The 55,610-nt window shown below is 73.2% G+C and carries 54 protein-coding genes (1 of these 54 cut by a window edge); 17 read left to right on the top strand and 37 right to left on the bottom strand.

The genetic code is table 11. The features are described from left to right. The first annotated feature begins 12 nt into the window (after positions 1-12). Entirely contained in the window at positions 13-306 is a 294-nt protein-coding gene (locus tag ACFWP2_RS07160; RefSeq protein WP_380449244.1) for a hypothetical protein, read from the top strand. Positions 307-318: 12 nt separating this feature from the next. Here the strand turns inward: ACFWP2_RS07160 and ACFWP2_RS07155 are convergent, their stop codons facing one another. The 14 genes from ACFWP2_RS07155 to ACFWP2_RS07090 all read right to left on the bottom strand — a co-directional run bounded on the left by ACFWP2_RS07155 (position 319) and on the right by ACFWP2_RS07090 (position 15,753). Continuing rightward, positions 319-939 carry a LysE family translocator gene (locus tag ACFWP2_RS07155; protein WP_380449243.1) on the bottom strand — a complete coding sequence of 207 codons (621 nt, stop codon included), beginning with the start codon at positions 937-939 and terminating at the stop codon, positions 319-321. A gap of 85 nt (positions 940-1,024) precedes the next feature. Beyond that, positions 1,025-1,441, bottom strand: coding sequence for a PIN domain nuclease (locus tag ACFWP2_RS07150; RefSeq protein ID WP_380449242.1), 417 nt, complete (start codon positions 1,439-1,441; stop codon positions 1,025-1,027). After that, positions 1,438-1,632: a type II toxin-antitoxin system VapB family antitoxin gene (locus tag ACFWP2_RS07145; protein WP_380449241.1), complete on the bottom strand. Its 195-nt coding sequence runs from the start codon at positions 1,630-1,632 to the stop codon at positions 1,438-1,440. Before ACFWP2_RS07145 ends, ACFWP2_RS07150 begins: the two co-directional genes overlap by 4 nt. A 95-nt stretch (positions 1,633-1,727) precedes the next feature. Beyond that, a complete protein-coding gene (locus ACFWP2_RS07140; protein WP_380449240.1) occupies positions 1,728-3,467 on the bottom strand; it encodes an SDR family oxidoreductase in 1,740 nt (579 codons plus the stop codon). Next, the gene (locus ACFWP2_RS07135) at positions 3,464-4,390 is read right to left on the bottom strand and encodes a M24 family metallopeptidase (RefSeq protein WP_380449239.1); all 927 of its coding nucleotides are present in this window, start codon (positions 4,388-4,390) and stop codon (positions 3,464-3,466) included. The genes ACFWP2_RS07140 and ACFWP2_RS07135 overlap by 4 nt, the downstream gene beginning before the upstream one ends. 78 nt (positions 4,391-4,468) lie before the next feature. Beyond that, complete coding sequence (locus tag ACFWP2_RS07130) at positions 4,469-5,557, bottom strand: PDR/VanB family oxidoreductase (protein ID WP_380449238.1); 1,089 nt, start codon at positions 5,555-5,557, stop codon at positions 4,469-4,471. Positions 5,558-5,727: 170 nt separating this feature from the next. Continuing rightward, positions 5,728-6,645 carry a metal-dependent hydrolase gene (locus tag ACFWP2_RS07125; protein ID WP_380449237.1) on the bottom strand — a complete coding sequence of 306 codons (918 nt, stop codon included), beginning with the start codon at positions 6,643-6,645 and terminating at the stop codon, positions 5,728-5,730. Between the two features lie 207 nt (positions 6,646-6,852). Then, positions 6,853-7,584, bottom strand: coding sequence for an IclR family transcriptional regulator (locus tag ACFWP2_RS07120; RefSeq protein WP_380449236.1), 732 nt, complete (start codon positions 7,582-7,584; stop codon positions 6,853-6,855). A 277-nt stretch (positions 7,585-7,861) separates the two neighbouring features. After that, on the bottom strand, positions 7,862-9,322 hold the full coding sequence (locus ACFWP2_RS07115) for a catalase (RefSeq protein ID WP_380449235.1): 1,461 nt from the start codon (positions 9,320-9,322) through the stop codon (positions 7,862-7,864). Positions 9,323-9,468: 146 nt separating this feature from the next. Beyond that, entirely contained in the window at positions 9,469-10,665 is a 1,197-nt protein-coding gene (gene alc / locus ACFWP2_RS07110; protein ID WP_380449233.1) for an allantoicase, read from the bottom strand. 10 nt (positions 10,666-10,675) lie between these two features. Continuing rightward, positions 10,676-12,067, bottom strand: coding sequence for an allantoinase AllB (gene allB, locus ACFWP2_RS07105; RefSeq protein ID WP_380449230.1), 1,392 nt, complete (start codon positions 12,065-12,067; stop codon positions 10,676-10,678). 165 nt (positions 12,068-12,232) lie between these two features. Continuing rightward, entirely contained in the window at positions 12,233-13,375 is a 1,143-nt protein-coding gene (locus ACFWP2_RS07100; protein ID WP_380449228.1) for a glycerate kinase, read from the bottom strand. A 478-nt stretch (positions 13,376-13,853) separates the two neighbouring features. Next, a complete protein-coding gene (locus ACFWP2_RS07095) occupies positions 13,854-14,741 on the bottom strand; it encodes a 2-hydroxy-3-oxopropionate reductase (RefSeq protein ID WP_380449226.1) in 888 nt (295 codons plus the stop codon). A gap of 166 nt (positions 14,742-14,907) precedes the next feature. Next, positions 14,908-15,753, bottom strand: a complete 846-nt coding sequence (locus tag ACFWP2_RS07090; protein ID WP_380449224.1) for a TIM barrel protein — start codon at positions 15,751-15,753, stop codon at positions 14,908-14,910. 205 nt (positions 15,754-15,958) lie between these two features. On the opposite strand from ACFWP2_RS07090, the gene ACFWP2_RS07085 reads away from it, so the two are divergent. The 7 genes from ACFWP2_RS07085 to ACFWP2_RS07055 all read left to right on the top strand — a co-directional run bounded on the left by ACFWP2_RS07085 (position 15,959) and on the right by ACFWP2_RS07055 (position 22,041). Further along, positions 15,959-16,213: a thiamine-binding protein gene (locus ACFWP2_RS07085; RefSeq protein ID WP_380449222.1), complete on the top strand. Its 255-nt coding sequence runs from the start codon at positions 15,959-15,961 to the stop codon at positions 16,211-16,213. After that, positions 16,210-16,590 carry a helix-turn-helix domain-containing protein gene (locus tag ACFWP2_RS07080; protein ID WP_380449220.1) on the top strand — a complete coding sequence of 127 codons (381 nt, stop codon included), beginning with the start codon at positions 16,210-16,212 and terminating at the stop codon, positions 16,588-16,590. Before ACFWP2_RS07085 ends, ACFWP2_RS07080 begins: the two co-directional genes overlap by 4 nt. A 248-nt stretch (positions 16,591-16,838) precedes the next feature. Next, complete coding sequence (gene uraD, locus ACFWP2_RS07075; RefSeq protein ID WP_380449218.1) at positions 16,839-17,342, top strand: 2-oxo-4-hydroxy-4-carboxy-5-ureidoimidazoline decarboxylase; 504 nt, start codon at positions 16,839-16,841, stop codon at positions 17,340-17,342. Positions 17,343-17,436: 94 nt separating this feature from the next. Further along, positions 17,437-17,772, top strand: a complete 336-nt coding sequence (gene uraH / locus ACFWP2_RS07070) for a hydroxyisourate hydrolase (protein WP_380449216.1) — start codon at positions 17,437-17,439, stop codon at positions 17,770-17,772. A 33-nt stretch (positions 17,773-17,805) separates the two neighbouring features. Beyond that, positions 17,806-18,726 carry a factor-independent urate hydroxylase gene (pucL, locus tag ACFWP2_RS07065; protein WP_380449214.1) on the top strand — a complete coding sequence of 307 codons (921 nt, stop codon included), beginning with the start codon at positions 17,806-17,808 and terminating at the stop codon, positions 18,724-18,726. A 331-nt stretch (positions 18,727-19,057) separates the two neighbouring features. Then, positions 19,058-20,590 (top strand): nucleobase:cation symporter-2 family protein, encoded by a 1,533-nt coding sequence (locus ACFWP2_RS07060; RefSeq protein WP_380449212.1) that lies wholly within the window; start codon positions 19,058-19,060, stop codon positions 20,588-20,590. A gap of 65 nt (positions 20,591-20,655) precedes the next feature. After that, positions 20,656-22,041: an 8-oxoguanine deaminase gene (locus tag ACFWP2_RS07055; RefSeq protein WP_380449210.1), complete on the top strand. Its 1,386-nt coding sequence runs from the start codon at positions 20,656-20,658 to the stop codon at positions 22,039-22,041. A 250-nt stretch (positions 22,042-22,291) separates the two neighbouring features. Here ACFWP2_RS07055 and ACFWP2_RS07050 read toward each other — a convergent pair whose 3' ends face one another. After that, on the bottom strand, positions 22,292-22,693 hold the full coding sequence (locus tag ACFWP2_RS07050; protein WP_360338237.1) for a gamma-glutamylcyclotransferase: 402 nt from the start codon (positions 22,691-22,693) through the stop codon (positions 22,292-22,294). Positions 22,694-22,858: 165 nt separating this feature from the next. Then, positions 22,859-24,511, bottom strand: a complete 1,653-nt coding sequence (gene aceB, locus ACFWP2_RS07045; protein ID WP_380449208.1) for a malate synthase A — start codon at positions 24,509-24,511, stop codon at positions 22,859-22,861. Between the two features lie 202 nt (positions 24,512-24,713). Here aceB and ACFWP2_RS07040 point away from each other — a divergent pair, with 202 nt between their 5' ends. The 3 genes from ACFWP2_RS07040 (at position 24,714) to ACFWP2_RS07030 (ending at position 27,185) form a co-directional block, all read left to right on the top strand. Beyond that, on the top strand, positions 24,714-25,511 hold the full coding sequence (locus ACFWP2_RS07040) for an IclR family transcriptional regulator (protein WP_380449206.1): 798 nt from the start codon (positions 24,714-24,716) through the stop codon (positions 25,509-25,511). Positions 25,512-25,836: 325 nt separating this feature from the next. Next, a complete protein-coding gene (locus tag ACFWP2_RS07035; RefSeq protein ID WP_380449204.1) occupies positions 25,837-26,511 on the top strand; it encodes a hypothetical protein in 675 nt (224 codons plus the stop codon). A gap of 344 nt (positions 26,512-26,855) precedes the next feature. Then, on the top strand, positions 26,856-27,185 hold the full coding sequence (locus tag ACFWP2_RS07030; protein WP_380449202.1) for a MoaF N-terminal domain-containing protein: 330 nt from the start codon (positions 26,856-26,858) through the stop codon (positions 27,183-27,185). Positions 27,186-27,319: 134 nt separating this feature from the next. On the opposite strand, the gene ACFWP2_RS07025 is transcribed toward ACFWP2_RS07030, so the two are convergent. Together ACFWP2_RS07025 and ACFWP2_RS07020 are read right to left on the bottom strand one after the other, a co-directional pair. Next, a complete protein-coding gene (locus ACFWP2_RS07025) occupies positions 27,320-28,462 on the bottom strand; it encodes an alpha/beta hydrolase (protein WP_380449200.1) in 1,143 nt (380 codons plus the stop codon). 260 nt (positions 28,463-28,722) lie between these two features. Beyond that, on the bottom strand, positions 28,723-29,343 hold the full coding sequence (locus tag ACFWP2_RS07020; RefSeq protein ID WP_380449198.1) for a TetR family transcriptional regulator: 621 nt from the start codon (positions 29,341-29,343) through the stop codon (positions 28,723-28,725). 137 nt (positions 29,344-29,480) lie between these two features. Here ACFWP2_RS07020 and ACFWP2_RS07015 point away from each other — a divergent pair, with 137 nt between their 5' ends. Further along, on the top strand, positions 29,481-30,245 hold the full coding sequence (locus ACFWP2_RS07015; protein ID WP_380449196.1) for an SDR family NAD(P)-dependent oxidoreductase: 765 nt from the start codon (positions 29,481-29,483) through the stop codon (positions 30,243-30,245). 184 nt (positions 30,246-30,429) lie between these two features. On the opposite strand, the gene ACFWP2_RS07010 is transcribed toward ACFWP2_RS07015, so the two are convergent. The 6 genes from ACFWP2_RS07010 to ACFWP2_RS06985 all read right to left on the bottom strand — a co-directional run bounded on the left by ACFWP2_RS07010 (position 30,430) and on the right by ACFWP2_RS06985 (position 35,127). Further along, entirely contained in the window at positions 30,430-30,921 is a 492-nt protein-coding gene (locus ACFWP2_RS07010; RefSeq protein ID WP_380449193.1) for a GNAT family N-acetyltransferase, read from the bottom strand. A gap of 77 nt (positions 30,922-30,998) precedes the next feature. Continuing rightward, positions 30,999-31,943 carry a phosphotriesterase gene (locus tag ACFWP2_RS07005; RefSeq protein WP_380449191.1) on the bottom strand — a complete coding sequence of 315 codons (945 nt, stop codon included), beginning with the start codon at positions 31,941-31,943 and terminating at the stop codon, positions 30,999-31,001. Beyond that, positions 31,940-32,410, bottom strand: coding sequence for a carboxymuconolactone decarboxylase family protein (locus tag ACFWP2_RS07000; protein WP_380449189.1), 471 nt, complete (start codon positions 32,408-32,410; stop codon positions 31,940-31,942). The genes ACFWP2_RS07005 and ACFWP2_RS07000 overlap by 4 nt, the downstream gene beginning before the upstream one ends. Before the next feature lie 17 nt (positions 32,411-32,427). Beyond that, positions 32,428-33,081 carry a DUF4865 family protein gene (locus tag ACFWP2_RS06995; RefSeq protein ID WP_380449187.1) on the bottom strand — a complete coding sequence of 218 codons (654 nt, stop codon included), beginning with the start codon at positions 33,079-33,081 and terminating at the stop codon, positions 32,428-32,430. Between the two features lie 101 nt (positions 33,082-33,182). Further along, positions 33,183-33,749, bottom strand: coding sequence for a TetR/AcrR family transcriptional regulator (locus tag ACFWP2_RS06990; RefSeq protein ID WP_380449185.1), 567 nt, complete (start codon positions 33,747-33,749; stop codon positions 33,183-33,185). Between the two features lie 358 nt (positions 33,750-34,107). Next, the gene (locus ACFWP2_RS06985; protein ID WP_380449183.1) at positions 34,108-35,127 is read right to left on the bottom strand and encodes an LLM class flavin-dependent oxidoreductase; all 1,020 of its coding nucleotides are present in this window, start codon (positions 35,125-35,127) and stop codon (positions 34,108-34,110) included. Positions 35,128-35,596: 469 nt separating this feature from the next. On the opposite strand from ACFWP2_RS06985, the gene ACFWP2_RS06980 reads away from it, so the two are divergent. After that, a complete protein-coding gene (locus ACFWP2_RS06980; RefSeq protein WP_380449181.1) occupies positions 35,597-36,589 on the top strand; it encodes an aldo/keto reductase in 993 nt (330 codons plus the stop codon). A 157-nt stretch (positions 36,590-36,746) separates the two neighbouring features. Here the strand turns inward: ACFWP2_RS06980 and ACFWP2_RS06975 are convergent, their stop codons facing one another. The 6 genes from ACFWP2_RS06975 to ACFWP2_RS06950 all read right to left on the bottom strand — a co-directional run bounded on the left by ACFWP2_RS06975 (position 36,747) and on the right by ACFWP2_RS06950 (position 42,756). Continuing rightward, positions 36,747-37,835, bottom strand: a complete 1,089-nt coding sequence (locus tag ACFWP2_RS06975; RefSeq protein ID WP_380449179.1) for an LLM class flavin-dependent oxidoreductase — start codon at positions 37,833-37,835, stop codon at positions 36,747-36,749. 3 nt (positions 37,836-37,838) lie between these two features. Beyond that, entirely contained in the window at positions 37,839-38,744 is a 906-nt protein-coding gene (locus ACFWP2_RS06970; RefSeq protein WP_380449177.1) for an ABC transporter substrate-binding protein, read from the bottom strand. 144 nt (positions 38,745-38,888) lie between these two features. Further along, positions 38,889-39,704, bottom strand: coding sequence for an ABC transporter ATP-binding protein (locus ACFWP2_RS06965; protein WP_380449175.1), 816 nt, complete (start codon positions 39,702-39,704; stop codon positions 38,889-38,891). Further along, the gene (locus ACFWP2_RS06960) at positions 39,701-40,567 is read right to left on the bottom strand and encodes an ABC transporter permease (RefSeq protein WP_380449173.1); all 867 of its coding nucleotides are present in this window, start codon (positions 40,565-40,567) and stop codon (positions 39,701-39,703) included. Before ACFWP2_RS06960 ends, ACFWP2_RS06965 begins: the two co-directional genes overlap by 4 nt. Beyond that, positions 40,564-41,592 (bottom strand): NrtA/SsuA/CpmA family ABC transporter substrate-binding protein, encoded by a 1,029-nt coding sequence (locus ACFWP2_RS06955; protein ID WP_380449171.1) that lies wholly within the window; start codon positions 41,590-41,592, stop codon positions 40,564-40,566. Before ACFWP2_RS06955 ends, ACFWP2_RS06960 begins: the two co-directional genes overlap by 4 nt. Before the next feature lie 78 nt (positions 41,593-41,670). Further along, positions 41,671-42,756, bottom strand: a complete 1,086-nt coding sequence (locus ACFWP2_RS06950; RefSeq protein ID WP_380449169.1) for an ABC transporter substrate-binding protein — start codon at positions 42,754-42,756, stop codon at positions 41,671-41,673. A 448-nt stretch (positions 42,757-43,204) separates the two neighbouring features. Between ACFWP2_RS06950 and ACFWP2_RS06945 the strand changes: the two genes are divergently transcribed. After that, the gene (locus ACFWP2_RS06945; protein WP_380449167.1) at positions 43,205-43,987 is read left to right on the top strand and encodes an IclR family transcriptional regulator; all 783 of its coding nucleotides are present in this window, start codon (positions 43,205-43,207) and stop codon (positions 43,985-43,987) included. 190 nt (positions 43,988-44,177) lie between these two features. Here ACFWP2_RS06945 and ACFWP2_RS06940 read toward each other — a convergent pair whose 3' ends face one another. From ACFWP2_RS06940 to ACFWP2_RS06915, 6 genes are all read right to left on the bottom strand, one after another. Further along, entirely contained in the window at positions 44,178-44,924 is a 747-nt protein-coding gene (locus tag ACFWP2_RS06940; RefSeq protein ID WP_380449390.1) for a winged helix-turn-helix domain-containing protein, read from the bottom strand. A gap of 658 nt (positions 44,925-45,582) precedes the next feature. After that, positions 45,583-45,756, bottom strand: a complete 174-nt coding sequence (locus ACFWP2_RS06935; RefSeq protein WP_380449165.1) for a hypothetical protein — start codon at positions 45,754-45,756, stop codon at positions 45,583-45,585. A 445-nt stretch (positions 45,757-46,201) separates the two neighbouring features. After that, on the bottom strand, positions 46,202-46,876 hold the full coding sequence (locus tag ACFWP2_RS06930; RefSeq protein WP_380449163.1) for an ATP/GTP-binding protein: 675 nt from the start codon (positions 46,874-46,876) through the stop codon (positions 46,202-46,204). Beyond that, positions 46,857-47,438, bottom strand: a complete 582-nt coding sequence (locus tag ACFWP2_RS06925) for a DUF742 domain-containing protein (protein WP_380449161.1) — start codon at positions 47,436-47,438, stop codon at positions 46,857-46,859. Before ACFWP2_RS06925 ends, ACFWP2_RS06930 begins: the two co-directional genes overlap by 20 nt. An 8-nt stretch (positions 47,439-47,446) precedes the next feature. Further along, positions 47,447-47,866 (bottom strand): roadblock/LC7 domain-containing protein, encoded by a 420-nt coding sequence (locus tag ACFWP2_RS06920; protein WP_049652175.1) that lies wholly within the window; start codon positions 47,864-47,866, stop codon positions 47,447-47,449. Then, positions 47,863-50,901, bottom strand: coding sequence for a nitrate- and nitrite sensing domain-containing protein (locus tag ACFWP2_RS06915; RefSeq protein WP_380449159.1), 3,039 nt, complete (start codon positions 50,899-50,901; stop codon positions 47,863-47,865). The genes ACFWP2_RS06920 and ACFWP2_RS06915 overlap by 4 nt, the downstream gene beginning before the upstream one ends. Before the next feature lie 391 nt (positions 50,902-51,292). On the opposite strand from ACFWP2_RS06915, the gene ACFWP2_RS06910 reads away from it, so the two are divergent. Together ACFWP2_RS06910 and ACFWP2_RS06905 are read left to right on the top strand one after the other, a co-directional pair. Next, positions 51,293-53,119 (top strand): AMP-dependent synthetase/ligase, encoded by a 1,827-nt coding sequence (locus ACFWP2_RS06910; protein WP_380449157.1) that lies wholly within the window; start codon positions 51,293-51,295, stop codon positions 53,117-53,119. 306 nt (positions 53,120-53,425) lie between these two features. Next, positions 53,426-54,616: a polysaccharide deacetylase family protein gene (locus ACFWP2_RS06905; protein ID WP_380449389.1), complete on the top strand. Its 1,191-nt coding sequence runs from the start codon at positions 53,426-53,428 to the stop codon at positions 54,614-54,616. Positions 54,617-54,765: 149 nt separating this feature from the next. On the opposite strand, the gene ACFWP2_RS06900 is transcribed toward ACFWP2_RS06905, so the two are convergent. Continuing rightward, positions 54,766-55,158, bottom strand: a complete 393-nt coding sequence (locus ACFWP2_RS06900) for a hypothetical protein (protein WP_380449155.1) — start codon at positions 55,156-55,158, stop codon at positions 54,766-54,768. A 374-nt stretch (positions 55,159-55,532) separates the two neighbouring features. Between ACFWP2_RS06900 and ACFWP2_RS06895 the strand changes: the two genes are divergently transcribed. After that, positions 55,533-55,610, top strand: partial view of a nitroreductase/quinone reductase family protein gene (locus tag ACFWP2_RS06895; RefSeq protein WP_380449153.1) — the start only. 846 nt of this gene lie beyond the right edge of the window; the window shows 78 of its 924 coding nt (coding positions 1-78); its start codon is at positions 55,533-55,535; its stop codon lies off the right edge, out of view.

Raw genomic sequence — 55,610 nt, 5'->3', positions numbered from 1 at the left:
GGAGCAGGGATCATGCGTGCCCTGCTGGAGGTCGAACTCGACACGGCGACCTCGAACAAGCTCATCACCGATGGAACGATCGCCGAGGGAATCCAGCAGACCCTCGCCCAACTCAAGCCGGAGGCGGCCTACTTCCTCAGCCGCAACGGGCGCCGAGCCATGGTCTTCGTCGTCGACATCGCGGACGAGGCCTCGATACCGTCCCTCGCCGAGCCGTTCTGGCTACAGCTCAACGCCACCGTCGACATCCACCCCTGCATGAACGCCGACGAACTCCTGGAGGGGCTCGGGCGGCTCAGCGGCTGAGGACGGACCGGCTCAGTCGCTCAGCGCCAGCTTCACGCCGAAGCCCACCACGACCGCGCCGGTCACCCGGTCCATCAGCCGCCGGGCGGCCGGCCGGCGCAGCCAGCCGCGCAGCACCTGGGCGAAGCCCACCAGGACCGTCGACCAGAGCAGGCCCTCCAGGACGTGCACGCAGGTCAGTGCCACGCCGGCGGCGAAGTGCGGGGCCCCGGCCGGGATGAACTGCGGCAGCACGGCCACGTAGAAGACCCCGACCTTGGGATTCAGCAGGTTGGTCAGGGTGCCCCGCCGCCAGCCGTGCGCGAACCCGCCGTCCTCCGGCTCCGCCTCGGCCGCCGCCTCGCCGCCACGGTTGCGCAGCATCCCGATGCCCATCCACACCAGGTAGGCCGCGCCCGCCCAGCGCAGGATCTCGTACCCGACCTGCGAGGCGGTCAGCAGCGCCGTCACACCGGCCGAGGTCAGCGTCCCCCAGAGCAGCGTCCCGGTCTGGATCCCCAGCACGACCCCCCACGCCTGCCGGCGACGCCCCAACGCCGAGGTCCGCAGGATCAGCGCGGTGTCGAGCCCGGGCGTGAGCGTGAGCAGCCCCACGACGAGGGCGAAGGACCACAGAGCCGTTGTCATCTCCATGGGCCTCGATGCTCTCACAGCCCGGCACGGCCCCTGCCAGGGCGGCCGCCCATCAGTACGCCGGGTATCAGTGGTACGCCGGGTATCAGTCCGCCGACCCCGGGGGGACGACCCACTCGGTCGGCTGGCCGGTGACGGCGGCGATCATGTCGAAGTCACCGTCGTAGTGCAGCACGGTGGCCCCGTGGCGTTCGGCGGTGGCCGCGATGACGAGGTCCGGCACGGACAGCGCCCGCCAGTTGCCCGACGAGGTCAGGAGGGCCTGCACCTCGATGGCCCGGTCCCACACCTCGTCGGGCGTGGGCAGCCAGCCGAAGCCGCTCAGGCCGTCCCGGATCTGGAGGGCGTCGGCCTTGGACCGGGCGCTGTGCATGATCTCCAGCTCGACGGCACCGCAGAGCGCGAGCCGCCCCTCGTTGAACAATCGCTCGACCACAGACCGGACCGCAGGTTTCGCATAGCGGGCGAAGGCCGACTTGTCGATCAGGAAGCGCTCGCTCACCCCTTTTCCACCGGCCCGGTGAGATCGGGCAGCCCGCCCTCGGCGAGCCAGGCGAGGAACTCCTGGCCCTTCCGGCGCTTCACCGCATCCTCAAGAGCGGCGTTGACGGTGGCGACCTTGGTGGTCGTACCGAAGATCTCGGCGGCCTCGGCCAGCAGTTCGTCGTTGACGTCTATCACGGTACGGGCCATGGTCGGCCTCCCAAGCGGAGTGGGCCTGCGATATCAATGCCGAGGTTACTTGATATCGCAGACCCACAGGGTCCGATCAGGCGTTGTTCACCCGGTCAGGTGACGTTGAGGCGGGCGGCGAGGCGCAGCAGGCCGGGGCTGAGGCGGGAGAGGAAGCGGGCGGCCTTGGCCTCCGGGGTGACGGGGACGACGGGCCTGCCGGTGCGGACGGCGGTGAGGATCGCGGCGGCGACCTTCTCCGGGGGGAAGCCGCGGCGGGCGTAGAGCTTCGCGGCCCGGGCCTGCTTGGCGGCCTGCTCGGTGGAGGTGGTGGCGGAGAAGGTGGAGGTGCGGGTGATGTTGGTGTTGACGATGCCGGGGCAGATCGTGGAGACGCCGATGCCGTGGCCGACGAACTCGGCGCGCAGGCAGTCGGAGAGCATGAACACCGCGGCCTTGCTGGTGGCGTAGGCGGTGAGCGCCTTGGAGGGCAGGTACGCGGCGGCGGAGGAGACGTTGACGATGTGGCCGCCCTGGTCGCGCTCGGCCATCAGGCCACCGAAGGCGCGGCAACCGTGGATCACGCCCCAGAGGTTGACGTCCAGGACCCGCTGCCACTCCTTCTCGGTGGTCTGCAGGAACGTCCCGGAGTGGCCGACGCCGGCGTTGTTGACCATCACGTCGGGCACCCCGTGCTCGGCGGCGACGGTCTGCGCGAAGGCGTCCATCGCGGCGCCGTCCGAGACGTCCACCCGGTAGGCGTGCGCCTTCGGCCCGATCAGCGAGGCCAGTTCGGCGGTGCGCTCGGCGGCCGCGAGATCGAGGTCGCAGACCACCACCCGGGCGCCGTCCTCGGCGAAGGCGAGCGCGGTGGCCCGGCCGATGCCGCTGCCGCCGCCGGTGACCACGACCAGTCGGCCGTCCCCCTCGGCCGGTCGGGTCTGCCCCGCCTCGATGCGGGTGGTGAACTCGCGGACCATCCCGGCCACGGTGGCTCCCTTCTCCAGCAGCGCCGACCAGTGGCCGGCGTGCAGCGTCCTGCGGGTCAGTTCGGACACCCAGCGCTCCAGCCCCTCGGAGAGGTAGGTGCCGACGTAGCGGTCCCGGGTGAGGGTGATCAGCTGGACCGGTACCTCGGTCGGCCGCTCGCGCGGACTGCCCAGGGTGGGGCGGAAGTTGGCCCGGTACAGCTCGATGCCGCGGACCGCGTCGCGGCGCAGGGTGGACTGCGGGTGGTCGGCGCGCGGGGTGACGTGCTCCAGGTCGCGCAGCACCCGCGGCCAGGCCCGGGCCAGGCCGAGGCGCCAGATGCCGGGGGCGAGGTAGGGCAGGTGGAAGGCGGTGATGTACCAGGAGTGCAGGCCCTGGTGCAGCAGTTGGCCGAGGTGGCGGGGGGTGGGGCGGCGCAGCCGGTGACGCAGCCAGTGGCCCATGTGGTCCAGGCTGGGGCCGGACAGGGTGGTGTACGAGGCGATCCGGCGCTCGGCGCCCGGTGCGGTGACGGCCTCCCAGGACTGGATTGAGCCCCAGTCGTGGGCGACCAGGTGCACCGGGCGGTCCGGGCTGACGGCGTCCGCGACGGCGAACAGGTCCTCGGCGAGGTGCTCCAGGCGGTAGCCGGAGCGGTCGGCGGGGGCGGCCGACTCCCCGGCGCCGCGCACGTCGTAGCGGACCACGTGGTGGTCGCGGGCGAGGTCGGCGGCGATGTCGTCCCAGACGACGTGGCTGTCGGGGTAGCCGTGCACGAGGAGGACGGTGGGGGCGTCCGGGTCGCCCTGCTCGAAGACGGCGAGCGGGAGGCCGCCGGAGCGGACGGTCCGGCGGCGGATGCCCGCGTGCGGGGGGCGGCTCGTCATCGGGTGGCCTCCAGGGTGGTCGGCGCGGCGGCGGTCGGGGCCGTGACGGTCAGGGCCGTGGCGGCCTGCTCGGTCTCGGCGGTCCGTTCGGTCTCGGCGGTCCAGCGGCGGACGTGCGGGAGGTCGTCGTCGAGCCAGTAGGCGTCGTCCTCGGTGACCACCAGCAACTCCTCGAACTTGATGCCCACGCCGCGGAAGCCGATGTGCGGCTCGACCGCCCACAGGCCCGGGGTGGGCGCGTGCCGGGACGACCGGCCGTCCGCCCAGAGCGGTGAACGACCGTGCAGGCGCTCGGAGATGAGCTCGCGTCCGAGGGTCTGGAGGGTGCGCACCCCGAAGCCGAAGACGTTCACGCCGGCCGGGCCGCGCGCGGTGTTGCGGGTGACCTGGTGGCCGATCACCCGGCCCGGGTAGACCTGGTGGCGGTTGTCGTAGCCGTGCGCGGCGATCTGGGCGTCCACCGCCGCGTACACCTCGGCGAGCGGCTTGCGGGCCCGCACCTCGTCGAGGATCAGTCGGCGGTAGACCTTCAGGTCGGCGGCCAGACGGTCCCAGACCCGGTTCTCGCCGACCTTGCCGCCGTAGCCGATGTCGGCGGTGTAGCCGTCCACCACGGGCGCGCAGTCCAGCACGTACGGCATGCCCACCTCCAGGCGGCGGTTGCCGGCGAAGAACTGGAGCGGGGTGTGGAAGTGCCGGAACGCCGTCCGGTCACCGAACCAGGCGAAGGGGACGTGGAAGAAGTCCTGCACCCCGGAGGCGACCAGGCGGCGGCGCAGCTCCGCGGTGGCCTGCCGCTCGGTGACGCCGGGTTCGATCCAGGCGGCGACCTGTTCGGCGCAGTCGTAGGCGAGCTGCTGGATCTCGCGGAAGCGGGCGAGGTCGCGCTCGGTGTAGCGGAAGGCGGGGGGCGCTGTCGCCATGGCGGGCTCCTTCTGGCGGTCGAGCACGAGGGTCCAGAGGTCGAGGGTCTGGAGGTCGAGGGTCCAGAGGCCGAGGGTCTAGAGGTCGAGCACGAGGGTCTCGCCCTCGGCGGCCCGGGAGACGCAGGGCAGCAGGGCACCGGCGGCGCGCTGCTCGGGGGTGAGGCGGCGGTCCCGGTGGTCGGGCGAGCCGGCCAGCACGCGGACCTCGCAGGTGCCGCAGAAGCCCTGGTGACAGGAGTACGGGAGGTCCGGGCGGGCCTCGCGCAGCACGTCCAGGGCGGAGCGGTCGGCGGGGACGTCGAGGGCCGGACCGTCGGCGCCGAGGCGGACGGCGAACGGCTCGCCGTCGACGACCGGGGCCGCGCCGAAGCGCTCGAAGTGCAGGGCTGCGGCCGGGGAGCCGTCCAGGGCGCGCTGCACGGCGGTGAGCATCGGGGCCGGGCCGCAGCAGTAGACGGCGGCACCGCGCGGAGCGTGGGCGAGCAGCTCGGCCCCCGTGGGGACGCCGCCGTGCTCGTCGTCGGTGCGCAGCACCACCCGGCGCGGGTCGAGGGCGCGCAGCTCGTCCGTGTACGGGAGGGTGTCGGCGCTGCGGCCGACGTGCACCAGGCGCCAGTCCAGGCCGTGCCGCTGCGCCTCGCGGGCCATCGGGAGCAACGGGGTGATGCCGATGCCGCCGGCCAGCAGGAGGACGGCGGGCTCGGCGCAGAAGGCGAAGCCGTTGCGCGGACGGCGGGCGGTGAGCCGGGCACCGGGGTGCAGGGCATCGTGGACCTCGACCGACCCGCCGCCCCCCTCGGGCAGCCGCCGGACGGCGATGCGGTAGGCGGTGCGGTCAGCCGGGTCGCCGCTGAGGGAGTAGTGGCGCTCGCGGCCGGAGGGCAGGAGGAGGCGCAGATGGGCACCGGGCTGCCAGCCGGGCAGCGGGCCGCCGGAGGGGTCGGCGAGCCGCAGCTCCACGACGTCGGCGGCCAGTCGGCGGCGCTCGACGACGACCAGCTGGAGCGGCGGGGTGGGGCGGCTGAGCGGACGGCGGGGGTTGCGGCGCAGCAGCGGGCCGCCGAGGGCCGGGCTGTAGCGGTCGCTGAAGGCGGTCAGCCAGCGCATGAAGCCGTCGGCGCGGGGGCGGCCGTAGAGGTCGGGGGGCGGGGTGAGCAGGTCCATCCGGCGGGGTCCTCGGGGTGGGGAGCGGGGCGGCGGGGTGGGGTGGCGAGGGCGGGGGCGGCGGGGCGAACAGCTGACAGGTTTCAGATTTCAGCGAACAGGTTTCAGCGAACAGATGACGTTTTCTGTTCGCTGAAATCCGTCATCCGTCATCCGTCATCCGCCGGTCGTCACCCGCGCCCGGCGGCCGAGCGGGCCGCCGGGGAGGTGGCCAGGTAGCCCAGCGCCTGGCTGGACGAACCCTCCTGGGTCGGGTGGTAGCCCGGCCGCAGGTACCGCAGCCCGGAGCGGATCGACTTGACCGGGTCCGGCAGCAGTCCGCGCTTGGCGATTCGGCCCGCCTCCCGCCAGGTCGGCTTGAGCCGCCCCCGCAGGGTGGGGTCGGCGGCGAGCAGGAAGCGGGCCCCGCGCACCCAGAGGTGGACCAGCAGCGGCCCGGACACCGCCATCCCGCGCACCCGGCGCAGGTAGCCCGGGTCCAGGTGGACCATCAGGTCGTAGGCGACGCTGCGGTGCTCGACCTCCTCCGCGCCGTGCCAGCGCAGCAGGTCCAGCATCGTCGGGTCGGCCTTGGCCCGGTCCAGCCCCGGGGAGTTGAGCGCCCAGTTGCCGAGGAAGGCGGTGAAGTGCTCGATCGCCGCGATGAAGGCGACCCGCTCGATGACGTTCTCCCGCCGCCGAGCCGGCGTCAGCCCCGGCTTGTCGCCCAGGACGCGCTGGAACAGCCAGGAGATCTGCCGGACGTACGGCCTCGGGTCGAGCCCCTGGCCGAGCAGGTGGTCCAGGACCTCCTGGTGCGCCTCGGCGTGGATGGCCTCCTGTCCGATGAACCCGAGGACCTCCTCGCGCAGTTGCTCGTCCCGGATGAGCGGCAGCGCCTCCTTGAACACCTTGACGAACCACCGCTCGCCCTCGGGCAGCAGCAGGTGCAGCACGTTGATGACGTGGGTGGCCATCGGCTCGTCCGGGATCCAGTGCAGTGGCAGCTGGGCCCAGTCGAAGCGGACGTCCCGGGGTTCCAGGACGAGGCCGTCGTGCACGCGCGCGGCGGGGGCGGCGAGGGCGGGGACGGGGGTGGAACGGGGCATGGCAGGCCCTCCTGACCTGGGGGCGGCGGCTCGGCTCCAGGGAAACGTACTCGCGGGTAGCCGCCAGGACAAGGGTTTCGGCGGCCCTTATCGACATCGAGTCTAATAAGTGGTTTGCACCGGCGAACACCACGGGAAACGCGGGAAGCCCCACCGGTTTCCCGGCGGGGCCTCCTCGAACTCATGTGCGCGACCGTCGGCTTCCCGTCAGACCGCCATCGCCAGCATCAGCGGCGCCGCCCGGGCCGCCAGCAACTCGGCGGCGGCCTTCAGCTTGTGGATGCTGTCCGCCGGCATCGAGGTGGCCAGGCAGCCGACCGTGCTGCCCGCCGTGATCGGCACCGCCGCGCACACCGTGCCGAGCGCGTACTCCTGGATGTCCAGCACCGGCACCGTGGCCGGCTGCCGCTCCAGCCGGTGCATCAGCTGGTCGGCGTCGGTGACGGTGCGGGAGGTGAGCCGGGCGACCGGGTGCCGGGAGAGGTGGTCCCGCCGGGCGTCCGCGTCCAGCTGGCTGAGCAGGCACTTGCCGATCGCGCTGGCGTGCGCGGTGGCCCGGAAGTCCACCCACTCCTGCACGGCCGGCGCGTAGTCGGCGGCCGAGACCGCCTCCACCGACAACTCGCCGTCGTGGTACCGGCCGAAGTACACCGCGGCGCCCAACTCGTCCCGGAGTTCGGCGAGCTTGCGGTTGAGCCGGGCCTTCACCAGCTGCTCCCGGTTGTGCTGGCCGAGCAGGGCGAAGGTGCCGCCCAGCAGCCAACCGCCGTCCTGGCACTGGAGGTAGCCCTCCACTTCCAGGATCTCGGCGAGCCGCCGCACGGTGGGCAGCCCGAGCGAGGTCTCCCGGGCGAGGGCCACCAGCGTGGCGCCGTCGGGGTGGCGATCGACCGCCTCCAGCAGTCTGAGAGCGTGCTGGAGGGAGGTGAACGGGCCCATCGGACCCTGGTCCAAAGCGGCGTGACGACCCGGGGCTGGTGTCGACATGTCGTCCCCTTCCGATGTCCCCCCACGGAGCGACCGCGGGCACGCACCAGCCTATCGACCCGGCGGCTCCGGCGGCTGCCGTCCGTGAATATCCGTGAACACTCCGTGGAGATCGGCCACCGGATCCGCTGGTCACCGGGGATCAGTGGTACGGGATGTTCGGGCTGCTGCCACCCGTGTGGACCCGGGCATCGGGGAGAACCGGGCCGCTCCCGTTGCCCCGTCTGCGTCAGGCCTCGTCACCCGCACGCAACTCGGCGACGACGGCGGCCAGTCGGGCGCCGTACTCCTCGTCCGCCGCGTGGAAGTGGGCGAGGTTCTTCTCCACCACGTCGTCGCGCGAGACCTGCGCCAGGGACCCCGCGATGTTGTCGATCAGGCGGGTCTTCTCGCCGGCGGACATCAGCCGGTACAGCTCGCCGGCCTGGAGGAAGTCGTCGTCCTTGGTGTGCGCCGGGGTGGGGTAGGCGCCGGTGCGGCCCGTCACCTCGACCGGCGCGGACAGCGTTTCGCCGGTCTGGGCCGGGCCGCCGTAGGAGTTGGGCTCGTAGTTCCTGCCGCGGCCGGCGCCGTTGACGGCCATCAGGCCGTCCCGGCCGTAGTTGTCGGCCACGGTGGCGCGCGGGGCGTTCACCGGCAGCTGGGTGTGGTTGACGCCGAGGCGGTAGCGCTGGGCGTCCGCGTAGGCGAACAGCCGGCCCTGGAGCATCTTGTCCGGGGACGGGCCGATGCCGGGCACGAAGTTGTTCGGCGAGAACGCGGCCTGCTCGACCTCGGCGAAGACGTTCTCCGGGTTCCGGTTGAGGACCAGGCGGCCGACCTTGACCAGCGGGTAGTCGGCGTGCGGCCAGACCTTGGTGAGGTCGAAGGGGTTGAAGCGGTAGTCCGCGGCCTCGGCGACCGGCATCAGCTGGACATGGAGGGTCCAGGACGGGAACACTCCGCGCTCGATGGCCTGGTGGAGGTCGCGCTGGTGCGAGTCGGCGTCGCCGCCGACGACCTCGGCGGCCTGGTCGCCGTCCAGGCAGCGGATGCCCTGGTTGGTCTTGAAGTGGTACTTCACCCAGTAGGCGTCGCCGTCGGCGTTGACCCACTGGTAGGTGTGCGAGCCGTAGCCGTTCATGTGGCGGTACGAGGCCGGGATGCCGCGGTCGCCGAACAGCCAGGTGATCTGGTGGGTCGAGGCGGGCGAGTGGGCCCAGAAGTCCCAGACGTTGTCCGCCTCCTGCACGCCGGTGTACGGGTCGCGCTTCTGCGAGTGGATGAAGTCGGGGAACTTGATCGGGTCCTTGATGAAGAACACCGGGGTGTTGTTGCCGACGAGGTCGTAGTTGCCGTCCTCGGTGTAGAACTTCAGCGCGAAGCCGCGCGGGTCGCGCACCGCGTCGCCGGCGCCCAGGTTCCCGGCCACGGTGGAGAACCGCAGGAAGACCTCGGTGCGCTTGCCGACCTCGGAGAGGAAGCCCGCCCGGGTGTACCGCGCGACCTCGTCGGTGACCTCGAAGTAGCCGTACGCGCCGGAGCCGCGGGCGTGCACGACGCGCTCCGGGATGCGCTCGCGGTTGAACCGGGCCAGTTTCTCCAGCAGTTGCTGGTCCTGGATCAGCAGCGGGCCGTACGCGCCGGCCGAGGCCGAGTTCTGGTTGTCGGCGACCGGGGCACCGGACTCCGTGGTCAGGATCTTGGGCATGGAGGGTCCTTCGGATGTCGATGAGGGCGGTGCGGGGAGGGCGGTGCGGGGAGGGCGATGCGAAGGATCGCCCTCCCCGCAGGGTGATGTGACGGATCATCAGATCTCTGCTCGGACGGGTTTCCGGCGAGGGACCCGGCGTGCCGTCAGCCGCCGAGCAGGCTCCGCACGACGGTCGCGGCCGTCGCCGGGTCGGCCACCGGGCGGGCGGCGGTCAGCGCGGCGGCCTCCTCGGCGGCGACTCCGGCCCCGGTGAGGGCCGCGACGGCCTCGGCGGCCGGGAGGGCGTCGAACCAGCGCCGTACGAGGGCCGTGCGGCCGGCCTCGGTGAGGCGGCCGGTGAGCCGCAGGCGGGCCAGGCCGCCGTCCGGGTAGACGTTGATGCGCACGTGGGTCACCGGGCGGCCGGCGTCGAGCCGGAAGCGGTGCCGGGTGTCGGGCTGGAGCCTTGTGCGGGGCAGGAGTTCGAACCACGGGCCGTCGGCCGGGTCGGCCCCGGTCGAGGCGTCGAAGCCGATCAGGTCGGCCCAGCCGGGGGCATTGGCGACGAAGCAGGAGGTGTCCACTTCGGCGGCCAGGACCTCACCGCCCCCGGCCAGGGCGATCTGCACCCAGTCGTTGGCCTTGTCGCGCCGACGCCTGGTCTCCCAACCGTCGCCCATGACGGTGGCACGGCCGGGAGCGTTCAGGTTGTGCGGGGAGGAGAAGTAGCGGTCGGAGGCCGCCTCGGCCACGCCGCCGTACTCCTGGGCGGCCAGGTCGAAGGTGAGGCCGTCCAGTTCGCGCGGGTCGGGCAGCACCTCGCCGTGCACCCGCAGCCGGGCGACGCCGCCGTCCGGGAAGATGTTCAGCCGCACGTGCGTGTAGCGGGTGCCGTCCGCGACGGCGAACCCGTGGGCGGTGTCGCCCTTCAGCGCGGTGCGCGGCACGATCGTGGCCCACCGCGCGTCCTGGAGCTCCTCGGGCGAGGGGTGGCCGGGGACGGACGCGGCCTCGACCGAGGCGGACTCCGGGTAGTTGCCGGTGAAGTGGGCGGTGTCCACGATCACGCCGTGGACCACCCCGGCGGCGCCGAGCCGGACGATCGTCCAGTCGTGGTCCTCGTCGGTGGGGTGCGGCCGTTCGGCCGAGACGCCGCGACGGCGCTTGGACTCCCAGCCGTCCATGATCTGGCCCTTGTGGCCGAAGGTGTGCGGGCGGAACTCGGCCGGCTCGGCGACCAGCAGGTTCTCGGCGTCCGCGAAGGTGTCCTCGTTGGTGGCGACGACGCCCGCGCCGAGCAGTCGGGAGGCCAGGTTGACCAGCTCGGTGAAGGGAGCACTCGGGGTGTCGGCAGTGGTCACTGACTCTCCTTTAGGCGCGTACGGACGGGGTGGTGACGGTGGGGTGGGAGTGGGGCCGGGCGAGCTGCCGGCCGAAGGGGCGGGCCGCGGGGTCCACCTGGCGGCCGCGCAGCCAGGTGGTGCGCACCGCGCCGGTGAGGGTACGGCCCGCGTACGGGGTCACCGGGTTGCGGTGGTGCAGCCCGCTCGCCCGGACGGCGAACTCGCGCTCGGGGTCGAAGGCGACCAGGTCCGCGTCGTGGCCGGCGGCGATGGCGCCCTTGGTGCCGGTGAGGCCGACCAGTTCGGCCGGTCCTGCGGACATCCAGCGCACCACGTCGGCCAGGGTGAGGCCGCGCCGGCGGGCCTCGGTCCAGACGGCCGGCAGGCCGAGCTGGAGCGAGGCGATGCCGCCCCAGGCGGCCGCGAAGTCGCCGCTGCCGCCGTACTCGGGCAGCAGCTTGAGGTCGGGGGTGGACGGCGAGTGGTCGGAGACGACGGCGATGAACTCGCCGTTCGCCAGGGCCTCCCAGAGGGCGTCCCGGTTGGACTCGTCGCGGATCGGCGGACAGCATTTGAACGCGGTGCCGCCGTCCGGCACCTGTTCGGCCGCGAGCGTCAGGTAGTGCGGACAGGTCTCGGCGCTCACCCGTACGCCGTCCTCGCGGGCCTGCCGCAGCAGCGGCAGGACGGCGGCGGAGGAGACGTGCAGGATGTGCACCCGGGCGCCGGTGCGCCGGGCCGTGTCGAGCAGGCGGGCGACGGCCGCGGTCTCCGCGTCGGCGGGCCGGGAGGCCAGGAAGTCCCGGTAGTGGACGCCGGGTTGCTGCGGGGCGGCGGCGAGCACGGCCGGGTCCTCGGCGTGGATGATCGCCAGCGCCCCGATCCGGGCCTGCTCGGCCAGCGCGGCCGCCAGGTCCTCGGCCTCGACGTGCGGGAACTCGTCCACCCCGGAGGGGGCGAGGAAGCTCTTGAAGCCGAACACGCCCTCCCGGTACAGCGGTTCGAGGTCGGCGAGGTTGCCGGGGACGGCGCCGCCCCAGAAGCCGAGGTCGACCCAGGCCTGTCCCTCGGCGGTCTTCCGCTTGAGTGCCAGCCCCGCCACCGTGGTGGTGGGCGGGATCGAGTTGAGCGGCATGTCGATGATCGTGGTGACGCCGCCGGCCGCGGCGGCCCGGGTGGCGGCGGCGAAGCCCTCCCACTCGGTGCGGCCGGGCTCGTTGACGTGCACGTGGGTGTCGACCAGGCCGGGCAGCAGGGCGGTGTCGCCGAGGTCGACGAGCTCGCCCTCGGCGGCCGCGAGCGAGCCGTGCGGGGCCGTCCGGGCGATCGTCCCGTCCTGGATCAGCACGTCCGCGGGGCGCTCACCGTCGGGCAGGACCGCCCGGCCGGAACGGATCACCGTGGGCTGGCCGAAAGGCATGGGGGACCTCCGAAACCTGGGAGTCGAGGCGCGGGGACACGGGTGGAGGTGAAGGATTGCCGGGAGCCTAGGCCTGCCTTCAACAAAACGTCAATGGAGGAACGTACGAGGACTCGGCCCGACAGTTCAGCTCTTCAGTTCAGCTCGACCGTCCAGCCCGACGGCTCAGCCCGACAGCAGCTCGCCGGCCAGCTTCTCCCCCGCGAGTTCGGCCAGCTCGCCGGCCCGGGTCATGCTCTCCCCCGGCCGCTCGGCCAGATCGGTCAGGGCCATCGCGGCGGTGAAGCCGGCGGCCCGCCACTCGGGCTCGGAAAGCTCCAGCCGGCCCGCCACGGCGGCCACCCGGACCCCCGCCCGGGCAGCCGCCGCGGCGACCCCGGCGGGGGCCTTGCCGTGGAGCGTCTGCGCGTCCAGGCAGCCCTCGCCGGTCACGACGAGGCGTGCCCCTCGCACGGCCCCGTCGAAGCCCAGCAGGTCGAGCAGCAGCTCGATGCCGGGTCGCATGGTGGCGCCGAGCAGGGCCAGGGCGGCGAAGCCCACCCCGCCCGCGGCGCCGGCGCCCGGTGCCTCCCGGACGTCCCGCCCGGTGGCCTCGGCGACCAGGTCGGCGAACCGCGTCAGCCCCTCCTCCAGCACCACCAGGTCCTCGCCGTCCGCGCCCTTCTGCGGTCCGTAGACGGCCGCGGCGCCACGCGGGCCGAGCAGCGGGTTGTCCACGTCGCAGGCCACCACGACCTCGACCCCGCCCAGCGCCCCGGCCAGCGGGCCGAGGTCGATCTCCGCGAGCCTGCGCAACGCGGCGCCGCCGGGCGGGAGTTCGGCGCCGGCGGCATCGCGCAGCCGTACCCCGAGCGCCTGCACCATGCCGGCGCCGCCGTCCGTACCGGCGCTGCCGCCCAGGCCCAGCACGATCCGCTCGACGCCGAGCGAGACCGCCTTGGCGATCAGCTGGCCGACCCCGTAGGACCCGGCCACCAGCGGTGCGGCACGGCCGCCGGGCAGCCGTGCCAGACCGGAGGCCTGCGCCAGCTCGACCACGGCGGTGTCGTCCCGGACGGCCAGCCCGGCGTCCACCGGCAGGCCCGTCGGACCGGTCACCTTGGCCGGCACCCGGCTGAAGCCGGCCGCGAGCGCGGCGGCCAGGGTGCCTTCCCCGCCGTCGGCGACGGGCAGTTCGCGCACCTCGGTACCGGGCGCGGCGCGCCGGATGCCGGCGGCGATCCGGGCCGCCACCTCGGAGCCCTCCAGGCTGCCCTTGAACTTGTCGGGGGCGACGACCACATGGCCCTGGTGGGGGATGGGGGGCATGGCGCGGTCCTCGTTTCCGTACGGGTCTGGCGGTGGTTCTGCGATGTGCGTCCAGCATGGGCCCGGGCGCCCCTGGGAGCCAGCGCCTCGGGCCGTCGCCCGGGCCGGAGCGGCCGGGGCACTGGCCCCCGGGGCAGAGCGGCCGGGGCGGAGCGGCCGGGGTGGGCCGTGGCCGGCTCCGACCGAGGTGGCCCGGAGGGGTGCGCCCCCTCCCCGCCGCTCCCCCCGTCCCGCTTCCGACGCACGGGAGGCTCCCCTCGGCGGGGAGGGGGCCGGGCGACGCGTACCGGGCACGACCGAAGTGCCCGCTGGGGGACGTACGCGTCACCGGCTTGGATCGACCGACGCGCGGGCGGATGAGCCCCGGCCCGCACGCCGGTCGGACCAGGCCTCCTGGCGGCGCGGGCACGACCGGAATGGGTACACGCCGCCAGGAGGAGCTTGGGCCGGGGGCTCCGCGAGGGAGCCCCCGGGGGTGTTACGCGACCTCGCGCCCGGAGAGCCGCTCGACGCCACGCAGGAGCGCCGAGTGGTCGAGCGAACCGTCGCCGTTGGCCCGGGCGGAGGCGACCAGCTGGGCCACCACGGCGCCGACCGGCAGCGCGGCGCCCACGGCGCGGGCGGCGTCGGTGACGATGCCCATGTCCTTGTGGTGCAGGTCGATCCGGAAGCCGGGGGCGAACTCGCGGTTCAGCATGTTCGCCTTCTTGCGGTCGAGCACCGTGGAGCCGGCCAGGCCCCCGCCGAGCACGTCCAGCGCGGCCGCGAGGTCGACGCCGGCGTTCTCCAGGAACACGACGGCCTCGGCGAGCACCTGGATGTTGACCGCGACGATCAGCTGGTTGGCGGCCTTGACGGTCTGGCCGGCGCCGGACGGGCCGACGTGGACGACCGTGGTGCCCAGCGCGTCGAACAGCGGCTCGGCCTCGGCGAAGTCCTCGGCGGCGCCGCCGACCATGATCGACAGGACGGCCTCGACGGCACCGGCCTCGCCGCCGGAGACCGGGGCGTCCAGGGTGCGGACGCCCTTCTCCTTGGCGGCGGCCTCGACCTTGACCGAGGTCTGCGGGGTGATCGAGGACATGTCGATCACCAGGGTGCCGGGCGCGGCGCTCTCCAGCACCCCGCCCTCGCCCAGGACGACCTGCTCGACCTGCGGGTCGGCCGGGACCATGGTGATGACCACCTCGGCGTCCTTCACCGCGTCCGCGATGCTGGTGGCACCGTGGCCGCCGACCGCGACCAGGGCGTCGATCGGCGGCTGGGTGAGGTTGAAGCCGGTGACGTGGTGGCCGGCCTTGACCAGGTTGGCGGCCATCGGGCTGCCCATGATGCCGAGGCCGATGAAGGCGATCTTGCGGCTCATCGCGTCGTGTTCCTTACGTGTGCGGGCGGGAGGTCGGGTGGGTCGGCGGCGCAGCTCGGCGGCGCACAGGCCGGCGGTGCCGAGCTCAGTGGCGCCCGGGCCGGCGGCGCTCAGCGGTTCCGGCGAGCGGCTCCGCCACCGGGCGGCTCCGTCACCGAGCGCTCTGTCACCGGGCGGCGCGCAGCTCGCGCGGCAGCCACCCGAAGCTGTCCGCGCTGACGCCGGTGGAGGGGCGGTACTCCAGGCCGATCGAGCCGGTGTAGCCCGCGGCCGTGAGCCTGGCGAACAGGTCCTCGAAGTCCAGTTCGCCGGTGCCGGGCTCGTTGCGGCCCGGGTTGTCGGCGATCTGCACGTGGCCGATGCGGTCGGCGTGGGCGTCGATGACCGCCGCCGGATCCTCGCCGTTCCTGGCCAGGTGGTACAGGTCGCAGAGGAACCTGGCGTTACCCAGGCCGGTGGCGGCGTTGACCCTGTCGACCACCTCGACCGCGGCGGCGGCCGAGACCAGCGGGTAGTCCGGCGACTCGGCCTTGTTCAGGGCCTCGATCAGCAGGGTCGCGCCGATCCCGTGCGCGGCCCGGGCGGCGAGCGCCAGGTGCTCCAGTGCGAGCGCGTCCTGCTCGGCCGGGTCGACGCCCTCGACCCGGTTGCCGTACAGCGCGTTGAGCGCGGTGGCGCCGAGCGAGGCGGCGAGCTCCGCGGCGACCGGGACGTTGGCGCGGAAGCGGTCCCGCTCGGAGGGCACCGAGACGGTTCCGCGGGCGCCGCTGCTCAGGTCGTCCAGGAGGTTGAGGCCGGTGAGCCGTACGCCGGCGTCGGTGAACGCCTTGCGCAGCGCGTCCAGTTCGGCCCGCGAGGGGTCGTGTTCCGCCCCGAAGGGCCACCACAGTTCGGCGGCCGTGAAGCCGGCCGCGGCGGCCGCGGCGGGGCGTTCCAGGAGCGGCAGTTCACCGAACAGGATCGACAGGTTGACCGTGAAGCCGTGCTGGGCGGCCGCCGTCACGTCGCTCACCTCTCATCTCTCTTCCTTCATCCGCAACTTCCACGATCCGGAAGAGGGATTCTGTGTGGTGGAAGCATCTCCGTCCCGCCGAGCGAGTGTCAAGGGAGTCGCAACATTTTGTTGAAGGCGTCTCGCGGGCATCCCACCCCGGGGCCGGACTTGTTCGATCACCCGGCCCCTGCCCGCCCGGACCCCCGCTCGCTACAGTGACCTCGTGCGATTGATGGTGGAGTTCACGACAGAACCGTTCGAACTGGACACGTTCCCGGAGCACGCCGCGGCGGCCCGCAAGGTCGTCGACGAGGCCGGCCTGAACGTGTCGGTCGGCCCCTTCGGCACCGGTGCCGAGGGCGGGGCCGACCAGGTCCTCGCCGCGGTGACCAAGCTGCTCAGGGAGACCCTGGACGCCGGGGCGACCCGGATCTCGGTCCAGGTCAGCGTGCTGGGCGAGGAGGACGGTACGCCGTGACCGAGAACGTGGAACACCCGCTCGCCGCGGCGGTGAAGCCGCTGCTGGCCGCGGTCGGCGCGACGCCCGTCCCACTGGACGAGGCGAAGCCCGACGACGTGGTCCTGGAGTGGGAGGGCACCCCGGCCCTGGCCGTCCGACTGCCGCACCTGAGCAGCGCACTGGACCGGATGCTCACCGAGATGACCCGCCAGTTCGACGGCCGCCCCCTGGCCGAGCTCGACCGGCTGGAGAAGCAGCGGGTCGTCGCCCTGCTGGAGGAGCGCGGCGCCTTCACCGTCCGCCACGGCGTGGAGACCGTCGCCTCCGCCCTGGGCGTCAGCCGCTTCACTGTGTACAACTACCTGAACCGCCAGGACGGCACGAAGTCGTCCTGACGCCCAGGTTCGGCGCCCTCCGGGGCGCGTGCGGACCCCCGCCCCGGGGGCTTCCGAACGGGTGACCCCGCCGGCACGGCAGGAGTGGATCGGCCTGCGGCGGGGCACACTTGGCGAATCGCACACGAAAGGGCCCGGCATCGGGGCCCGGTTCAAAACGTAACCACCAACCGTTCAACAAAGTGTTGACGGCCGGGTGGGGCCGATCTAGCTTTTCCGGGTGGCACCACTCTTCAGGAGGTCCACTCGTGACCAACCACCCCCACACCCTTGGCGCCCTCGCCGCGACCGACGCCGCGGAGCTGGAAGAGATCCTGCTGGAAGTGTGCTCCAGCCCCCGTTGGGCCGCCGCGGTCGCCGCGGCGAAGCCCTGGTCCGGCCGTGAGGCCCTGCTCGCCGCCAACGCGGCGGCCATGGCGTCACTGACGACCGAGGACCTGCGCGACGCGATGGCCGGACACGCCCGGATCGGCAAGCCCATAGCGGGCGACGCCACCTCCGAGCGCGAACAGGCCGGAATCCACGGCGTGGACCGGGCGGTCCTCGACGAACTGCACGAGGCCAACGCCGCCTACGAGGCCAAGTTCGGCCATGTGTTCCTGATCTGCGCCACCGGCCGCACCGCGGTCGGCATGCTCGCCGCCCTGCGCGAGCGCCACCCCAACGACGCCGCCACCGAGGCGGAGATCGTCCGCGAGGAGCTGCGCAAGATCAACGACATCCGACTCAAGCGCCTGCTCGACACGCCCTGACGCCTCGTCACATCTTGTCCGCGCCGCCCCGCCAGAACTCCCATCAAGCAACTGACGCACCATCATTTCTGCCATCAGTAAGGTCACTTCACCCATGACTGGCATCTCCACCCATGTGCTCGACACCAGCCTCGGCCGGCCGGCCGAGGGCGTCCCGGTCGAGCTCGCACTGCACACCGAGGGTGGCTGGCAGGTGCTCGGCACCTCCGCCACGGACTCCGACGGCCGGGTCAAGGACCTGCCGGCCGTGGAGGCGGGCTCGGTCGTCCGACTGCTCTTCGACACCGGCGCGTACCACGCGCTCGAGTCCGCCGAGCCGCCGTTCTTCCCCGAGGTCTCGATCGTCTTCACGGTCGCGCCCGAACAGCACCACTACCACGTGCCGTTGCTGCTCAACCCGTTCGGATACTCGGTCTACCGCGGAAGCTAGTGGACCGACCTTGAGAAGCTTAGGAGCCGCGTCATGGCCCACGTGCTCGGCCAGAACCAGTACGGCAAGGCGGAGAACCGCATCGTCCGGATCCACCGGGACTCCACCCGGCACGAGATCAAGGACCTGAACGTCTCGGTCTCGCTCCGCGGCGAGTTCGAGGACGTCCACCTCACCGGGTCGAACGCCAACTGCCTCCCCACCGACACCACCAAGAACACCGTCTACGCCTTCGCCAAGAAGTACGGCATCGAGTCGGCCGAGGCGTTCGGCGTCCTCCTGGCACGCCACTTCGTCGACGACACCGAGCGCGGTGTCGTGCACAGCGCCCGGATCCGGATCGAGGAGTACGCCTGGGACCGGATCAGGACACCGGACAGCTCGGCCCGCTTCATCGGCTCGGAGGAGGTGGGCCACTCCTTCGTCCGCAGCGGCCAGGAGATCCGCACCAGCGAGATCGTCTACGACGGGGAGTCCGTCCAGGTCGTCTCCGGCCTGAAGGACCTCGTCGTCATGAACTCCACCAACTCGGAGTTCTGGGGCTACATCAAGGACGGCTACACCACCCTCCAGGAGGCGTACGACCGCATCCTCGCCACCCAGGTCACCGCCCGCTGGAAGTTCGGCTACAGCGGGCGGGACGGCGAGGCCCAGCCCAACTGGAACCGCTCCTACACCCAGGTGAAGCGGCACCTGCTCGAGGCGTTCGCCGAGACCTACTCCTACTCGTTGCAGCAGACCCTGCACGCGATGGGCACCCGGGTCCTCGACAACCGCGCCGAGGTGGACGAGGTCCGCCTCGAACTGCCGAACAAGCACCACTTCCTGGTCGACCTGGAACCATTCGGCCTCAAGAACGAGAACGAGGTCTACTTCGCCGCGGACCGCATGTACGGCCTGATCGAGGGCACCGTGCACCGCGAGGGCGTCGTTCCGGTCATCCCGGTCGCCTGACCTCCCCCACCAGGTGGACGCCGTCCGGAATCGCCGCACCCTCCGGTCCCCACGGGCCGGTCGGGTCCGGGCGGGCCGCTCCACCCGCGCTGCCCGCGCCACCCGCTCCACTGGTTCCACCCACGTGACCCGCTCCACCCGCGCCAGCGGTTTCTCCACCCCCACCCCCACCCACCGGAGTTCGTGTCTGCCTCGCGGCGGCCGGTCCGGGGCACTGGAGGGGCCGGCCGAGGGATCCTTGCACCGCCGTCCCGTCCTCGGTCACATCGGCACCAGCCGCACTCCAGCGCCACGGGCGCGCCGGGAGCCACGGGCACAAGAGGGGCTCGACATGGCACCCAGCAGCACCAGCAGTACAGACGGCGGATCCACCCCGGCGAGAACGCACGACCCGGACGGCGCGTCGGTCCGCCTCCCCGGCAAGCCGCCCCGGCCCGGGACCCACCCCGTGGACGAGTTGCTGCCCCCGGTGAAGCTGTTCTCCACCGGACTCCAGCACGTCGCCGCGATGTACGCGGGAGTCGTCGCACCCCCGCTCATCGTCGGCGCCGGCGTCGGGCTCTCGCCCGCCGAACTCGCCCTGCTCATCTCGGCCAGCCTGTTCACCGCCGGACTGGCCACCCTCCTCCAGACGCTCGGCATCTGGAGGATCGGCGCGCGACTGCCGTTCGTGAACGGCGTCTCCTTCGCGGGGGTCGCGCCCATGATCGCCATCGCCAAGGGCTCCATCGAGAAGACGGGGGGCCCGAAGGACGCCCTTCCGGTGATCTTCGGCGCGGTGATCGTCGCGGGGCTGCTGTGCTTCCTCGCGGCGCCGTACTTCTGCAAGCTCATCCGGTTCTTCCCCCCGGTCGTCCAGGGCACCGTGATCACCCTCATCGGGGTGTCCCTGCTTCCGGTGGCGGTCAACTGGGCGCGCGGCGGCTCGCCGGGCGCCCCCGGGTACGGCTCCATGCGGGCCGTCGGCCTCGCCGCGATCACCCTCGTCGCGGTGGTGCTCTGCAACCGGCTGCTGCGCGGCTTCTGGCAGCAGCTGTCCCTGCTCGTCGGTCTGGCGCTCGGCACCCTGATCGCCTTCCCGCTGGGGCTGGCCGACTTCGGCGCGGTCCAGGACGCGAAGGTCTTCGCGCTCCCCTCCCCGTTCCACTTCGGCGCGCCCGTGTTCGACGCCGCCGCGATCGTCTCGATGTGCATCGTCATGGTGGTCTCGATGACCGAGTCCACCGCCGACATGCTCGCCCTCGGCAAGATCGTCGATCGCGAGGCGGACGAACCCACCCTCGCCGCCGGCCTGCGGGCCGACGGCCTGGCCACCGCGCTCAGTCCGGTCTTCAACGGCTTCGCCGCCAGTGCCTTCGCCCAGAACATCGGGCTGGTGGCGCTGACGAGGATCCGCAGCCGGTTCGTGGTCGCGGCCGGCGGAGGCATGCTGGTCCTGCTGGGGCTGTTCCCCGTGCTGGGCTCGCTCGTCTCCCTGGTTCCGCAGCCCGTCCTCGGCGGCGCCGGGATCGTGCTCTTCGGCACGGTCGCGGCCAGCGGCGTCCGCACCCTCGCGGAGGCCGGCATGGAGTCCGGCTCGCACACCATCCTGGTGTCGGTCTCGCTCGGCGTCGGCATCGTCCCGATCGCCGTACCGACCTTCTACGACTCCTTCCCGGAGGCCGTCCGGACCCTGCTGCACTCGGGGATCTCGGCCGGCTGCGTGATGGCCGTCCTGCTCAACCTGCTCTTCCACCACGTCGGGGCCGCCCGCCGGTCCGGGCCCGGCCAAGCCTCAGGCACGACGGTGCCGACGGCTCCGACGGCCCCAACGGCCCCAACGGCCCCGACAGCCCCGACGGCTCCGACCGCGAAACCGTCCTGACCAGCGCGGGACGGGGCGTGCGCCATGCGGTGCGCGCCCCACCCCCTCTCCCTAGGAGTCACGCCATGGCAGTCCAGCCCCCGCCCGCCGACCAGCGGATCGTGATCGAGAACGTCGCGATCGCCACCGTGGACGCGAACGACACCGAGTACGCCCGCGGCCACGTGGTCGTCCTCGGCAACACCATCGAGGCGGTGGGCGACGGCCCCGCCCCCGCGTGGCTGGAGAACGTGGTGCGCCGGATCAACGGCGAGGGCCACCTGGTCACCCCCGGCCTGGTCAACACCCACCACCACTTCTACCAGTGGATCACCCGCGGCCTGGCCCAGGACCACATCCTGTTCGACTGGCTGGTCGCGCTCTACCCGACCTGGGCGCGGATCGACGAGAAGCTCGTGCACGCCGCCGCCCAGGGCTCCGCCGCCGCACTGCTCAAGTCCGGCTGCACCACCGCCGCCGACCACCACTACGTCTTCCCGAAGGACGGCGGCGACGTCCTCGGCGCCTCCATCGAGGCCGTCCGGGAACTCGGGCTGCGCTTCACCGCGCTGCGCGGCTCGATGGACCGCTCCCGGAAGGACGGCGGACTGCCGCCGGACCACGCGGTCGAGGAGCCGGACGACATCCTGAGCGCTTCCGAGGCCGCCGTGGACCGGTACCACGACTCCTCCTTCGGCTCGATGCTGCACATCGCCCTGGCACCCTGCTCGCCCTTCTCCGTCTCCACCGACCTGCTCCGCCGGTCCGCCGAACTCGCCCGCCGCAAGGGCGTCCGGCTGCACACCCACGGCTCGGAGACGGCCGAGGAGGAACAGTTCTGCAAGGAGCTGTTCGGCATGGGGCCGACCGACTACTTCGAGTCGGTGGGCTGGCTCGGCGAGGACGTCTGGATGGCGCACTGCGTGCACATGAACGACTCCGACATCGCCAAGTTCGCCGAGACCGGCACCGGCGTCGCCCACTGCCCCTCCTCCAACGCCCGCCTGGCGGCCGGGATCGCCCGGGTGCCCGACATGCTCCGGGCCGGCGTCCCGGTCGGGCTCGGCGTCGACGGCACCGCCTCCAACGAGTCCGGCGAGCTGGGTACGGAGCTGCGCAACGCGCTGCTGATCAACCGGCTGCACGGCTCCCCCACCGCGCTGACCGGGCGGCAGGCGCTGCGCCTGGGCACCATGGGCGGCGCCCGGGTGCTCGGCCGGCAGGACGAGATCGGCTCGATCGAGGCCGGCAAGCTCGCCGACCTGGCGCTGTGGAAGATCGACGGGATCATGCACTCGTCCATCGCCGACCCGGTCGCCGCACTCACCTTCGGGGCGCTGCCGCCGCTGTCGGTGCTGTTCGTCAACGGCAACGCGGTGGTCGAGAAGGGGCTCCTGACCACCGTCGACGAGGACCGGATCGCGCGCGACTGCGCCCGCGCCGCCCGCCAGCTGGCGGCCCGTCCGGTCTGACGCCCACCCAGGACTCCGGGAGCGCCCAGGGACGGTGCGCTCCCGGACTCCGTACACCCCGGCGGGTGTGCGGACCACGGCCCCGGATCCACGGCGAGGGTCCGGGGCCGCGGCGTGCCTTGGGGGCGGGGAGCGGGGAACGGGGGCGGGGAACGGACGGACTTCAACGAACAGATGATGAAAGTTGTCATCTGTTCGCTGAAATCCGTTGTCTGAAATCTGTTCGCGGTTCGCGATTCGCCGCTGCCTGTCAGGCCTCGCGCCCGATCGTCGCGAGGTAGGCGCGCCACCCGCCGTGGTGGGTGATCTCGCGGTGCACACCGCGCTCGACCTCGCCGCGGGCCAGCAGCATCGACAGGCAGGCCGAGCCGTCCTCCAACTCGATCACGCCCAGCTCCAGTTCGCGCGGCTCGCCCGGCAGGATGACGTCGCGCAGCCGCTCCAGGGGGATGTCGTAGAGCTCGCCCTCGATCGCGGTGTCCGCCTCCGGGTCGGCCAGCAGACCCGGGCAGACGTCCGTCCCGCCGCTGTGGTCGATGGAGAAGAAGCGGTAGCCGGGGGCGGTCCGGGCCGGCCCGATCAGCGAGTCGGCGACCTTGGCGTGGAAGGGGCCGCCGACCATCGCCTGGCCGTTGAAGAACATGCGCGCCATGAGTGAACTCCTTACGTGGAAAAGACGGTTCCGTACGGCGACGAGAGGACGGGCGGATTCGTCGCCGTACGGTCGCCGTACGGACGCCGTACGGACGCCGCGGTGGACCGCCGGAGTGCCAGGCCCTGGCGGAGGCGGCGGTGGCGGACGGCGGGTGGCTCGGGATCAGCCCAACAGGGGCAGCGCGGGGAGGGTCAGGAAGTCCACGAACTCCTCGGCCAGGGCGACCTGTTCGAAGAGCCGGGCGGCTTCCCGCCAGCGGCCGGCGTCGTAGGCCTCCTCGCCCAGCTCGGCGCGGAGTGCGGCCAGCTCCGCGGCGACCAGGGCGCGGACCAGGTCGGCGGTGGCCTTCTCGCCGGTGTCGGACAGCACGACCCCGTTGTGGATCCACTGCCAGATCTGCGAGCGGGAGATCTCGGCGGTGGCGGCGTCCTCCATCATGTTGAAGATGGCGACGGCCCCGAGGCCGCGCAGCCAGGCCTCGATGTAGCGGATGCCGACCTGGACGGCGTTGTGCAGTCCCACGCGGGTGCAGCTGCCACCGGCGCCCGCGATGTCGAGCAGCTGGGCGGCGGTGACCGGCTCGGCCGGGCCGGGGTCGTCCTTCTGGTGGGGCCGCTCGCCGAGCACCGCGTCGAAGGAGGCCCGGGCGACCGGCACCAGGTCGGGATGGGCGACCCAGGAGCCGTCGAAGCCGTTGCCGGCCTCCCGGTCCTTGTCCGCCTTGACCTTCTCCAGCGCGGCCGCGTTGACCTCCGGGTCGCGGCGGCTCGGGATGAACGCGGCCATGCCGCCGATCGCGTGGGCACCGCGCCGGTGGCAGGTCCGCACCAGCAGCCGGGTGTAGGCGGCCATGAACGGCGAGGCCATGGTGACGCTGTTGCGGTCCGGCAGGATGTAGTGCTCCCCGGCGTCGCGGAAGTTCTTGACGATCGAGAACAGGTAGTCCCAGCGCCCGGCGTTGAGGCCGGCCGCGTGGTCGCGCAGCTCGTAGAGGATCTCGTCCATCTCGAAGGCCGCGGTGATGGTCTCGATCAGCACGGTCGCCCGGATCGTGCCGTACGGGATGCCGAGTTCGGCCTGGGCGTGGGTGAACACGTCGTTCCACAGCCGGGCTTCGAGGTGGCTCTCGGTCTTCGGCAGGTAGAAGTACGGGCCGGGGTTCGGGTCCTCGGGGCCCTTGGCCAGCAGCCGGGCGGCGTTGTGGAAGAAGTAGAGGCCGAAGTCGACGAGCGCGCCGGCCACCGGGGTGCCGTCGACCAGCAGGTGGTTCTCGTCCAGGTGCCAGCCGCGCGGGCGGACGACGACGGTGGCGAGCTCGGCGGCGGGCTTGAGGGTGTAGGCCTTGCCGGCCGTGGTGGTGAAGTCGATCCGGCCTTCGAAGGCGTCGGTCAGGTTGACCTGGCCGCCGACCACGTTCTCCCAGGTCGGGGAGGTGGCGTCCTCGAAGTCGGCGAGCCAGATCCGCGCCCCGGAGTTGAGCGCGTTGACGACCATCTTGCGGTCGGTCGGGCCGGTGATCTCGACCCGGCGGTCCTGGAGGGCGCGGGGCGCCTCGGCGACCTTCCAGTCCGCGGCCCGGACCCCGGCGGTCTCGGGGAGGAAGTCCAGCGTTCCGGCGGCGGCGATCTCGGCGCGGCGGGCCTTCCGCCTGGCCAGCAGGTCCTGTCGGCGCCCCTCGAAGGCGCGATGGAGCCCGGCGACGAAGGCCAGCGCCTCCGGAGTGAGCACCTCCTCCGCCCGGTGGACGTGCGGACCGGCGACAGTGACGACCGGAGCGGCGGGGGAGGCGCCGACGGGCCCCTGATCTGCAGCCATGAGCAGGACACTCCTAAGACGGTTGGGCCTGGCGAAGGGAGCTCCGGTAGGAACCTCCCCGGGGAACTTCCTCGATCGGAACCCGCCTGTCGGCGAGTTCGATTCTGTAAAGTGGAGACTAGTTTCCGCGATACAGAATTTCAACGATTTGTTGAAGAGGTCGCCGGGACTCTACTCCGCCCCGACAGTGAAGGGAACGCAGGTGGTTGCGACCCCCGACCCAGCTCCGACGACCGGCACCGACCGCCCGGGCGGCGGCGTGCAGTCCGTCGAGCGCGCCTTCCAACTCCTGGAGGCGCTGGCCGACTCCGGGGGCGTGGCCACGCTCAGCGAGCTCTCCACCACGTCCGGCCTCCCGATGCCGACCATCCACCGACTGGTTCGTACCCTCGTCCAGCAGGGCTATGTCCGCCAGGACACCGCGCGCCGCTACACCCTCGGCCCCCGGCTGATCCGCCTGGGCGAGACGGCCGGCCGACTGCTCGGCAGCTGGGCCCGCCCGTACCTGGCCGAGCTCATGGAAGCCACCGGCGAGACCGCCAACCTGGCGGTGCTGGAGGGCGGCGAGGTGGTGTACGTCGGACAGGTGCAGTCCCGCCGCTCGATGCGGATGTTCACCGAGGTCGGCCGACGGGTGCAACCGCACTGCACCGGCGTCGGCAAGGCACTGCTCGCCCAGCTGCCCGAGGGCGAGGCCCGCGCCGTCCTCGGCCCCAACCCGCTGCCCGCGCACACCGAGTACACGGTCACCGACCCGCAGGAGCTGATGCGCCAGCTCACCGAGGCGCGCGAGCGCGGATACGTGGTCGACGACCAGGAGCAGGAGATCGGCGTCCGCTGCATCGCACTCGCCGTCCCGGGCGCACCGACACCCACCGCGCTCTCGGTCTCCGGACCGGAGGCCCGCATCCGGGCCCTCGAGGAGCAGGCCGGGGCCGCCTCACTGGTGCCGGTGATGCAGCAGATCGCGACCCGGCTGGGGCAGGTCCTCGCGCCCTGAGGCCTTCGCGCCCTGACTTAGCGTCAACCACCGTTGCCGGTCGACCCGGTCGGCGCGGCAAGTCGCGTCATCCGTTCGAGCGGACGACGGGCGGGTTGCCACCAGGCTCCGGCGGCGGCTCCGCCACCCTGGTGCCGACGCGGCCCGCAACGGGGCGGGCGGCCGGGACGCGAGGGCAGGGTGAACGGGGATGGAGCAGCAGTACCGGGACGTGCGGGGCGGCGTTCAAGGCGGTCGGGTACGGGGCGGCGGCGGTCGGCGTACCGCGAGAGGCGGGGGGTTCGGCGGGGCCGGGCTGATCGCGGCCGTGGCGGCGGGGTGCGCGGTGACGGTGCTGACCACCGACCCCTCCTGGGCCCTGCTGCGGCCCGAGCCCCGGCCCGCGGTGGAGGTCGTCGCGACGGGCGCCCCCGAGGTGTCCACCCTGCCCGCACCGGCGACGGCCACTGCCTCCACCCTGCCGGCTCCGGCCAAGCCCGGAGCCGGGTCCGGGTCCGGGACCGGCTCGGGGTCCGGGACCGGCTCGGGGTCCGGGTCCGCGGCCGGTTCGGGGGCGTACGGGGCCTCCACGCTGCCCGCGCCGGCCGCCGCGCGACCGTCCGACTCCGACCTGGAGGTGCTCCGGATGGACCCGGATCCGGCCACGCCCGGCGGCACCACCACCGTCCGCGCCTTCGTCGACAACCGGGGCCCGGACACCACTGCCTCCCCGTTCACGGTCGTGATCACCCTGCCGGAGGGCGTCAGCCCGGAGGGCCCGTACTTCCCGTCCGACTGCCGGGTGACGGGCCACGGCCGCATCGTGCGGTGCGTGTTCGGCGCCGGGCTGCGGGAGGGGCGCAGCGCGACCGCCCTCATCCCGGTCCGGCTCGACCCGGAGCTGCCGGTGGGCAGGCTGAGCGGCGGCTCGGTCACGGTGCGCAGCGCGGACGACCGGAACGAGGAGAACAACCGGCAGCCGTTCGACATCACGGTGGTCGAGACCGCCGCCGGTGCCTGAGCCACCCGGTCCAGCCGGTGGGACCGGGCCGGCTGGCGGCCCGGTCCCACCGGTAGGCGCGGACGTAGTCGGCGGCGCTCGCGTCGGTGTGGCGCCTGGCGTTGCCCGGGTTGACGTGGTCGGAGTGCTCGGCCGACCGGCCGGTCGGACCGGCGCGCGGCCCTGACCATGTGCCGGTCTCACACCCGGGCGGCCGCGTGATGGCGGACCGTACCGTGGCGAGTGCCTGACCGAGTGCACCCGGTCGGATAAATTGGAGGTCGGACATCATCCGCCGTGCACAAGAGCGGCGAGCCCGACCCGATGCTCGCCACGACCTGACAGAGACGAGGACCCGCCCCACCATGACCGCGCCCCTGCCCGCCTTCGCCGGCCGCACCTACCTCTTCCAGGCCGACAACGGCGCGGCCTTCCGCAACACCTACTCGGCCGACGGCACGCGGCTGCGCTGGGAGGGCCTCGGCGAGTCCGCGGGCCAGTGGGAGGACGTCCGGCTGCACGTCGCCGAGGTCGCGCCGGAGATCTACTTCATCAGCTGGACCGAACAGAGCGGGATCACCGTCAGCCACGTGATGGACCTCGGCAAGCTGACCGTGCGGGCCTTCTGGACCTTTGAGGGCGAGGGCGGCCGGGTCGGCGAGCTGCACACCGGGACGCTGGAGCGGCTGGCCTGAGCGGCGGGACCACGGGGTGGGAGCCGGACGGCTCCCGGACGACCTGAACCACCTGAACGATCGAACCCCCGGAGCCGCGGCTCCGGGGGTTCAGGTGGTTCAGTCGTTCGGCCGGTCGGGCTCGGTCGGTCGGTTCAGACGGTCTGGTTCGGCACCTTGAGGTGCTGGGACAGCCACTCCAGCGAGGAGGGCAGCAGGGCGCTCCAGGTCTCGAAGTTGTGTCCGCCGTTCTCCAGCATGCTGTAGGAGACCTTCATCGGGCTCTGCACCGCGTCGACGAAGGCCTCGGTCTCGTGCCGGTAGTTGCCGTCGCCCTTCTTGGTGCCGGCCAGCAGCACGGACACCTTCGGCTGCGGCAGGTTCTTCAGCCGCCACATCAGGTTGGCCTCGTCGCGGCGCTGCTTGCTGCCGCCGAAGAGGTCACCCGTGGTCGGGTCGTCGGCCGCGTCATAGTAGGCGGAGAGGGCGACGGCGGTCGGGAAGACGTCCGGGTGACGCATGGCCAGCTTGAGCGCGCAGTAGCCACCGGTCGAGTTGCCCATGAAGGCCCAGGCCTGCGGGTCCGAGGAGACCCGGTAGCTGGCCTGGATCGCCGAGGGCACGTCCTTGGTGAAGTAGGTGTCGGACTGCGGGCCGTTCGGGATGTCCTCGCACTCGGTGTCCTGCGGCAGCGCGGGCGAGGGGCGCATCAGGACCATGACGGTCGGCTGCATCCGCCCTTCCTGCAGCAGCTTGAGCGCGGCGCCCGGGTAGTTGAAGCGGGTGATCAGATTCTCGGCGATTCCTGGGAATCCGGTGCTGACGATCACGGCCGGGAACTGCTTCTGGGCGTACTCCGGCTGGAAGTACTGCGGGGGCAGGTAGACGTAGCCCTCGGTGGACAGCCGGCTGACCGCACCGTCGATCCGGACCTTGCGGATCTCGCCGGACTGGCTGGGCTCGCGGCCCATCGCGCCGCCGCCCTTGACCGCGGCCTGGCCCATCGTCTCCACCATCAGCCGGCCGGAGGCGTCCGCCTTGTTGTGGATGACCACCGGGCCGGTGTCGCCGATGCCCAGCAGGTCGTCCCAACTGCTATAGAACGCGAAGTAGTTGTTGGCGACCAGGCCGAGCGTGGCGAGCACCGCGAGCTGGGTGGCGAGCAGGGCGCCGATCCGGCCGAGCACCGCCTTCCAGCTCTTCTTCGCGAGTCTGGGCCACAGCCAGACCGTGCCGACCATCATTACGACCGCGATCAGTGCGGTCAGCGCCAGCACCTTGTGGCTCGTCAGACCCATGCCCTGCTTGCTCCCACGCCTCGAACTCCAGTCCCCTCCGCTGGGGACATCCGAGGAGGTCACCCCGGTTCCCCCGCCGGGGCGCGAGGACCAACCCTAACCCCAGCTGGGAGGAAGCTGACCGCGCCTGGGAGGTCACGGGGAGCGGGGCGGACGGGTGACAACTTTCAGATAACAGATTTCGAAAGTTGTCATCTGAAATCTGTCGACTGTCAGCCGTCGGCCGTCGACGGCAGTCCCCCGCCGGGTCCAGTTCGGGCTCAGCCGACCCGCCCCCAGAGCCGCAGCCCCGCCGTGAGCTCGCGCATGCAGCGCGCGCCGAGGTCCTGCGGGGAACCCGGGCCGCCGAGCGGCGCCTCGGAGGAGGCCCACTGCTCCAGCGCCACCCGGATCGCCGCCGTCGCGGCGGCGGCCGCCAGCCGGATCTCCAGCGGGTCGGTGCCGTCCGGGCAGCGCTCGGCGAGGGCGGCCCGCAGCCGTTCCTCTGAGTCGGCGTGGACGCGCTGCCAGGTGGCGTTCAGCTTCGGGTCGCGCAGCAGACCACGGGTCCACTGCATCATCTCGGCCCGCGCGTCGTCGGCCGGGGTCAGCGACGCGACCGCCGCACGCTCCAGCGCCTCGCGCAGCGGCAGGTCCGCGGGGCTCGCCGTGAACAGCTCCACCCACTCCTGTCCGCCCGACGCGAGCAGCGGGGCGACGGCGTCCTCCTTGACGGAGAAGTACCGGTAGAAGGTGCGCAGCGAGATGCCGGCGGCGAGGGCGATCTCCTCGGCGGTGGTCGCGTCCGCGCCCCGTTCGGCGAAGAGCGCGGCGGCGGTACGGGCGATCTCCAGCCGGGTGGCGTCACGGCGGCGCTGGGTCAGGGTCGGGCGTCCGGTCACGGGGCCAGCCTACGCGCGCGAATGCCAAGGCGGCACATCGCGACGGATCGGCACGAATGGACTTGTTGGCACGACGTGCCACTTGGGCGTAACGTGCCTCCTGAGGTCGAGAGACCACGAACGAACGGAGTACCACCATGGAGCGCTTCAGCGGACGGAACGTCCTGATCACCGGCGGCGGCTCGGGCATCGGCCAGGCCACCGTGCACCGGATCCTCGCCGAGGGCGGGAAGGTCGTCGCCGTCGACGTCGACGAGGACGGCCTGAAGAGGACCCTGGACCGCGCCACCACCGAGGGCACCGCGGACCGCCTGACCATCCAGGTGCTGGACATCTCGGACGAGGCGGCCGTCGTCGCGGGCGTGGCCGAGGCGATCGCCGGTCTGGGCGGCCTGGACGTGCTGGTCAACGCGGCCGGCATCCTCCGCTCCTCGCACACCCACGAGACCAGCCTGGAGTTCTGGAACAAGCTCCTCGCGGTCAACCTGACCGGCACCTTCCTGATGACCCGCGAGGCGCTCCCCGCGCTGCTCGCCGGCGGCAAGGGCGTGGTGGTCAACTTCAGCTCCACCTCCGCGAGCTTCGCCCACCCCTACATGGCCGCGTACGCCGCGACCAAGGGCGGCATCCAGTCCTTCACCCACGCCATCGCCTCGGAGTACTCGAAGCAGGGCCTGCGCGCGGTCTGCGTCGCGCCGGGCAGCATCGACAGCGGCATGACCCACAACCCCGGCCTGCCCGCCGACGCCGACTTCAGCCTGCTGGCCAAGCTCTCCCCCGCCCTCGGCCGGGGCTTCGCCGGCCCGGAGACGGTGGCCGGCGTGATCGCCATGCTCGCCTCCGACGACGGCGCCTTCGTCACCGGCACCGAGTTGCGCATCGACGGCGGCACCCACATGTGAGGTCGCTCGACACGTGAGCTCACTCGACCGGCGGGTCGACGCCGGGCACCCCATCGGTCGCCCCACCGGTCGGCCCCGCCGTTCCGCTTGACGGCGGGGTCAGGACCGACCGACCGCCGCCCCGGTTCCGAGCCGGGGCGGAGCGGCGGTCAGTGGTCCGTGGTCAGTGGTCAGTGGTCAGCGGTCACCGCAAGGGCTTCGCCAGGAGGAGTTCGCGGGTGAGCCCGTCGGCGAGCAGCTCGCCGGGCTCCGCGAGCAGGGCGAAGCCGTGGCGGCGGTAGAGGGCGAGCGCCGGGTGGTTGCCGGGGAGCACGGCGAGGCGGAGCGTGGTGCCGCCGGTGGCCCGGGCCCAGCGCTCGACCTCCTCGACGAGACGGTCCGCGACGCCCCGGCCACGTGCCCGCGGAGCGACCCAGAGCGAGCGCAACTCCCGTACGCCGTCCGGCGATCCGGGCAGTCCGCCGACCAGTCCCACCGGATCGTCGTCCAGGAGGGCCGCGACGTGGAGGGCGTCCGGCAGGCGGAGCCGATCGCGCCAGCGGTCCTCGCCGCCCTCGTGCCAGTCGGTCAGGCCGGCCTTGAAGGCGTCCGGCGCACCGGTCAGGGCGGCGAGGCGGAGGTCCCGCCAGAGCGGCCAGTCGGCGGTCGTGAGGGTTCTGAGCGTCAACGTCACCATGTCCGGCACCGTAGAGGACGCCTGGCCTGGCGGCTGCCGGTCCGCTCCCCTGGCCGGCCGGCAGAGCCGGCGGGGCCCTACGGCTTGCGCCAGTCGGCGGCGAAGGCGGCGGCCGGGTTGGTGACGAGGAGCAGCTCGGGCAGGTCCGGGCCGTAGCTGCGGGCGAGGCGCGGGACGAGGTCGGTGAGCAGGCCGACCGGGCCGCCGGCGGCTCGGGCGGTCCGGGTGGTGGTGTCGGCGCCGAGCAGCAGCCGGCCGGCGTGGCCCGCCTCGACCAGGTCGGTGATCACGTCGAAGGCCTGGTGGTCGCCGGGATGGCCGGCCCGGGAGGGGCTGTCCAGCGCGAGATGCACTCCCTCGGCGGCCAGGGCCCCGTGCAGCGCCCGGTCGGGGAGCCGGGTGAGGTGGCCGAGGATGATCCGGTCGGGCCGGACGCCGTGCCGATCGTGCAGCCGGTGCAGGACCCAGCGCGGATCGCCGTCGGCTTCGAGGTGGACGGCGATCGGGGCGCCGGTGGCGTGGTGGGCCTCGGCCGCCGCGGCCATCGTCCACCGGGTGTGCCGGCCGGCGAGCCCCGGATCGCCCGCGACCTTGATCAGTCCGGCCCGGACCCCCTCGGGCGCGCCGGGCAGACCGGTGGTCAGTTCGGCGACGAAGCGTTCCGCGAGGCCGGCGTACGCGCCGGGGCGCTCGGCCTGCTCGGCGCCGGATTCCGGGAAGAAGCCCGGCGGGTAGTGGACCGCCTGGTGCGCGCCGGTGGCGGCGACGACGTGGACGCCGGTCGCGCGGGAGAGCGCGGCGAGGGAGTCCGCGCCCCGGCCCAGGCCGAGCGGGGTCCACTGGACGAAGGTACGGCCACCGGCGGCGGCGTAGGCGCGCAGGACGTCCTCGGCGGCGGCCGGATCGTCCAGCTCCTGGCCGGGGAGCAGCGGGCTGCGGATGAAGAGGTGGTCGTGGGAGTCGGTGACCCCGAGGTCGGCGGGGTCCAGGTCTCCGAGGACCGTACGGACGGTGCGGCTCATGCCTGGGCCTCCTCGGTGTCAGCCTCGGGGTGGGTCGCGGTGTCGGCGGCGTTCGCGTCGTCCTCGGCGAAGGTGGCGGTGGCGACACGCAGGCCTGCCAGTGCCTTGGGGAGGCCGACGTACGGCGCGAGGTGGACCATGACCTCGGTGATCTCCGCCTCCGTCAGCCCGATCCGCCGGCTGTAGCGGACGTGGTCGGCCAGCTGTGGCTCGACGCCGCCGAGCGCGGTGAGGGCGGCCAGATTGGCGAGCTGGCGGTCGCGCAGGGCCAGACCGGGGCGCTGGTAGGTGCCGCCGAAGAGGCTGGTGACGATCCAGTCGGGGAAGCCTGGGGCGAGGGCGTCCAGGCCCCCGAGGGTGGCACCGGCGCCCGGACCCGCGAGTTCGGCGAGCAGGGCGTGACCGGCCGCGCGGTCGAACGGGGCCGGGGTGAGTGCGGTGCCGGCGGGAGCGGTCGCGGAGGACATCGGGGCGGTGGGTCCTTTCACCAGTGGCGGCCGGCCGGCAGCCGGTCGAGTTCGGGGTGGGACAGGTGCAGCACCCGGTAGCGGACGCCGGGCTCGCCCTCGGGGGCCGGGCCGTGCCAGAGGGCGAAGCGGAGCAGTTCCCAGCGGCTCGGGTCGACGGCCACGGCGGCGGTGTGCAGGGCCGGGTGCGCGGGCAGGTCGGCGAGCGCCCGCTCGACGGCCTCGGCCGGGTCGGCGGACTCCGGCAGCCGTACGGTCTCGCGGGTGGCGGTGGTCGGCGGCCCGGGCGCGGGCTCCGCTGTCACTGACGCCGGTGCAGTCGCCGATACCAATACCGATGCCGGTGCCGACGCGGACGAGGCTCCCGACGCGCCGTGGGCCAGGCCCGCGCCGAGCCAGTGCCGGACGGCGGGGCGGCCGAAATCGGCGCTCAGACCGCGGAAACCCGGCCCCCAGAGGAAGCTGTTCATGCCCTCGGCGGTGCGCCAGAGGTAGAACGGCGCGTACTGGTTGACCGGCGAGCCCTGCCGGCCGCGCTCGCGGACCAGGTAGGCCTTGAGACCGAGGCCGGGGTACGCGTCGAGCAGGTGGCCCTTGTCGGCGACGCGCTTGCGGATGATGCCCATGTCGTAGTCGGCGGGGAGGGTGATCTCGTACTGCATGGCGTGCACGGCGGGGCTCCTCGGGTTCTACCGGTCCGGCAAGGTGTCCGACGGGGGGGCCGCCCGGTGGGCAGGCCAGGCGGGCAAGCCCGGCGGGCAGTCCTGGCGACTCAGGCCGCGCGGTGTGCCGCGAGCAGTCCGAGGGCGCCGCGGACGGCCCGCTCGAACGGCTCGACGCTGTCGGCGGCGCGGGCCAGGACGTAGCCGCCCTGAACGACGGCGACCACGGCGGCGGCGGTGTCCGCCGGGTCGAGGCCGGGAGCGAACTCACCGTCCGCCTGACCGTCGGCGATCAGTCCGGCGATCCGGCCGCGCAGCCAGTCGAAGGTCTCCTCGACCGGCGCGCGCAGGAACGGATCGGCGACCACGTCCGGGTCCTGGGCCATCCGGCCGATCCGGCAGCCGCGCAGGACGTCGCGGTCGCGGTGCAGGTAGGCGGCGATCCGGTCGTAGGCGGTGCCGGGGGCGGCGAGGTCGGCCTCGGCGACGCCCCGCATCTGCTCGGCGCTGCGGCACAGGGCGGCGGCCGCGAGGTCGGGCTTGCCGGTGAAGTGGTGGTACATGCTGCCCTGGCCGACCCCGGAGCGCTGCTGGATGGCCTTGGGGCTGGTGCCGACGTAGCCGCGCTCCCAGAGGAGGGCCTGGGTGCTCTCGATGAGGCGGTCCTGGGTGCTCATGCGGATCACTGTACATACCAGTAGGTACAGAAGGCCAGTGCGGACTCCGCCCGGGCTCCGGCTCCGGACGGGCTCCAGCTCCAGCTCCAGCTCCAGCTCCGGACGGTCGGGCGGTCTCCCGGGTTCTCTCGGTTTCTTTCGGGATCTCCCGGGGCTCCCTCGCCAGGCGGAACGGTTGAGGGCCGTGCGCCGCCCCCCGGCGGCCACGGCCCCTCGACCGTTCGTCATCCCCCGCCCGGCCGAACGGCATTCCGGCGCACCTGGTGGCGCGCGTCACGTCACGGACGGTCGCCGGCGTCACCCCGCGTAGGGGGTGCACGGCGCATTGCGCGGGCGGGCGGACAACGACTCCGAGCCGCTACGGCAGCGCGCGGCGGATCTCCGGCGCCACCTCGCTCGCGAACAGCTCCAGTTGCTCGCGCTGCGCCCCTTCGGTGAGCGCGTCGACCCCGATGCCGACCACCTCGTTGCCGAAGGCCTCGTGGTAGCGGTGGATCTTCTCGATCACCTGCTGCGGACTGCCGACCAGCGCCGAGCCGCGCTCCAGCGCGTCCTCGAGCGAGGTGAACGGCGAGTTGTTGTGCCGGCCCGCGGCCGAGTCGAACAGCGCGTCCCAGTACGGACGGAAGCCCTCGACGGCGTCCTGGGAGCGCCTGGCGACGTACAGCCCGCCGAAGCTCGCGCCCACTCGGGCCCGCGCCGGGTCGTGCCCGTAGTGCTCCCAGCGCTCGCGGTAGTGGTCGACCAGCGTCCGGTACTTCTCCAGCGGGTGGAAGGAGTTGGCGGAGAAGAGCGGGTCGCCGTAGCGGGCCGCGAGGTCGGTCGACCGCGTGCTGGTCGCGCTGCCGTGCCACACCGGGATCGGATCCTGGAGCGGGCGCGGCCAGACGGTGGCAGCCGCGAGCGGCGGACGGGTCGAGCCCTCCCAGGTCACCTTCTCCTCGCGCCAGAGCCTGCGCAGCAGACCGTAGTTCTCCGCGAGCGCCTCCCACTGGCGCTCCTCGGGGAGGCCGAACAGGCCGAAGTGGCGCGGGTCGTTGCCCTTGCCGACGATCAACTCGATCCGGCCTCCGGAGAGTTGGTCGAGCATCGCGTAGTCCTCGGCGACCCGGACCGGGTCCAGGACGCTGAGCACCGTCACCGCGGTGAACAGCCGGATGGTGGAGGTACGGGCGGCGATGGCGCTGAGCAGCAGGGGCGGCGCCGGGGAGAGGAACGGCTCACCGTGCCGCTCCCCCACGCCGTAGCCGTCGTAACCGAGCCGCTCGGCGAGGACCGCCTGGTCGATGACGTTGTGCAGTTTCTGCTGCGGGGTGCGCCGCACGCCGGTGACCGGGTCGGGGGCGTTGGCGACGAGGGACGAGACGGTGAACCGCACGGCGGTCTCCTTGGGGCGCTCGGGTCGGGCTCGGGACGGGCCAGGGACGGGCTCGGACCTGGCCGAGGACGGGCTGAGCAGCCGGGGACGGGATCGGCGGGGCCGGTGGCGTCCCCGAACGCGATGGGCCGCGCGGAGAGCGGAGCGAGGGGAGCCGTTGTGTGGTCCGGCGCTGCGCTCTCACGGGCGGCACCGGCGGAACGGCTGACGGGGCGGGCGGTGGGCCGCTCGGGCGGCGGGGCTCGCGGGTGGGGTCAGCGGTCGGTGCTGCGGAGGCGGCGACAACAACAGCGGGCCGCGACGACGGCAACGGGCCCGGGCGCGGTCACGCTCACGGTCACGGTCACGGTCCGGACTGTCATCTCGCCTCCCCTCGCCTCGCACGCGCACGATCCTCCGCGAGCATAGGCACCGGCCGGGAGCGGGGCAAGGCTCCAGCCGCCGCGGCCGGGCTGGCAAGATGTCCGGCATGACCTACCTCGCCGCGGACGACCGCTACGACTCGATGACCTACCGGAAGGCCGGCCGCAGCGGCGTCCAGCTGCCCGCCGTCTCGCTCGGGCTCTGGCACAACTTCGGTGACGCCCAGCCGCTGGAGGTGCAGCGGGCCGTGCTGCGCCGCGCCTTCGACCGGGGCGTCACCCACTTCGACCTGGCGAACAACTACGGCCCGCCGTACGGCAGCGCCGAGCGCAACTTCGGCTACCTGTTCGCCCAGGACTTCCGGCCGTACCGCGACGAGCTGTTCATCGCGACCAAGGCCGGCTGGGACATGTGGCCCGGCCCGTACGGCAACGGCGGCAGCCGCAAGTACCTGCTGGCCAGCCTCGACCAGTCGCTGGAGCGGATGGGGCTGGACTACGTCGACGTCTTCTACTCGCACCGGTACGACCCGGACACCCCGATCGAGGAGACGATGGGGGCGCTGGACAGCGCGGTGCGCTCGGGCAAGGCGCTGTACGCGGCGATCTCCAACTACCCGGCGGAGCAGCACCGGGAGGCGGTGGCGATCCTGCGCGAGCTGGGGACGCCGGTGTTGATGAACCAGTCGGCGTACTCGATCCTCAACCGGTCCGTGGAGGAGGGCGGCGTGCTGGACGCGGTGGGCGACACCCAGACCAGCCTCATCGCCTACTCGCCGCTCGCTCAGGGGCTGCTGACCGACCGCTACCTGACCGGGACGGTTCCGGCGGGCTCGCGGATGTCGGTCGGGAAGTTCCTCACCGAGAAGGCACTGACCGAACGGAAGCTGGAGCAGCTGCGGGCGCTGGCCAAGGTCGCCGAGCGACGTGGCCAGTCGCTGGCGCAGCTGGCGCTGTGCTGGGTGCTGCGGGACCCGCGGGTGGTCTCGGTGATCATCGGCGCGAGCAGCGTGGCCCAGCTGGACCAGAACCTCGACGCGCTGGCGGGAGGGCCGCTGACGGCGGAGGAGCTGGCGGAGATCGACCGGCTGAGCAGCTGAGAGGGGCGGAGGCGCCGACCGGAGGCCGGCGGACACCGGCTGACGGCTGACGGCTGACGGCTGACGGCTGACAAGCGACGGATGACAGCTGACAGATTTCGAAATCTGTCAGCTGTCATCCGTCGTCCGTTACCTGTCAGCTGTCATCTGCCGCCTGTCAGCCACCGGACCCCGGCCGCTTGATGCCCAGGGCGGGCAGAACCGTTTCTGCAACCCGGTGGGCCTCCTCCAGAAGCGGGTTGCCCGAGAGGATGAAGGTGTCGACGCCCAGCGCCTCGAACTCCTGCAGGCGCTCGATCACCTGGGTCGTCGAACCGACCACCGCCGTACCGGGCCCGGGGCGGAACAGACTCATCCCCGGCCAGAGGTTGGGGTAGGCCTCCAGCTCCCGAGCCCGCGCCGGCACCTTCCCGCCGTGCTGGCGGAACTGCCGCTGCCAGCCGATCCCGTCCTCCGCCTTCGCGCCGCCCAGCTGGCGCGCGTAGGTGGCCTCGCTGGTGACGTCCAACAGCCGGTCGGCGGCCGCCCAGGCCTCGTCCTCGGTGTCGCGGACGATCAGGTGCAGCCGCAGCCCGATCCGCAGGGTCCGGCCGTGAGCGGCCGCCCGCTCCCGGACCAGGTCCAGCTTCTCCTTGAGCAGGTGCGGCGGCTCACCCCAGGTCAAATAGACGTCCACGTGCTGGGCCGCCATCTCGATGCCGGCCGCCGAGCTGCCGCCGAACCAGAGCGGAATGCCGCCGGGCTGCGCCGGGGCCAGTTCGCGCAGGCTCGCGCCCGCGTCCTTCAGCTCGTAGAACTCGCCCTTGTGGTCGAAGACTTCACCCGCCGTGAGGCGCTTGACGATCGACCAGTACTCACCGCTGAGCCGGTAGCGGTCGTCGTGTTCGACGGCTAGGCCGTACTCGCGCAGCTGCGCGGTCGAGCCGTTCACCACGTTGAAGCGCAGTCGGCCGCCGTGCAGGTGGTCGAAGCTGAGCGCCATCTTGGCCAGCAGGGTGGGCGAGACCAGCCCCGGGTGGACGGCCAACAACGGCTTGAAGGCGGGGGTGGTGGCGGCCGCGAGCGCGCTGCCGAGCGTCCAGACGTCGTACAGGTCGGTCGCGAGCAGGGCGCCGGTGTAGCCCAACCGTTCGACACTGCCCGCCAGTTGCTGGAGGTAGCCGAGGTCCACCGGGCGGCGCCCGGCCGGTTCCCAGGGGTAGTGGCCCTCGCGCGGGATGATGTACCAGAGGACTTCGGAGGCCATGGATCAGACCGCCTTCGCGAGCGCGGCGGCCACCGGGGCCTCCAGCGCGGGGAGGTGGGCGTCGGCGACGGTCAGTATCCGGTCGATGAATCCCACTCCGTGGAAGATGTCCGCGGCCTCCTGCTGCTCGGCGACGAACCCGGCGGTGGCGGGCTCCAGCCGCCAGGGCAGCGCGGCCAGCGCGGACCGCCAGTCGGCGGCCGTGCCGCCCAGCTCCTCGGCGGCGATCGCGGCCGCCTCTGCCGGGTTGGCGGCCGCCCAGGTGTCCGCCCGGCGCAGTGCGGCCGCGATCGCGGCCACCACCTCGGGGCGCCCGGTCGCGAACTCCCGGCGGGTGAAGAACACCGAGCGGTCGGTGATGACGTCACCGGTGCGGACCAGCTCGCGGAACTCCCCGGTGCGGCGGGCGGCGGCGAGTTCGGCGCCCTGGGCGATCCAGCCGGCGATCTCGCCCTCGCGCAGCCGCCGGGCCTGGTCCTGACCGGCCGCCGGGCGCTCCGGGGTGACGTCGCCGCCGTACGAAAGCCCCCGCGCGTGCAGGGCCTTGGCGAGCAGGTGGGTCTGCCAGGAGCCGACGGCGAGGACGACGGTGGTGCCCTTGAGGTCCTCGACCGTCCGCACCGGGCCGGAGTCCAGCACCAGCAGGGCGCCGTGGTCCGGGCGGGGCGCGGAGACGGCCGCGTAGACCAGGTCGTGGCCGGCCGCCTGGGCCGTGATCGGCGGGGTGGAGCCGGTGCCGCCGAAGTCGATGACGCCCTCGGCGAGCAGAGCGCCGGTGCGGGTGCCGTCCGCGTAGTGGTGGAAGGCGCCGGTCTCGCCGAGCGGGGCCAGCTCTTCGTCCAGGTACGGGAGTCGGGCGAGGTAGTAGAGCGACGGGTTGCTGGCGTGGACGCCGAGGGTTACGGTCATCTGGTCAACTCCGGTGGTGCGGACTCGGTTTGTCGGAAGTCGGGGGAATCGGGAGGGCAACGGGGAATCGGGAGGACAAGCGGGATCGACGTGGATCCGGGCGGATCCAGGTGGATCGAGGCTGATCCAGGTGGATGGCGGGCGTCAGTGGACGCCGAGGTCGGCGAGCAGCCGGCGACGCAGGTCGGCGAAGGCGGGGTCGGCCGGGTCGCGCGGGCGGTCGACGGCGACGGCTTCGTCCCGGGCGAGCAGTCCGTCGCGCAGGACCACGACCCGGTCGGCGAGCCGGACGGCTTCCTCCACGTCGTGGGTGACCAGCAGCACCGCCGGGCGGTGGCGCCGCACCAGGTCGCCGACGAGGTCCTGCATGCGCAGCCGGGTGAGCGCGTCCAGGGCGGCGAACGGTTCGTCGAGCAAAAGGAGTTGCGGCTCTCTGACAAGTGCCCGGGCGAGTGCGACGCGCTGCGCCTCACCGCCCGACAGGGTGGCCGGCCAGGCCTCGGCGTGCCGTTCCAGGCCGACCTCGGCGAGCGCCTTCAGCCCGGTCTCCCGGGTCGCGGCGCCGCGCGGCAGGCCGACCGTGACGTTCGCCAGCACCCGCTTGGAAGGCACCAGTCGGGGCTCCTGGAACACCACGGTACGGATCGGCGGGACGAGCACGGTGCCCTCGTCCGCCTGGTCGAGCGCCCCGAGGATGCGCAGCAGCGTGGTCTTGCCGGTGCCGCTCGCACCCAGCAGGGCGACGAACTCCCCGCGGGCGATGGAGAGGTCGACCCCGTCGAGCACCGCCCGGGTGCCGAACACCCGGCGCAGACCGCGCAGGTGGACGGCCGGGGCCGTCTCCTCGGTCGCCGGCGGGGAGGACGGCGAAAACGGCGCGGAGGAGGCGGCGGAGGGCGCGGAGGGCGCGGAGGGCGCGGAGGGCGCGGACGTGGCGGTGGTGAACGTGTCGGCAGTCATCGGGACGCTCCCTGGACGACCTGGCGCCACGGCATCAGCACGCGCTCCAGGAGTCGGACGATGCCGTCCGCGGCGAGGCCGAGCAGCCCGTAGATCAGGATGCAGACGGCGAGGACGTCGGTGCGCGAGTAGTTCTGCGCCTGTGCCATCAAGTAGCCGATGCCTTCGGTGGAGTTGATCTCCTCGGCGGCGATCAGGGCGATCACGCTGAGCGTCATCGACAGGCGCAGTCCGGACAGCAGCGAGGGCAGCGCGCCGGGCAGCACGACCGTGCGGACGATCGCCCAGCGGCCGAGGCCGAAGCTGCGCATCGCCTCGACCAGCTTGCGGTCGGTGCTGCGGACCCCGCCCGAGGCGGACACGTACATCGGGAAGCTGGTGGCGACCCCGATCAGGGCGACCTTCGCGGTCTCGGTGATGCCGAACCACACCATGAACAGCGGGACGAGGGCCAGGAATGGCACGGTGCGCAGGACCTGGATCGCGGAGTCGAGCAACTCCTCGCCGAGGCGGGTGAATCCGGTGACGACGCCGAGCACCAGCCCGGTGGTCGCGCCGAAGAACAGTCCGAGCCCGGCGCGGGTGAGGGAGACGGACAGGGCATCGGTCAGCTGGCCGTTTCCCCACAACTCCCCCACCGCCTGGGCGACCTGGGCGGGCGAGGCGAGCACGTCCTGGGTGAGTGCGCCGGTGGCGGAGGCGAGTGCCCAGCCGCCGAGCAGGGCGAGCGGACCGATGGTCCGCAGGGTCACGGCGAGTGCGCGGGGTCGGGGCCGGCGCCGCCGGCCGCGCGGGGCGACCAGACCGGACGTCGGCGCGGACCGGGCGCCTTCGGGCGTGAACTTCCCGGTTGCGGTGGTCACTTGGCACCGTCCCCGAGCTTGTTGACGTCGATCAGGTACGGCTTGACGTCCACCAGCTGCTTGGTGACCTTCTGGTCGGCGAAGAACTGGGCGACCGTCCCGAAGCGGGCGGTGTCGGCGTCGGAGATCGCGTCGGCCGGGGCACCCTGCCTGCTCACGTTCACCGCGACGTCCTTCTCCGCAGGGGTGACGGCGGTCGGGCCGGCGTCGGTGAACACGTTGAGGTAGCCGGCCGGGTCGGCCTTCTCCTTCCCGCCGTTCTCCCGCAGGTAGGCGTAGAAGGCCTTCACCACCTCGGGGTGCTTGTCGGCGAAGCCGTTGCGCACCGCCCAGACCGCGTAGTTGTCGGATCCCACCTCCTGGCCGTTGACCAGGAAGTGCGCACCGGCGTTGGCGATGGCGGGCGTCGAGAAGGTGTTCCAGGTCGCCCAGGCGTCCACCTGGCCGGAGTTGAAGACGCCGGAGGTCTGGTCGGCGCGCAGGTAGACCCGCTCCACCTTGTCGGCCGGGACGCCGTTCTTCGCCAGCGCCTTGAGCAGCAGGTACTCGCTGGTGCCGCCCTGGGAGACGGCGACCTTCCTGCCGACCAGGTCCTGGACGGACTTGATGGGCGAGTCGTTCTTCACCAGGATCCCCTCGCCGACGCCGTCGGGCGCGGTCTGGGCGAACAGCTTGAAGCCGGGCTTCTGGGCGAGTGCGGCGACGGCCGAGGTGATCGAACCCTGGGCGACGTCCAGTTGGTCGGCGGAGAGGGCCTGGGCGGCGGGGGCGAAGGGGCCGGCGCTGCCGGTCCAGGCGACCTTGGCGTGGACCTCGGCCAGGGCCCGGTCCAGCGAACCGTCCTTCTTGCCGCGGGCCAGGAAGCCGTTGTTGCCGGGATCGGGCAGGCGGAGCACGACCCCGGCCTTGCCGCCGGACCCGCCTTCGGCGGAGGCCTTGGCCCCGTCGGCGGACGAGCCGCAGGCGGCCAGGGTGGCGGAGGCGAACAGCGCGGTGGCGGCGAGGGCGGAACGAGGGGTCTTCACGGGGGTCTCCAAGTGAGTGACAGATGACAGCCGACGGCTGACAGCTGACAACTTTCGAAATCTGTTGGCTGAACGCTGTTACCTGAAGCCTGCGGTCCGACCGCCACCGCCACCGGAACCCGCACCGGCATCCTCATCCGCACGCCGCAGCCGCAGCCGCAGCCGCAGCAACTCGCGGGCCGCACGCAGCGGCTCCGGGTCCGCCCAGGCCTGGACGTCCACCGACGCGGCGAGGAAGCCCTGCTCCCTGAGGAATCGTTCCTGCAGCGCCAGCAGCTCCAGCCGCTCCGCCGACAGGTCGAGGCGCAGGGTGCGATGGCTGCCCGGCGCGTAGGCCCCGGCGACGCCCTCGGCCCCGGCACCGGTCTCGGCCTGCAGGATCCGGCCCACCTCCTCCGGATGGTCCGCCGCCCAGTCGGCGGCCTCCAGCAGCACGGCGAGGAAGCGGGCCACCAGCTCGGGATGTTCGTCCAACAGCCGCTGGTGGACGGTGATCGGCCGGGGCGTGCCGTTGTTGACCCGGGCCCGGCGGTCCGGCACCGCATCCAGTTCCACGGCCACCTCCGCACCGATCCGGCGGGCCGCCTCGACGGCGAGCGCCCCCTTCACGTACACCGCGTCCACCGTGCCGTCCCGCAGTGCGGCCAGCTCGGCGGACCACTGCCCGCCGCTCTCGGCGCCGGGGACCTCCACCAGTTCGGCGTCCGCCAGGGTCAGGCCCGCGAGCCCGAGGGCGCCACGGAGGCCGGCCAGCGCCATCGCCCGCCAGAAGTCGATGCCGATGTCATGATGTGGCACTGCCAGCCGCAGTCCGCGCAGTTGCCCGGGCTCGGTGATGCCGCTGCCGGCCCGGACCAGCACCACCTGGCGCTCCTCGATCCAGGTGAGACCGATCAGCCTGGTCGGCTCGCCCCGCGAACGGGCCCACAGCGCGGGGACGTTCCCGCCCTCCCGGAACAGACCGGTCAGCGCGTGGGTGTAGTGGTGGTCCGCGGCCACCTCGGGCGGGGCGTCCTGGAGGGAGCGGACCGCGATGCCGTCGGCGGCGAACTCGCGGGCGAGTCGGCCCTGGTCGGCGGCGATCCCGGTCGCGGTGGGCACCGGGCAGCGGGTGAACCAGAGGGTGTCGGGAAGCGAGGAGGCGTTCTGGGTGCGACTGGACAACGGAGTCGGTCCTCTACGGGGGCTCCGACGACGGCCGGAGGAATTCGGGATCGATGACCGCACCTCGGCCCATGAGGCCTGGCGCACAAGGGAGTTGTGCGCCACGATGCGGGAGGGGAAGGTGCCGCGGGTTGGGACGGACGGCGCGGGAGGGGTCGTTCAGCGACAACACGCACGGGAGGGGAGACACCGGTGGGACGTCACGGTGCATCTCCTTCCGTAGAGTCGTGGACGGGCGCCGCCGAGGCCGGGTGGCCGTTCGGGGCGATGCCAGGAGCGTTCCACGGCAGGCGCGCCGGAAGCAAGCTCTTGCCACATGGTGGGATCAGTTGTTCATCAACGCCATTCCATTGCAACGTCGTCGACACATTCCCGCAGCACTGGCTGCCCTACGCTGAGACCGCCTCCGGCCGCCCGTCCGGAGCTCCGAACCGAAACGCGAGGTGCCATGGCCGAGGCCGCCACCGCCGTCCAGAGTCCGCCGGCCGGTGCGCAGGCCGTCCAGCGCGCACTCGGACTGCTGCACTGCTTCCACGACAACGGCCCCGACCTCAGCGCCTCGGACCTGGCCCGCCGGATGGGCCTGTCGGTCTCCACCGCGCACCGACTGGCCCGCACGCTGGTCAGCGCCGGCTTCCTGGAGCAGGACGAACAGACCGCCCGCTACCGGCTCGGTCCGGCCGTCGCCGAACTCGGCCAGCTCACCTTCCACCAGCGTGGACTGCACCTGGCCGGGCCCGAGCTGGAACTGCTGTCCCGGCGCACCAAGGCGACCACCGACCTGGCGATTCGCAGCGGCGCGCACGCGGTGATCCTGGTCGGCGGCTCGGTCCGTCCGGACACCGGGCTGGGCCTGCGCCGACCACTGCACTCCACGGCCCTCGGCAAGGTCCTGCTGGCCTGGCCCCGCCCGGGCGAGACGACACCGTCGGCGTTGGGCCCGCTGCTCTCCTTCACCGATCGCACGATCACCGAACCATCGCTCCTGGAGGAGGAGTTGGCGAAGGTCCGGGCGGCCGGGTACGCACTCAACGACGGCGAGTCGGCCGCCGGGGTGCGGACGGTCGCCGTGCCCGTCCTGGACGGCACCGGGCAGGCGCGGTTCGCCCTCGCCGTCCGCTCGACGCCCGCACACCTCACCGACGACCGACTGGACTGGTTCCTCGGCCACGCCCGCAGCTGCGCCGACGCGCTCGCCGTCCTCCTACTGCCGCCGGACCAGCGCCCCTGACGATCCGTCGGCGCACGACGGAGCGGCGGGCCGCCCGTCCACGTCCGGGACGAGCGACCCGCCGCTCGGACACGACGGTGGCGGCCCGCCGGCAACGGGCTGCGACCGCCGGGCGGTCGGTGGGCGGACGGCGGTGGTGGACGGACGGCGGCAGGTGGTCAGTGGACGGACGGCCGGTGCCGGACGACCGTCAGACCGCGGCCGGGGTGTACTTGTAGCCGACCCGGCGGACCGTCACGATGGTGTCCCGGTAGGCCGGTCCGAGCTTGCGGCGCAGCCGGGCGACGTGCACGTCGACCGTCCGCCCGTCCCCGACGTGGCCGTACCCCCAGACCGCGGAGACCAGGTGGTCCCGGGTGTGCACCCGCTGCGGGTGCTCGGTGAGGTGGGCCAGCAGCTCGAACTCCAGGTAGGTGAGGTCGAGCAGCCGCCCGTCGACGTACGCGTTGCGCCGCTCGGTGTCGACGGCGATGCCGCGCCCGGCCGGGCGGACCTGACGGACCCCCGCGACGGCGTGGGCAGCGGCACCGCCGGCCGCCGAGTGCGCGCCGGGAGCCGAGTGCGCACCGGGAGCCGGGTGAGCCCCGGCGACGGCCGGAACCCCGGGCAGCCCGACGGTCCCCACCGCCGGACTCTCGGCCGGCACCAGCACCAGGTACCCGACCATCGGGCTGCCGTTCAGACCGCCGAACTGCGCACCGTACTGGGCGAGCAGCCCCTGCGGCAGCACGCCCTGCGGCAGGGTGGCGACGACGGCCGCCCCCTCCGGCAGCGCGGCGAGCAGTGCCTGGGGCACCTGCGGGACCACCGCGCCGGGCTGGGGACCGGCGGGCGCCGGGACGGCGGCCGGGCGGACCGGGCCGGCCTGGGGCGGGCGGACGTGGGACGGGCGGGCGTGGGACGGGCGGGCCGTCGCGCCGGGCCACCGGTCGGACACCGGCGCCGGGGGGACGGACGGTCCCGCGGTCCGGGACGCGCCGGGACCGACCGGCACGGTCGCGGGGACGGAGGAGACCGGCGGGACCGAGGTGACCGGCGGGACGGAGCGGACCGCGCGCAGGTGCGGGGTCGCGGTGGGCAGGGGCAGGGTGGCCGTGGAGGAAGAAGACATGGTGTGCCGCTCATTTCGCGCGTGACGGACGGGGTGGAGTCGTCTGCGCGTCGACCGGGCGTACTGCCTGGGCTGGACCGGAGCGAACCTGGTCAGCGGGCGGAGGGCCGGGACGCGCTGGGCGAGCCGGGACACGTCTGATCGAACAGGTGCGGCTGCCGGGACGGCCAGAACGGCTCGAGGTCGAGACGTCCTCGTCGACTGTCCACGGCGCGGCTTCCGCGCCGGTTCCACCGTCCGGTCCGTCCGTCCGCGCGCATCGCGGGGGCCGTACCGGTCGTTCGAGTACGGCCGAAGATGCCGGGGGCGGTGCTGGGGCAGACGATGTTCACGTGGTCTCTCCGCTGGGCGGGTCCGGATGGTCGGCCCGCGGGCACGCCGGTGGGCGGTCCGCTACGGCCTGGTCGACGGGTGTCGGCGGTGCGTCGGACGGTGGGCCGGGTGGGCCGTCAGCGCCGGGGACGCACCGGGGAGGTCGGGCCGATCAGCGACAACACGCGCTGCAGGTCAGCGCGTGGTCGATGTAGCGGCGGACGGTGAGCGCCGGATCGGCGGCGCCGGGCACGGCAGCGCCGGGCATGAGAACACCGGACATGAGGACACCGGGCACGGGGGAACCGGGCACGGCGGTGATGATGCGTCGCCTGCCGACGTTCATCCGGCTGCCCTCCCCCTTCGTTCTCCACACGGCGGCGCACCGGTTCCGGCGCCCGCCGACGATGCCTCGCCGGTTCGTCGAAGGCCGTCCGCCGGTGGCAACACCCGTGCGAACGGGGTGTTTCCGGCGCTCCCGACGGCATGGCCGGGCGGCCTTCGTCCACAGAGCCTTCCACGGCCGGGCGGGTCTAGGCAACCTTCGGCACAGTGATCGTCCGGGATGCGGACAAAAGAATGAGACGACGGGTGGAACCGGCAGGTCGGCGCGCCCACCTGCCGACTCCTCGCTCAACCGACGTACGGCCGCCATACCGCCGGCGCACGGCCGACGCACGGCCGACGCACCGCCAGCGCACGGCCGGCGCACGGTCGACGCACCGCAGGCGCACTGCCGACGCTCCGCCGGCTCAGGCCGCCCCCACGCCCGACGGCGGGCCGAGCCGCCCTCAGGCGCCCACCGGGGCGCGGCGGTGCCGGAGGGCAGCGGCGTGCTCGACCAGCGCGACGAGCAGGTCCTTGCCGTCCTGCCGCAGCCGCGCGTCGCAGAGCAGCACCGGGATGTCCGGGTCGAGGTCGAGCGCCTCGCGGACCTCGTCCGGCGCGAACCGCTCGGTGCCCTCGAAGCAGTTCACCGCGACCAGGAACGGAATGCCGCGCCGCTCGAAGAAGTCGACCGACGGGAAGCAGTCGGCCAGCCGCCGGGTGTCCGCGAGCACCAGAGCGCCGAGCGCGCCACGGGCCAGCTCGTCCCAGACGAACCAGAACCGGTCCTGCCCGGGCGTGCCGAACAGGTAGAGCGCGAGGCCCGGCCGCAGGTCGATCCGGCCGAAGTCCATCGCGACGGTGGTGGTGCGCTTCGCCTCCACCCCCGAGGTGTCGTCCACCGGACGGCCCAGTTCGCTGAGCTCCTCCTCGGTGCGCAGCGGTCGGATCTCGCTGACCGAGCCGACCAGGGTGGTCTTGCCCGCGCCGAAGCCGCCCGCGACCAGGATCTTCACCGCGACGGCCGGACCGCCGCGCCAGCGCGGGTCGTTGGCGTCCGCCGGGTGGGACGCGGTGGCGACCCGGTGGGGCGCGGTGCCGACCGGTCGGGCGTGGGGGTCAGAGCGCACGGAGTCCATTGATCACGTCTCGCAGCAGGCGCTCGTCCGGCAGCTCGGCGAGCGGAACGGGTCGGGTGACGCTGATCAGCTCGGCGTCGTAGAGGTCGCCGAGCAGGACCCGCACCACACTGACCGGCAGGTCGGTGTAGGAGCCGAGCTCGGCGACGGAGAGCGGCTCGCTGCGGCACAGGGTGAGCAGCGTCTGGTGCTCCGGGTCGAGGACGTGCGCGGGCACGGCCCCCGCGACCGGCCCGGGCTCGACGGCGGTGACCAGCGAGATCAGGTCGAACAGCCCCTCCTCGACCGGCCGGGTGCGGCCGCGGGTCATCGAGTAGAGCCGCACCACCGGGCCGGCCTCGTCGTCGAACCAGCGGTCGTCGACCGGGGTGCGCGGCCGGAAGAGGTCGACGTCGGGCCCGTCCGGGTCCGCCTGCCCGTCCTCCGCCGACGCCCCCGGGCGGTCCGGTCCGCCCGTACCGCCCGTACCGCCGTCGCCGGACGGCCCGGCCGTGCCCACCGGCACCTGGGGGCCGTCCGACGTCTCCGGGCCGTCCGGCACATCCGCCGTCGGATCCGCCATCGGACCGCTCATCTCACCGGCGGGGCGGTTTCGGTGCGAGGCTCGGCGGCCATGTGCTCGCCGACCCGCTTGACCAGCAGCGCCATCTCGTACGCGATCTGGCCGATGTCCGCCTCGGCCTCGCTCAGCACGGCCAGACAGCTGCCGTCGCCGGCGGCCGTGATGAAGAGGAAGGCCTCGTCCAGCTCCACCATGGTCTGCCGGACGCCACCGACCTTGAAGTGCCCGCCGGCGCCCTTCGCCAGGCTGTGGAATCCGGCGGCGACGGCGGCCAGGTGCTCGGCGTCCTCGCGGTCGAGATCGCGGGAGGCACCGGTGGCCAGGCCGTCGTTGGAGAGGATCACCGCGTGCCGCAGGGCAGCGACGCGCCCCACCAGGTCGTCCAGGAGCCAGTTGAGGTCCCCTGACGACTGCATCGACGTGGTCATGAATCAGTTCCTTCCGCTGGAGCGGGTGGTGCGTGTGGAGCGGGTACAGCAGGTGGTTCGGGTACGGCGGGTGGCGCGGGCGCGCCGGTTTCCGGGTTCCGGCGGACCGGCTGCCCGGGTGGCACCCGACGGGCGAGCGGTGCCCGTCCGGTGTCCTGCGGCGCGGGCAGCGCCGCCGGTGCGGGCGCGGGGCCGATCGCCCGCCGGGACCGGTCCGGCGACTGCCAGGCCGGTACGGCGGTGGGTCGTCCGTTCCCGCGCACGGCACGATCGTCGGGCGTGCCGGGACGATCCGTCAACGGAGCGCCGGGGCGGTCCGCCGGCGCACCGGCGCGGCCCGGGGCCGCGCTCGTGCGGTCCGCCGGAGCCGTGGCGCCGCGGCCCCGGGTGAAGCCGCGCTGGAACGAGGCGAAGGTGGCCCTGGCCTCCTCGGGCGAACGCTCCCGGACCTCTCGGGTCTCCCCGCCGTTGCCGGGGTCCCGGGCGTCCCGGGCGTCCGCGGTCGACGCTCCGCCGGCCCCGCCGTCGGCTCCGGCCCCGTTGCGGAACCGTTCCTTCAGCTGCTCGGTGAGCTGGTCCCTGAGCTGCGGTGCCAGGTTCGCCTGGCGGACCCGCCTGGGCAGTCCGCCCGCCGTCCGGGGTGCATCCACGGGCGCAGCCTGGGCAGCAGCAGCCGGGTCGGCCGCCAGGCCGGTCCCGGCGGTCCCGGCACCCCCAGCGAGTCCGGCGCTCCCGGCAGCCTCCGCCGCCGCGACGGCCGCCTCGGCCGCCGCCACCGCGACGTCCTCCCGCCGGTGCCGCCCCGTCCCCGACGCGTCCTCGGTGTCCGCCGCGGGCGCGGGGACCAGCACCGGCCCGCCGTTGCCCCGTGCGACCCGGCGCGGCAGCCCGCCCGCCGTACGGCCCGCCTCCGGCACGGACGGCCTCGGCCCGCCGGTCGTCCCGCGGTGCCTGCCGCCCGCCTCACCGGCGGCGTCGGTGCCGGTACGGCCTCCGGCCCCCGTACCGGCAGCGGCCCCCGTACCGGCGCCGGCCCTGGCGGAGCCGCCCGACCCGGGCACGGCGACCAGGTCCCGCGGCCCGCGCCGGCCGCCCGCCGCGGGCCGCTGCCCGCCCGCGCCCGGCTCCGGCTTCCCGTCCGGCGCCTCCGCGAGCAGTTCGCGCGGGATCAGCACGACCGCCGTCGTCCCGCCGTACGGGGACGGCCGCAGGTGCACCCGGATGCCGTGCCGCCGGGCGAGTCGGCTGACCACGAACAGGCCCAGCCGGTCGGTGTCGGCGAGGTCGAACTCCTGCTCCACGGCGAGGCGTTCGTTGATCTCGGCGAGCAGCTGCTCGCTCAGCCCGAGGCCGCGGTCGTCGATCTCCAGCGCGAAGCCGTGCGCCACCACCTCGCCCTGGACGGTGACCTGGGTGTTCGGCGGGGAGAACACCGCGGCGTTCTCGACGAGTTCGGCGACCAGGTGGGTGACGTCGGCGACGGCGCTGCCGAGCAGGCCGGTGCCGGGGAACGGCCGGACGATCACCCGGGCGTAGTCCTCGACCTCGCCGACCGCCGCCCGGACCACGTCCACCATCCGGACCGGCTTGCGCCAGGCACGGCCTGGCGAACCGCCGGCCAGGATGATCAGGCCCTCGGCGTGGCGGCGCATGCGGGTGGTGAGGTGGTCGACCTTGAAGAGGTCCTCCAGCTCCGCCGGGTCCTCGGTACGGCGCTCCATGGTGTCGAGCAGGGTGAGCTGGCGGTGCAGCAGCACCTGGCTGCGCCGGGCCAGGTTGACGAACACCGCCGAGACCCCGCGCCGCAGTTCCGCCTGTTCGACGGCGGCCTCGACGGCGGCCCGCTGCACCGCGTTGAAGGCCTGGCCGACCTGGCCGATCTCGGCGTTCCCGAAGTGGAGCTCGGGGGCCTCGGTGGCCACGTCCACCGGCTCGCCGCGGCGCAGCCGCAGCATGACGGACGGCAGCCGGGTGCCGGCCAGCTCGTCGGCCGCGTTGCGCAGGCCGATCAGCTCGCGGGCCAGGCCGCGGCCGATCCGGAAGGAGATCATGATGGACAGCACCACCGCGACCAGACCGACCGCACCGGCGATGCCGCCGCGCCAGAGCATCCCGATCGCCGCGGACCGCGCGCGCTCGTCCAGTCCGGCGGAGATCCGGCTGTTGATCGAGGTGAGGTCACCGAGCGCCCGGTCGGCGGTCTCCCGCCAGGAGTCGCTGTTGAGCGACTGGACCACGCGGTCGGGTCCGCCGGCACCGACGAAGTCCGCCTCGGCGCGGGCCAGCGCGCCCCAGGCCTCCCCGCCGCGCAGCGCGGCGTAGTCGGACTGGTCGGCGGGGTCGAGCTCGGCGACGTAGACGGTGAACAGCGCCTGCTGGTTGTGCAGGGCGTCCAGCGCGACCTGGTACTGCTCGGCGGTGGGCTTGGCGGCGCCGGTGCGCAGGCCCTCCATCGCCGCGTCCTCCTGCGACAGGTACTCCCGGGCGCGCACCAGCTCGATCAGGATGGTGCCCTGCCGGGGGAGTTGGCCGCTCTGCCGGGCGACGTAGGCGGACCGGAAGCCGAACACCGGCTTGACCAGGTCGCTGTACTGGCCGAGCGCGAACTCCCAGTTCAGCGCGGAGCGGCCGACCTGGGCGCGCAGCGGTCCCAGCTGGTCGGCGGCGGCGATGATCTGCACGAAGCGGCCGCGCTGGGGGGCGGAGAGTTTGCCGCCGGAGCCGTCCTTCTTCTGCCGCAGCACGTCCAGACTGCGGTCGGTGGCGGCCTTGGACCGTTCGTAGGCCTCCCTGGCGGCCGGCGAGCGCGGGTCGGCCAGTCGCTGGACGGCGGCGCGGCGCTCGTTCTGCAGGTCGCCGGTGTACTGGTCGACCGGCCCCGCGAACTCCTTGTACGTACGACTGATCCCGAGCTGGTTCCAGGCGTCCCCGGTGGTGGCGATCGTCGCGTACGCCCACAGCGCGGTGAGCGCGACGATGGGCACCAGGAGCAGCGCGATGATCTTCGCGCGGATCGAGCTGCTGCGCAGACGCATGGAGTCCTCAGTCGGGGAAGTGCCAGGCGCGGACGGGGAGCGGTGGGAGCGGTGGGAGAGATGGGGATCGGTGGGAGCGGGGAACGACGGGAGCGGGGAGCGGGCGTGGTGGGAGCCTCGGAGGGTGTCGGGGAAAGGTCGGAGGAGGGGCTCCCGGCCACAGGTCTGCGAGACTCTACTACGCCCCCACCACTCGTTCGAGGGGCGAACCAGTCCGCCCGCCGGTCTCGTCCCGCACACGTCAGAAACCGGACACCAGGCCTCCGGGTGCGGCACCACCGGAGGCGGCCGGTGCCGATCTCGCCGTGTCACCGCCACAACCCTGGGAAGTGACAGGGCGATCCGATAGTTTCGGCGCACCCGTACCACCGGCACCGAACTGGGGAGGACCGTGCGCGAGTTCACCACCCCCGCCCCGGCCGCGCCCGAGGCCACCGGAGGACTCGCCGACTCCCTCTACGACACCGCCGAGCGCACCCCCGACCTGGTCCAGCTGTCCTGGCGGGCCGAGGACGGGCAGTGGCAGGACGTCACCGCCCGGGAGTTCCGGAACCAGGTGCTCGCCCTGGCCAAGGGCCTGCTCACCCACGGTGTGCGCTACGGCGACCGGGTCGCCCTGATGTCCCGTACCCGCTACGAATGGACGCTGTTCGACTACGCACTCTGGTCGATCGGCGCCATCACCGTCCCGGTCTACCCCACCGCCTCCCCCGAGCAGGTGCGCTGGATCCTCGCCGAGACCCAGGCCGTGGCCTGCCTGGTCGAGGACGAGGACGCCGCGATGACGGTCGGCGCGGTCTGCGACGCCCTGCCCGACCTCACCGGCATCTGGCAGCTGGACCGCGACTGCGTCGCCGCGATCACCGAGGACGGCCTCGGCGTCCCCGACTCCCTGGTGCACCGCCAGCGCCTCGGCGTCGCCGCCGGGAACATCGCCACGGTCGTCTACACCTCGGGCACCACCGGCCGCCCCAAGGGCTGCCTGCTCACCCACGCCAACCTGGCCGCCGAGGCCGACGCCCTGCTCGCCGGCTGGGGGGACGTCCTGCGCGAGACCGGCGGCGGCCGCCCCGCCACCCTGCTGTTCCTGCCGCTCGCCCACGTCTACGGGCGGGCCGTGCAGATCGCGGCGATCCGCGGCGGCTTCCTGATCGGGCACATCCCCGAGGTCTCCACCGACGCGCTGCTGCCGGCACTGGAGACCTTCCGCCCGACCTTCCTGCACGCCGTCCCGTACGTGTTCGAGAAGATCTTCCAACAGGCGCGCAGGGCCGCCGAGGACGCCGGCCGGGGCGAACTCTTCGAGCAGGCCCGGCAGGTGGCCGTCGACTGGGCCGCCGCCCGGGAGCAGAAGGCCTTCGGCCGCGGCCCCGGCCCGGGCGCGGCCCTGCGGCTGCGCCACCTCGCGTACGAGCGGACCGTCTACCCGAGGCTGCGGGCGGTACTCGGCGGCCGGGTGCGCAGCGTGATGTGCGGCGGCTCGACGCTCCGGCGCGAGCTGGGCCTGTTCTTCACCGGCGCCGGCCTCCAGCTGTACGAGGGCTACGGGCTGACCGAGACCACCGCCGCGATCACCGCCAACCCGGCCGGCCGGCAGAAGCTCGGCACGGTCGGCCGACCGGTGCCGGGCGCCTCGGTGGCGATCGCCGACGACGGCGAGGTGTGGGTGCGCGGCGGCTCGGTCTTCGGCGGCTACCTCAACCATCCGCAGTGCACGGCCGCTTCCCTGGTCGACGGCTGGTTCGCTACCGGCGACCTGGGCCGCCTGGACGAGGACGGCTACCTCAGCATCACCGGACGCAAGAAGGACCTGATCGTCACCAGCAGCGGCAAGAACCTGGCCCCGGCGGCCCTGGAGGAACGGGTCGAGGCCCACCCGCTGGTCTCCCAGTGCCTGGTGGTGGGCGACGACCGCCCGTACGTGGCCGCGCTGATCACGCTCGACCCGGCGGCGCTGGCGCACTGGCTGAAGACCCACGGGCGGGAGCAGCCGGACCCGTGGGCGGTGCTCGCGGACGAGGACCTGCACACGGAGGTCCAGCGTGCGGTGGCGGCCGCGAACACGGCCGTCTCGCGGGCCGAGTCGATCCGCGCGTTCCGGCTGCTGCCAAGGGAGTTCAGCGAGGACCAGGGGCTGCTGACCCCGTCGCTCAAGCTGCGGCGGACGGCGATCGCCGAGCACTACGCGACGGACATCGAGGAGCTGTACCTGTCCTGAACCGGGCTTGTCCGCCTTGTCCCTGACGTCGCGTCTTGTCCCTTGCTCCCCAGGCGTGATGACCCCGCTACGGGCGGGCGACGACCGGGCGAGGCCGCGGGGTTCACCCGCCGTTCCCTTGACGACCCCATTGGTCTAGTCCATTGTTGCGACGATCCGGGGAGCCGCGTCCCGGAGTTCCACGGCTCCCCCTGTTCCACGCTCAATGTTCCAGGCTCAGTGTTCCACGCTCAGAGTTCCACGGTCCGATTCCGCTCACGTCCTCCCCACGGGCGTGCCCCCACCTGCTGGAGTCCTCACGTGTCGATGTCCACGCGCGGCCTGTCCGCACGACTGTCCGCACGACTGTCGCCGCGCCTTTCCCCGCGCCTGTCCGCGTTGGCCGCCTCGGTCGCGCTGCTCACCGGCCTCGCCGCACCGGCGGCCTCCGCCGACGCTCCCCCGCCCGGCGGTCCGAGCGCCCAGGGCGCGCCGACCGTCAACCTCGCCACCAACCCCGGCTTCGAGCTGCCCTCCCCCGACCTCGCCGACTGGGGCAGCGTCCCCGGCTGGAGCTGCACCGGTGGCCCGGCCGAAGCGTCCGTCACCGCCACCGCCCCGCACACCGGCGCCGCCGCGCTCACCGTCACCCCGGCGGACGCCGATTCCACCGGCGAGTGCGCGCAGACCGTCGCGGTCCAGCCCAACACCACCTACACGGCGTCCGCCTGGGTCCGCGGCAGCTTCGTCTACCTGGGCGCCACCGGCACCGGCAGGGACGTCGCCCCCGCCTGGACGGAGACCACCGGCGGCGGCTGGCAGCGGCTGAGCACCCGCTTCACCACCGGCCCGAACGCGCGCAGCATCCGCCTGTACGTGCACGGCTGGTACCAGCAGGGCCCGTTCTCCGTCGACGACGTCCGGGTGGACGGCCCCGCGCCCACCCCGGCCGTGGCCGCCGGCTCCGTCCCCACCAGCGACAAGGTCGTCTTCCTCACCGTGGACGACGGCTGGCAGCGCACCCCCGAGGCCGAGCGGTTCATCGCCGACCACCGGCTGCCGATCACCGCCTTCCCGCTGCCGATGCCCGCCGCCACCGACCCGGCCTTCTTCCAGCGGGTCACCGCCGTGCCCGGCTCCTCGGTCCAGGACCACAGCGTCTCCCACACCGACCTCAGCACGCTCCCGCTGGAGCGGCAGCAGGTCGAGATCTGCGACGCGCGTGACTCCATGACCCGCCTCTTCGGCACCGCACCGACGTTCTTCCGCCCGCCGTACTTCGCCTGGAACGCCGACACCCTGCAGGCCGCCGCCAACTGCGGCATCCGCACCGTGCTCACCGCCGACGCGGACTTCAGCTGGGGCGCCACCAACATCTGGCACCCGGGCCCGCTGCAGCCGGGCGACGTCGTGCTGATGCACTGGACCGACACCCTCGCCGCCGACCTCCAGCGCGCCCTCGCCGCCGCCGACGCCGCCGGGCTCAAGCCGGCCGGCCTGGTCGACTACCTGCACTGACGGGTACCGCCCGGACCCGCCGTGCCGCCGCCCCCGACAGGAGCGGCGGCGCGGCGGCCTTCGGTGTGGCCCGACGGCCTGACGGCCTGACGGCCCGGGCCGGGCGGCCATACGGCCCGGGCCGGGCGGCTGCTCAGCCGCTCAGCCGCTCAGCCGCCGAAGACGTCCCCCATCCAGCCGATCAGGCGCGCCTCGAAGTCCGCGGCGGAGGTGATGTCCCGAGCCGGGATCACTCCGCCCGGCTCGCGCTCCTCCGCCGTGACCGCCTCGCCCTCCCAGTCGGCGACCAGGTAGTCCACGTCCGCCCAGCCGCCGCGGAAGAGCACCACCTCCAGTTCACCGCCGGTCAGCGGGTCGGCCAGCCGCAGGCCGACGGAATCCGGCTCGACGACCCGGGCACGGTCCGTCTCCAGCGGCTGCGGCCAAGGGGCGAGCCGATCGCGCCAGGTGAGCGGGCTCACCGTCAGCCGGGCCGCGCGCCATCTCGGAGCCCGGGCGGCGATCCGCGCGGCGGCGTCGTCGAGGTCCACTGTGCGTTCCACTGCGGTTCCGGCTCCCCTCGGGCGGTGATCGTGCTCGTTGACAGCGCGTCCGCCACCCGACTCTAATGGGGGCGTGCAGCGCGGCGTCGGCCACAGAGCAGTGGGCCGGCCGACAGCCGAGCGGGCACCCTTTCCGAAGGGACGATGCGCGATGAGCACTCTCTCCGCTTCCCTGATCTGACGCCAGGCGGTCACCGCGGTGCCCGCGTGCGCGAAGCGCTTCGTGCGTTCTGCGTCGCGCGTTCTGTGTTCTGCGTCCCGCGTCTCGCGACGGACGTCGCCGGATGCGCGACCAGCCGCACCAGCCGCTCCGGCACCGACACCGCATGTGGCCGCGACTCCCCTTTCCTCTTCCGGAGACCCATCACCCAAGAATGCCCATGTCCTTCAACCTGAACGTCATCGAGGAGTTCCGCGCCAACGGCGGGCGGGTCGGCGGCCCGTTCGAGGGC

It is taken from the genome of Kitasatospora sp. NPDC058444 (assembly GCF_042721415.1).
Lineage (GTDB): Bacteria > Actinomycetota > Actinomycetes > Streptomycetales > Streptomycetaceae > Kitasatospora.
This window is presented reverse-complemented; position numbering and strand designations above follow the sequence as displayed.

What these genes read in the sequence shown, in the direction of transcription:
- ACFWP2_RS07160 (WP_380449244.1), top strand. Translation starts at nt 13, where the DNA reads ATGCGTGCCCTGCTGGAGGTCGAACTCGACACGGCGACCTCGAACAAG.
- ACFWP2_RS07155 (WP_380449243.1), bottom strand. Translation starts at nt 939, where the DNA reads ATGGAGATGACAACGGCTCTGTGGTCCTTCGCCCTCGTCGTGGGGCTG.
- ACFWP2_RS07145 (WP_380449241.1), bottom strand. Translation starts at nt 1,632, where the DNA reads ATGGCCCGTACCGTGATAGACGTCAACGACGAACTGCTGGCCGAGGCC.
- ACFWP2_RS07140 (WP_380449240.1), bottom strand. Translation starts at nt 3,467, where the DNA reads ATGACGAGCCGCCCCCCGCACGCGGGCATCCGCCGCCGGACCGTCCGC.
- ACFWP2_RS07135 (WP_380449239.1), bottom strand. Translation starts at nt 4,390, where the DNA reads ATGGCGACAGCGCCCCCCGCCTTCCGCTACACCGAGCGCGACCTCGCC.
- ACFWP2_RS07130 (WP_380449238.1), bottom strand. Translation starts at nt 5,557, where the DNA reads ATGGACCTGCTCACCCCGCCCCCCGACCTCTACGGCCGCCCCCGCGCC.
- ACFWP2_RS07125 (WP_380449237.1), bottom strand. Translation starts at nt 6,645, where the DNA reads ATGCCCCGTTCCACCCCCGTCCCCGCCCTCGCCGCCCCCGCCGCGCGC.
- ACFWP2_RS07120 (WP_380449236.1), bottom strand. Translation starts at nt 7,584, where the DNA reads ATGGGCCCGTTCACCTCCCTCCAGCACGCTCTCAGACTGCTGGAGGCG.
- ACFWP2_RS07115 (WP_380449235.1), bottom strand. Translation starts at nt 9,322, where the DNA reads ATGCCCAAGATCCTGACCACGGAGTCCGGTGCCCCGGTCGCCGACAAC.
- allB (WP_380449230.1), bottom strand. Translation starts at nt 12,067, where the DNA reads ATGCCTTTCGGCCAGCCCACGGTGATCCGTTCCGGCCGGGCGGTCCTG.
- ACFWP2_RS07100 (WP_380449228.1), bottom strand. Translation starts at nt 13,375, where the DNA reads ATGCCCCCCATCCCCCACCAGGGCCATGTGGTCGTCGCCCCCGACAAG.
- ACFWP2_RS07095 (WP_380449226.1), bottom strand. Translation starts at nt 14,741, where the DNA reads ATGAGCCGCAAGATCGCCTTCATCGGCCTCGGCATCATGGGCAGCCCG.
- uraH (WP_380449216.1), top strand. Translation starts at nt 17,437, where the DNA reads ATGACTGGCATCTCCACCCATGTGCTCGACACCAGCCTCGGCCGGCCG.
- pucL (WP_380449214.1), top strand. Translation starts at nt 17,806, where the DNA reads ATGGCCCACGTGCTCGGCCAGAACCAGTACGGCAAGGCGGAGAACCGC.
- ACFWP2_RS07060 (WP_380449212.1), top strand. Translation starts at nt 19,058, where the DNA reads ATGGCACCCAGCAGCACCAGCAGTACAGACGGCGGATCCACCCCGGCG.
- ACFWP2_RS07055 (WP_380449210.1), top strand. Translation starts at nt 20,656, where the DNA reads ATGGCAGTCCAGCCCCCGCCCGCCGACCAGCGGATCGTGATCGAGAAC.
- ACFWP2_RS07050 (WP_360338237.1), bottom strand. Translation starts at nt 22,693, where the DNA reads ATGGCGCGCATGTTCTTCAACGGCCAGGCGATGGTCGGCGGCCCCTTC.
- aceB (WP_380449208.1), bottom strand. Translation starts at nt 24,511, where the DNA reads ATGGCTGCAGATCAGGGGCCCGTCGGCGCCTCCCCCGCCGCTCCGGTC.
- ACFWP2_RS07030 (WP_380449202.1), top strand. Translation starts at nt 26,856, where the DNA reads ATGACCGCGCCCCTGCCCGCCTTCGCCGGCCGCACCTACCTCTTCCAG.
- ACFWP2_RS07025 (WP_380449200.1), bottom strand. Translation starts at nt 28,462, where the DNA reads ATGGGTCTGACGAGCCACAAGGTGCTGGCGCTGACCGCACTGATCGCG.
- ACFWP2_RS07015 (WP_380449196.1), top strand. Translation starts at nt 29,481, where the DNA reads ATGGAGCGCTTCAGCGGACGGAACGTCCTGATCACCGGCGGCGGCTCG.
- ACFWP2_RS07010 (WP_380449193.1), bottom strand. Translation starts at nt 30,921, where the DNA reads ATGGTGACGTTGACGCTCAGAACCCTCACGACCGCCGACTGGCCGCTC.
- ACFWP2_RS07005 (WP_380449191.1), bottom strand. Translation starts at nt 31,943, where the DNA reads ATGAGCCGCACCGTCCGTACGGTCCTCGGAGACCTGGACCCCGCCGAC.
- ACFWP2_RS07000 (WP_380449189.1), bottom strand. Translation starts at nt 32,410, where the DNA reads ATGTCCTCCGCGACCGCTCCCGCCGGCACCGCACTCACCCCGGCCCCG.
- ACFWP2_RS06990 (WP_380449185.1), bottom strand. Translation starts at nt 33,749, where the DNA reads ATGAGCACCCAGGACCGCCTCATCGAGAGCACCCAGGCCCTCCTCTGG.
- ACFWP2_RS06980 (WP_380449181.1), top strand. Translation starts at nt 35,597, where the DNA reads ATGACCTACCTCGCCGCGGACGACCGCTACGACTCGATGACCTACCGG.
- ACFWP2_RS06975 (WP_380449179.1), bottom strand. Translation starts at nt 37,835, where the DNA reads ATGGCCTCCGAAGTCCTCTGGTACATCATCCCGCGCGAGGGCCACTAC.
- ACFWP2_RS06970 (WP_380449177.1), bottom strand. Translation starts at nt 38,744, where the DNA reads ATGACCGTAACCCTCGGCGTCCACGCCAGCAACCCGTCGCTCTACTAC.
- ACFWP2_RS06965 (WP_380449175.1), bottom strand. Translation starts at nt 39,704, where the DNA reads ATGACTGCCGACACGTTCACCACCGCCACGTCCGCGCCCTCCGCGCCC.
- ACFWP2_RS06945 (WP_380449167.1), top strand. Translation starts at nt 43,205, where the DNA reads ATGGCCGAGGCCGCCACCGCCGTCCAGAGTCCGCCGGCCGGTGCGCAG.
- ACFWP2_RS06935 (WP_380449165.1), bottom strand. Translation starts at nt 45,756, where the DNA reads ATGAACGTCGGCAGGCGACGCATCATCACCGCCGTGCCCGGTTCCCCC.
- ACFWP2_RS06930 (WP_380449163.1), bottom strand. Translation starts at nt 46,876, where the DNA reads ATGGACTCCGTGCGCTCTGACCCCCACGCCCGACCGGTCGGCACCGCG.
- ACFWP2_RS06925 (WP_380449161.1), bottom strand. Translation starts at nt 47,438, where the DNA reads ATGGCGGATCCGACGGCGGATGTGCCGGACGGCCCGGAGACGTCGGAC.
- ACFWP2_RS06920 (WP_049652175.1), bottom strand. Translation starts at nt 47,866, where the DNA reads ATGACCACGTCGATGCAGTCGTCAGGGGACCTCAACTGGCTCCTGGAC.
- ACFWP2_RS06915 (WP_380449159.1), bottom strand. Translation starts at nt 50,901, where the DNA reads ATGCGTCTGCGCAGCAGCTCGATCCGCGCGAAGATCATCGCGCTGCTC.
- ACFWP2_RS06905 (WP_380449389.1), top strand. Translation starts at nt 53,426, where the DNA reads ATGTCCACGCGCGGCCTGTCCGCACGACTGTCCGCACGACTGTCGCCG.